Source organism: Streptomyces olivaceoviridis (genome assembly GCF_014650115.1).
GTDB lineage: Bacteria > Actinomycetota > Actinomycetes > Streptomycetales > Streptomycetaceae > Streptomyces > Streptomyces olivaceoviridis.
Map to the genome: position 1 here is coordinate 1 of NZ_BMUI01000015.1, position 57,387 is coordinate 57,387.

A 57,387-nucleotide genomic window follows, 5' to 3' on the forward strand; every position below is an offset into this window, starting at 1 on the left:
AACCGCCCGAGCCTGTTGACTCGAACATGTCAGACGGTTCTCACAACACCACCACCCCCCGATGCATTCCCGCCCCTCACCGCCCCCCGCGGGCCCCGATCGCCGCCCGCTCCCGGGCCGCCCGCACCGCCGCCGACAGGCTGCCGATGTCGTACGCCCCGTGGTGCCGGCGCCCGTTCACGAAGAAGGTCGGCGTGCCCGCCACCTGGCTGAGGTCCGCCGACTCCACGTCCTCGGCGATCCGCGCCGCGCCCCGGTGGGACCGCAGGTCCCGGTCGAAGCGCTCGGCGTCCAGCCCGAGGGCGTCGGCGTAGTTGCGCAGATGGCCGAGGCGCAGCTCGCCCTGGTGGCTGAGCAGCAGATCGTGCATGTCCCAGTAGCGGCCCTGCGCCGCCGCGGCCTCCGCCGCCTCGGCCGCCAGCTGGGCGTGCACGTGCACGTCCGTCAGGGGCAGGTGCCGCCACACGTACCGCACGTCGCCGAAGTCGCCGAGCAGCTCACGGACGACCGGTTCGGCCTGTCCGCAGTACGGGCACTCGTAGTCGCCGTACTCCACGACGGTCACCGGCGCGTGCCGCGGCCCCCGCACGTGGTCGCGGTCGGGGTCGACCGGCACCGCCAGGTCGACGAGCGTCTCGGCGTCGCCGAGCAGCGCCCGCTGCCGCAGCCGGCGCGGCAGCATCGCGAGGACCGCGGTGAGGAGCCGGCTGATCAGGAAGGAGCCGACCAGCGCGCTGAGGATGCCGATCTTGGCGTCCGCCAGCTGTGTCCCCCGGAACGCGAGGGTCGCGATGAGCAGCGAGACGGTGAAGCCCGTCCCGGCCAGGGCGCCCCCCGCCGCGACGGCTCCCCAGCCGACCGGCGGCCGGACCCGCCCCCGGCTGACCCCGTACGCCAGCGCGGACGCCCCGAGGATGCCCAGCGGCTTGCCGACGACGAACGCGAGCAGGATGCCCAGCGTGACCGGCGAGGTGAACGCCCGCGCCAGTTGGTCGGCATCGAGCGGGATACCGGTGTTGGCCAGGGCGAACAGCGGGACGACGAGATAGCTGGTCCACGGGTGGTACAGGCCCTGTAGCCGGTCGTTGGGCGAGATCGCGGACGCGAGGCCGGCCTGCGCCGAGCGTGCCAGCTCGGGCGTCGGCTGCTCGCGGAACATCCGGAACAGGCCCGTGGCGTGTTCCAGGTCGGCGCGTGCCGCCGGGTACGCGTAGGTGATCAGGCCCATGGCGAGTCCGATGACCACGGGATCGACGCCCGACTCCAGCAGCGCGACCCAGGCGACGAGCGCCAGCAGCGCGTAGACCAGGCCCCGGCGCACGCCGAGCGCGCGGACGAGCAGGACGACGCCGAACACCGCGACCGCGACCAGCAGCGCCGGTACGTCGACGTGCTCGCTGTAGGCGACGGCGATGACACCCAGGGCGACGAAGTCGTCGACCACCGTGATCGTCAGGAGGAAGATCCGCAGTCCGCTCGGCAACCGGTGCCCGACGACGGCGAGCATGCCCAGGGCGAAGGCGGTGTCGGTGGACATCGCCGCCCCCCAGCCGTGTACGGACGAGTGCCCCGCGTTGACCGCGAGGAAGAGGGCGACCGGTACGACCATGCCGCTGATCCCGGCCGCGAGCGGCAGGGCCAGGCGCCGGCGGTCGCGCAGCTCGCCCATGTCGAACTCGCGGCGCGCCTCCAGTCCGACGACGAAGAAGAACAGCGCCATCAGTCCGCTGTTGATCCACTCCCGCAGCGAGAGGGACAGTCCGTGGGTGCCGATCCCGACGGACAGGTGCGTCTCCCAGAACGACGCGTAGCCCGTGGGGGCCGCGTTGGCCCACAGCAACGCGACGAGCGCCGCCGTCACCAGGACGGCGGCGCTACCGGTCTCGGTCCGCAGGAAGTGGCGCAGCGGTGAGCGGGAGCCGGCACAGGCGGTCTGGCCCGAGAGGTCGTCGGGTGCGAACGCCATGCTCATCCGTGCTCATCTCCACCTCGCGCCGATTTCCGTGCCGTACCGGCACTTCCGGGGCAACAGCGACAGGTGGGGCGTTCATTCCAGGGGTGGGGGCATGGGGCGGACGAGCACATGCCGGTCGTCAGGACAGGTACCGCTCCACCTGCGACGCCGGGCGCACCTCGGCCCCTTCGGGGTCCTGGCCGGCGGCGGCGCGGGCCCGGCGCTGCCGCAGGAGGTCCCAGCACTGGTCGAGCTCGGTCTCCAGCCGCGCCAGGCGTTCCTGCTCGGTCGGCTGGTCGATGTCGTGGTCCGCCAGACGGTCCCGCAGGTCCTTCTCCTGGCTGATCATTTCCGTGATGCGTCCGAGGATCTGCTTCTCGGCCTCGGCGCCGGATCCCGTCGTCATGTCTCTCTCCCCAAGCCTTGATCGACGTCAATCAGTCGATTCATGTATTGAACAGCAGGTTCGAGCCATTCGCCACGGCGGGGTGAGCGATGATCGTTCCTCGTCGGGGAACAGTCTCAGGAGGTGAGAACGACCCGGCCGCCGGCCCGGCCGCCGCTGTCGCTCGTGACGCACTCCTGGTAGGGGTTCGGGTCGCCCTGGTGCTCCTGGCACGTCCAGGTGGTCGCCCCGACAAGGATCGTGGCGGGCGCGCCCGCCTTGCTGGACGCGGCCTTGGTGTAGGCGCTCGCGACCTCCAGCGCGGCGGCGCAGGACCCGGCCGGCTCGGCCCAGACCGCCAGCCCGGTGGCCTTGTCCACGCCGCAGTAGGTGAGCGACGACCGGGCGGCGGCGTCCGTACCGGCGAACGAGGGGGCCGGGGCCCCGAGGGACAGCGCGGCGGCGCCCAGCAGGCCAGCGGCCGTCCCCGTCATGATCGAGCGCATCACAGGTGTCTCCCTCGCGGTGACGAACGAGGCCGGGGCATATCAGGTCCCTTGTGGGACAAGCCGGTATCCGGCCTCCTCTCCGTACGATCATCCACGGGGGCGGGGCGATCGGCACGCCGCCGTCCGCCGGAAGGTGCCGGGCCACCGGCGGGTGCCGGGCGGGGAACGAGGGGCGCGAGGGCGGCACGGCCGGTGAGGAGCCGGTGCGGGGCGTCGTCGACCGGAGCGCGCCAGGTGCACCCGTGCGGGTGGCCGAGCAGGGGGGACATGGCCCGACGGCTCATCGCTCGGCGGTGCCGCGCAGCCGGGCGAGTGTGGCATCCAGGTCGGCCCGGCGGGGGCGGTTGTGGGGCAGCTTGGCGAGCATGGCCGCCATTCCGCAGGCATTGGTGAGGGCGGAGAGGACCAGGCCGCCCGCGATGCCGGCGGACAGCAGGTGGAAGGCCGGGTGGACCACCAGGCCGAGCAGGAGGCCGAGCAGCACGACCGTACCGGCGGTGAACCGGACCTGGCGTTCCATGCTCCAGGCGGCCTTCGTGGTGGCCTCGGGCCGGTGGGTGTCGTAGCCCCCGGCGGTCCAGGCGGTGGTTCCTCCGGCGAGGGTGGCGCAGGCGATGCCGTTCCCGGCGAGGACGCGGCAGGCGTTCGCCGAGCGGGCGCCGGAGGCACAGACGACGAGGATGTCGCCCCGCTCGGCGGCGGTGCGGATGTCGGGCAGGGCCCGGTCGAGTTGGTCCAGCGGGATGTTGAGGGCACCGGGCACGTGGCCACCGGCGTACTCGCCGGGGGTACGGACGTCGATGACGGTCAGCTCGTGCAGGCGGGCGTGGGCCTGGCGGGGGTCGACGATGGTGGGGGCGGTCATGACGGATGCCTTTCTCCGTGTGGTGTGGGGGTGCCGGTGGTTGTGGGGCGGGGGCGTCGGTGTGGTCGTGGTGCGGGGGCGTCCGTGCGGTCGTGGTGCGGGGGCGTCCAGGGGCTCCCCGGCCCTCCCGGCTCGACGGCACTCACGGGCTCAGTCGGCGGCTCCGACTCGCTCATACGAGGACGTCGACGAGCATGAACGCGGCCAGCGCGAGCAGGACGCAGGCGAAGACCTTCTGGAGCGTTTCGCCCTCGGTCTTCCTCGCCAGGCGTTTGCCGTCCCAGGCGCCCAGGATCGCCGCCCCGGTGAAGGGTGCCGTCACCGCCCAGTCCAGGTGTGTCCCGGCGCCGCCGCGAGCGACGAGCGCGGCCAGTGAGTTGATCGTGATGACCAGCAGGCTGGTGCCCACGGCGGTGCGCATGGCCAGGCCCAGGACGCCGACCAGCGCCGGTACGGCGAGGAAGCCGCCACCCACGCCCAGGAAGCCGGTCACCGCGCCGAGCCCGGCTCCGGCGGCGCCGGCCTTCCCGGGGTGCACATGGCCGGACGGCTCCGTCCGCGCGGGGCGCAGCATGCGCAGGGCCGCCGTCCCCGCTATGACGGCGAAGGCCGCGGTGAGCACGGGCTGCGGCAGGCGCCCGGCTGCGGCCCCGGCGAGCGTCGCGGGCACGACGCCCGCGGCGGCGAACAGCAGCCCGGTGCGCCAGGCCACGTTGCCGTCCCTGGCGTGCCCGGTCAGGGCCGTGACCGAGGTGAGGGTGACGATGACCAGACTCGCCGTGGTCGCCTGCGCCGGGGTGAAGCCGAGGAGGTAGATCAGGGCGGGTACGGCCAGGACACTGCCGCCACCGCCGAGGCCGCCGAGGGCGAGGCCCACGACGGCACCCGCGAGGAGCGCGAGAACCAGGCCGGTCATATGGTCTGACCGCTGTTCCCGCGCACGTCGGCCACCGGGTGGGGGGCCGTGGCCGGCAGCGCCGTCCCCGCGATCAGCCGGGACAGCGGGACGTGGACGGCGCCGGGCGCATGTCCGGCGGACCACTCGTGGTCCTCGCGCACGTCCAGCAGGACGGCGCGGGCGTCCTCGCCCCCGGTACGTCGCAGGGCTCCGCCGACGGTGACACGGACGCGGTCTCCACCGCGCCGGGACATTGACATCACTCAACCTCTCAAGGGCCGGAAGAACGAGGGGTGGCGGGGTCAGCCGGTGACCACGGTCAGTCCGGCCCCGGCGGCGGCGCCGAAGCCGTCGTCCACGGCCACCACGTCACGGCCCGCGGCATCGAGCAGCGAGGCGGCGATCGCGGCGCGCATGCCGCCGGCGCAGTGCACCCACACGGTGCCCGCCGGCACCTCACCGATCCGCTGGTGCAGTCGGTGGACCGGGATGTGGACGGAACCCTCGATGTGTCCGGCCGCCCGTTCGGAGGCGCGTCGGACGTCGAGGACGACGACGCCGTCCGTGCCCCGCTCGGCCAGAGCAGCGAACGTGGACCGCGGGAAGGAGGCCGGCCGCCCGCCCTCCGGCACCCACCGGTCCGGCGTGCCGGTGGCGGCTGCCTCGGGCCGGTCGATGCCGACCCGCACCAACTCGCGCTGTGCGGCGGCCAGTTGCTCCGGGGTCTCGGCCAGCAGGGTGACCGGCTTGCCCCACGGGATCATCCAGGCCAGGTACGTGGCGATCTTGCCGTCCGCCTCGAAGTTGAAGGAGCCGGCGACATGGCCGGCCGCGAACGCGATGCGGCTGCGCAGATCGACCACCCACTCGCCGGCGGCGAGCCGGGCGGCGATCTCCTCGGCGTCGGCGACGGCCGGCGGGGTCAGGTCCACCGGTGCGGGCCCGGCGGCGTTGGCCGGTCCCATGTGTGTGTAGTAGGCGGGGACGTCGTCGAGCCCGGCCAGCAGGCGGGTGACGAAGGAGTCCACGTCCGTGGTGAGCGCCGCGTTCACGGCCTTCTCCTCGCCGATCGTCGTGGCGTCGCCCGCGGCCTGGGCCGAGGAGCAGAAGCTGCCGAAGCCGTGCGTGGGCAGTACGGGCGTCTCGTCCGGCAGTTCGGCCGCCAGGCGGTGCGCCGAGGCGTGCTGGGCGCGTGCCAGTCGCTCGGTGAGCCGGGGTTCGACCAGGTCCGGACGGCCCACGGTGCCGATCAGCAGGGAACCGCCGGTGAACGCGGCGACCGGCCGGCCGTCGTCCTCCAGCACGTAGGAGGTGTGGTGCGGGGTGTGGCCCGGGGTGGCGACCGCCCGCAGCGCGAGCCCGGCGTCGACCTCGGCCACGTCGCCGTCGGCCACCGGCACACGGGCGTACGACACGCGTGCTCCGGCCGGTACCAGGTAGGCGGCACCCGTCAGCCGGGCCAGCTCCGGTCCGCCGGTGACGTAGTCGTTGTGCAGGTGGGTCTCCACCACGTGCGATATCCGCACCCCGCGCCGGGCGGCTGCGGCGAGGACCCGGTCGATGTCGCGCGGCGGGTCGACCGCCACGGCCGTGCGCCTGCCGCCGGCCAGGTAGCTGCGGTTGCCCAGCCCCTCCAGCTCGATGGTGTCGACGAAGAACATCGGGCACTTCCTTCCTCAGAATTACCCCCCGGGGTATATCGAAGACCGTAACACGGTACCCCCGGGGGTATCTCGGGGGCGTACGATACCCGCAGGGGTATGAGGGAGGAGTGGATCGTGGAACTGGGGATGGCGGCGGACGAGCTGAAGGCCGTGGTCAACCGGCTGCGCCGAGCGCAGGGGCAGATCGCCGGCGTGATCAAAATGATCGAGGAGGGCCGGGACTGCGAGGAGGTGGTCACGCAGCTGGCCGCGGCTTCCCGCGCCCTGGACAAGGCGGGCTTCGCGGTCATCGCCACCGGCCTGCAGCAGTGCCTCGGCGACTCGGAACTCGCCAACGCCGGGGAGCGGGAGCAGATGAGGGCCCGGCTGGAGAAGCTCTTCCTGTCCCTCGCCTGAGGCGGGGGCCGGCAGAGGCGGCGAAGGCGGGCGGACGGATTCCGCACGCCGCTCCCGCCGTACCGGACGGACGCCGGGAAGCCGTAGCCGTCCGTGCCGGTCGGGCCGCCGCCCGCCGGAACCGCCAGGTCCCGCATCCGTTGCCGCCGCCGGCCGCGGGTCGCCCCGGCGCGGCCGGCCGTGACGCCACGTCCCCCGATCCGATCCGCCGTCTCGGTGCCGCGAGCGGACCGCCCGACCGGCCGGCACTCGGTCCTTGAGGCCGGCGGGACCGCGGTCGGCGGTCCGGCACGCGTGCACGCCGCCGCTCACCGGCGAACGGTACGTCCACCGGGTCGTCACCGGCCTCGGCATCCTCGACGTCACCGAGCACGGCCTGGCCCTCGTGGAGACCGGACGTGACCGTGGAGGACGCCACGGCCCGCACCGGCGCCCCTGCGCCGGACCGGGTTCACGGCCGCCCGGCGACGGGAGTGCTCCGGTTCGCCGGGGCCTCGGCGCGGGGCGTCGGGCGCGGTCGGGGATGTCCGGACGTCGAGTCGGTCAGGGGAACCCGGGGCTCGTACGGGCGGGCGACGCCGTCCTGCGGCCCCCGTCCGGCGCCGGGCCGGCCGGTCCGGACGGCCCGGCGGGACCGGCTTCCGGAACCGGGCGTCCGGGAGCCGACTCGGTGCTCTCGCCGAGGAAGCCGCCCGACTGGTGCTGCCACAGCCTGGCGTAGGCGCCGTCCGCGGCGAGCAGTTCCTCGTGGGAGCCCTGCTCGACGACGCGTCCGCGGTCGAGGACGACGAGACGGTCCATGCCGGCGACGGTGCTCAGGCGGTGGGCGACCACGAGGGCCGTGCGTCCGTCCATCAACCGCCACAGGGCGTCCTGGACGAGGAGTTCGCTCTCCGAGTCCAGCGCGCTGGTCGCCTCGTCGAGCAGCAGGACCGGGGCGTCGCGCAGGATGGCCCTGGCGAGGGCGACGCGCTGGCGCTGGCCGCCCGAGAGCTTGACCCCCCGCTCCCCCACCAGGGTGGCGAAGCCGTCGGGGAGTTGGTCGGCGAACTCCGTGACGTGCGCGGCCACGGCCGCCGCGCGGATCTCCTCGTCGGTGGCGCAGGGGCGGGCGAAGGCGATGTTGTCCCGCAGGCTGCGGTGGAACATGGCGGGTTCCTGCGGGACGTAGGCGATCAGTGAGCGCAGGTCGGCCTGGCGCAGCCGGCTGATGTCCTGACCACCGATCAGGATGCGTCCGCCGTCGATGTCCGACATCCGCAGCAGGAGTCGGGTGAGGGTGGTCTTGCCGCCGCCCGACCTGCCGACCAGACCGATCCTCGCGCCTGCGGGCACATCCAGGTCGAGGCCCTGGAAGATCGGCTTCGCACCCGCGTGGGCGAAGGTCACCGCCTCGAAGCGGATGGCCGTGTCCCGCGGTGCGAGCGGTTCGGGTTCCGTCGGGTCGAGCACGGTGGGCGGGTCCAGCAGCAGCTCCGTGAACTGCGCGGCCTCGGTCATCGAGCTTTCCAGACGCCGGTAGATCTGGTTGAACTCGAACATGATCTGGGTGGCGTTGGAGTAGTAGGTGAAGCTGACGACGATCTCCTCGACGCCCTGGCCCGAGCCGCCGAAGGCGACGGCCACCAGCAGACCCAGCACGTTGGTCAGCACGGACATGGGGGCGACCAGGGTGTCGACGCGCAGATTGCCGTAGTCCCACGACCTCAGCGTCAGGCGCCGGGAGTCCGCGACCCGGCTGCGGTGTTCGTCGGCCTCCCGCCGCTCCGCCGCGAACGCCCGAATGGTCTCCATGTTCGTGAGGCTGTCGGCGACATGGCCGGAGACCCGGGCGATCGCCGCCTCACGGTCGTTGACGAGCCTCTGCCGGCGGCGGATCAGAGGCGTCGCGGCCACCACGGTCAGCGCGATCATCACGAGGAGGCCGACGACGAGCATCGGTTCGTAGCTCCACAGCACCACGGAACCGAACACCAGGGGGACGAGACTGCCCACGATCCGGTACGTCACCGTGTCGACGAAGTCCTCGAAGCGCTTGCCGAAGCTGAGCACCCGTTTGGTCAGGGAACCGGCGAAGTTGTCGTGGAAGAACGCGGCGTCCTTGGCCAGGAGTTCGTCCATGCCGCTCACGTACAGGTGTTCCATGCCGAGGGCGTCCAGGCGGTTCAGGCAGTGCTGCCCGACCCGCCACACGGCCTCGGCGAGCAGCAGCGTCACACCGAAGGCCAGCACGTACGGCAGTGCCGAGCCGAGGGTGAGACCGCTTTCACCGGCGGCCTGTCCTGCCAGTTTGGCGATCAGCAGGGGGGCGACGTAGCGGATGCCGATGTTGCCCACGGCCGGCAACAGCAGTGCGGGCAGGGTCAGCGGTCGCAGTCGCAGCAGTTCCCGGCCGTAGCGGCGCAGTGCCAGAACGACCGCGCTCCTGCCCGGGGTCGGCCCTCGCGTATCTGTTGTGCCCATCACACTCCCGGAGGTTGGGAAGTGGGAAGTCTCCCGTCCGCGGAGTTTCTCAGTCCAGGCAATTAACCCGGAATGACGAGAACCGGACATGTCCGCCGCGTCCAGCACATGCGGCTGACGGGTCCGGTGGCGGTGGCTGCCGGCCGGTCGGCTCCGGCGGTTCGGACGCCGAGCGTGTCGCCGTTGCGGTCGGTGTCGCCATAGTGCGAACGCCGAACACTAAGTGACGCTATGTTGGGCACGCGCAGGCGTCATCAGCGACGAAAGGTCCACCGCCATGGCTCGCCTCAACCTCGCCCACCTGGCCCTCACCGCCGCCCAGAACATCCAGACCGCCGACGAAGTGCGGCGCGACCCGGCCGTCGTCAAGGCGGCCAAGCAGTTCGCGGAAGACAGCGCCCAGGCCTTCCGCTCCGGTGGTGAGCTGGTACGTGAGGCTCGGGCCTCCTGGCGTCGCCACAGCCCGCTGACCAAGGGGACCGGTACCGGTGAATGATTTCAGCGCCGAGGCGATGGGCCTCGTGATCCGCGAGCACCGCCAGGCCCGGAAACCCCCGATGACCCAGGAGGAGTTGGCCAAGCGAGCCGACTACGGGAAGGGCGGCGCGGTCTCGATCTCCCGGATCGAGCGCGGGCTCGTCAGCCCCGGGGAGCACCGTCTGGCCGCCATCGCCCTCGCACTCCGGCTGACTCCCGCGCAACTCGTGCAGGAGGCGGAGGACCGGACCAGGTCTCTCGCCGACCGGCGGGGTCAGCGGCCGGTGAAGTTGCGCGACCAGGTCGCGGAGACGAAAAGGCGCCACGCCGAGATCAACGAGAAGGTGGCCCAGCGGTCGAAGATCACCCAAGAACTCGGGGAAGCGTTCAACCAGGTCCATGACACCGCGCGCGACGAGTTCTTCCTGAGGTTCGTGGAGCTGGCCGAGAGCATCAGCGGGGCGCCCGAGCCGGAGAGGCCGAGCGAGGAGGAGATCGAGAGCACGGGTGGAACCCCTGCCGCGATACGGGTCGAGGCCATGTCCGCCGGGATCGCCAACGCGATCCGCGATGCCGCCGCCGGAGCCGCCGTAGGCGCGGTCGGAGCCGCCGTAGGCGCGGTCGGAGCCGCCGTAGGCGCGGTCGGGGCGGCGGCCGGCGGCGCCGCGGCCTACGGCGCGTTCACGGCCGCCGCGTTGTTCGGGACCGCCTCCACCGGAACAGCCATTTCGACGCTGTCCGGGGTTGCCGCGACCAACGCGACCCTGGCCCTCCTCGGAGGAGGCACGCTGGCTGCGGGCGGTGCGGGCATGGCGGGTGGAATCCTCCTGCTCACCGGCATGGTCGCCGCCCCGGCGGCAGCGCTGGCGGCAGCCGGCTTCTACGTCCTGAGGCAGCGCCGGACCAAGAAGGAGGAGGAGCGCCTCCGAACCGAGGTCGAGGTGGCGGAGGCCGCTCTGGATCAGTCACAGCAAGGCTTCGGCACGATGACCGACGTACTGCATCGCGCCACGGCCATCATGGAATACGTCAGCGTCCACGGCACCCACGCCCTCGAAAGGTGGAGGGTGAGTCTGCCGCCGGAGCCCCGGGACTGGACATCACTCGGGCACGAGGGGCAGGAACGGTACAAGGAGTTCCTCACCGTGGCGGGCTGCCTCATCGCCGTGAGCAGCATCAATGTCAGTGCTCTCCTCACGGCGAAGCCCGACGCTCTGCGCGAGATGGACAAGGCCATCGACGAGACGCTGCGGTACGCGGACAAGACCATCAAGTCGATCGTCTGAACGGGCGGGCGGGCGGTGCGGGTGCCGAGCCGTACCGCCGGCGCCCGCTGCCCCGACCGCTCCGCGCGGACAGCGGTCACGGTCAGCGGATCACCGTCAGCAGAGCTCGGACAGCAGGTCGCGCAAGGGCAGATCGCGGAAACCAGATCGCAGACAGCAGATCTCGGACAGCAGATCCCCGTCAGCAGATCTCGGACAGGAATCTCGGTCGGCCGTATCAGACGGATACCGCCGACCCGATACTCTGAAAGCGGCGGTGACAATTTCTCCCTCGGAGGCCGGGATGAGCGAGCAGCCGTGGACCATCGAGTCCATCCGTGACGCCCTCGGCAACCCCGCTCTCGCCCAGCGATTCCTCGGTGAGATCAACCGGGCGCCCGCCCACGAGTTGCTGCGGGTCTTCGCCCGCTGGGAGCGCATCGCCAAGGACACCGTCGCCGCGGTTCGGCGGGGACGTGAGATCGCCGCGGCCGAAGCCCGCGGTGAGGAGCCGGCCGGCGAGTGGGTCGACGCGACGGACCGGGTCCTCGCCGAAGCCGAGCGCATCCGCGCGCGCGGCGCCGCCTGATCCGCCGTCCGGTGCCACGCCCGGTCTCCGGCTCGCTACGCTGGGTCGGGCAGAATCACTGTCGCCGTCCAGTGGTTCGTGCGACCACGACTGGTGCTCGAACCCTGAGAGGCCATGTGACCTATCGGCTCAAGTACGACCAGGTGGCAGAAGCCGTCCACGAGGCGATGCCGACGGCGGCGAGCGAAGAACTCACCCTCGCCCTCGCCGACGCCTGCCACGACCCGATCGGCGCCACCGAGCCGTACGGCGAGGATGACGGCGTCGTCCGCGCGCTCGTCACCCGGCAGGCGTTCGCCCTCCTCCTCGTCGGGGAGACACTCAAGACGATCACCGTGCTCCAGCTGACCCACCTCGGCTGAACGCGGCGCGCCACAGCGCCCCGCGGGGCGCTCGGCGGAGGGCGTCGGCCGCGTACTCCCAGAGCCGGTCCGCCGCCCGCGGGTCGAGGGCGTGGGCGGCCACGCCACCGGGCCGTTCCTCGTCACCGTGGACGACCCGGGCCTCCTGGTTGTCCTCGAAGTACCGGCCGGTCACACCCGTCAGCAGCGGTGACGCTGGAGGGCGGTGAGGATGTGGCCCGGGTTGAGCGCGTTGGCCGTGGTCCCGTCGTCCGCCGAGCGGCGGGCGGCCACGGTGAACAGGACCCCGGCGGACTTGGACTGCCCGTAGGCCGTCCAGGGGTCGTACGGGCGCCGCGCGAAGTGCGGGTCGTCGAAGTCGAAGGGCGCGCTGCGGTGTGCGCCGGAACTGACGACACGATGCGGGCCGAGCCGACTTCGCGCAGGCGGGCGTGGAGTGCGCCGGCCAGGGCGAAGTGCTCCCGAGGACGTTGGTGGCGAGCTGCGTCTCCCGGCCGCGGGCGGTGACGGTCCGCGTGGGCAGGGCCGTGATCCCGGCGTTGGCGACGAGGATGCCGAGCGGCCCTCGCCCTGTCCGCGCGAAGGTGTCGACCGAGGCCGGATCCGACAGGTCGAGTGCCTCGGCGCGCACCGGGCCGGCCCCGGCTCGACACTCTGCCGCCGGTCGTCCACGTGCCTGCCGGGACCAGCCAGGCGGAGGCCGTGGAGGGGGCGCTCGCCGCGACCGACCGGGAGTTGCCGCACAGACCGTCCGCCTCGACGCTGATGGCGGAACACCGCGCCGTCGTCATGCTGATCCATGTGCCGCGTTTCCACCTCGCCCGTGAGCCCCGGGCGGTGTCCGGGTGGCCGGCCGGTCTCGCCGACCCCGCGGTGGCCGCGGCACTGCGCGCCCTGCACGAGGCCCCGGCGCGTTCCCGGACGGTGGCCGATCTGGCGCGCGCCGGTGCGGTCTCCCGGTCGACCCTCGCCGCACGCTTCAAGGACGGGGTCGGTCAGGGACCGCTGGAGTGCCTGACGCGATGGCGCGTCGAGCTCGCGTCCCGGCAGCTACGGGACGGCACCGAGACGCCGGCCGCCATCGCCCGGTCCGGGGGCTACGGATCCGAGAGCGCGTTGAGCGTCGCCTTCAAGCGGGTCATGGGAATGTCGCCCCGTGACTACCGCTAACGGGCGGGCTGACCGAAATTCCCACCCGTTCCTGGAATTCGGCTCCGGCGTCATTCTGAACTCCTGAACGGGGGCCGGACAAGCGGCGGGCGAGGGAATTCCGTGCTTCTGCGCAAGTGAGAACCGGGCTGTGAGCTGGGCTCATCTGCCGTTAACACAAGGTGTATTGACAGGCCGTTACGTGGTTGCCGCTAATTGGCCGGAAGTCGGCCCTCGACCGAGGGCCTGTTCACGATAGGTACGAAGTGACGTCATCCTCGCTTCGCAGAGAGCGAATAACCGTCTCTCGGGCCGTCCGGCACGGCCTTGTGGCCGCCGGGCTCTCCGCCCTCGTCCTCCTGGGCGTCACCCCGCCCGCGTCCGCCGCCGACCAGGCCGGCGGCACCGACCTGACCCCCGTGTGCGGCACACCCGCCAAGGGGCACGCGTCCTGCTACGCCATGCGCTCCGACGAGCCCCCGCTGCGCCGGCTGGCCGCGGCGCAGACCCCGCCGGGGCTCGGCCCCCAGGACCTCCAAAGCGCCTACAGCCTCCCGGCCGACGGCGGCGCCGGACAGACCATCGCCATCGTCGACGCCTACGACAACCCCAACGCCGAGGCGGATCTGGCGGTCTACCGCGCCCAGTACGGGCTGCCCCCGTGCACCTCGGCCAACGGCTGCTTCCAGAAGGTCGACCAGCGCGGCGGCACCGACTACCCCACGTCGAACGACACGTGGGCCGGTGAGATCGCCCTCGACCTCGACATGGTCTCCGCCGTCGCCCCCCAGGCGCACATCCTGCTCGTGGAGACGGACAACGACGGCCTGGACCGGCTCGCGGCCGGTGTCGACAAGGCCGTCGAGCTCGGCGCGAAGTACGTGTCCAACTCCTACGGCCGCACAGGGGACTTCGCCTCGGACCAGGAGACGTACGGGTCCTCCTACGACCATCCCGGCGTCGCGATCGTCGCGGCGAGCGGGGACAACGGCTACGGCGTCTCGTTCCCGGCGACCCTGTCCACCGTGACGGCGGTCGGCGGCACCAACCTGACGGCCGACCCGGACAGCCCGCGCGGCTGGGACGAGACCGTGTGGAAGCGGGGCTCCTACGGCCCCGGCTCGGGCTGCGCGTCGTACCAGGCCAAGCCGGAGTTCCAGAAGGACACCGGCTGCTCGGGGCGCAGTGTCGCCGATGTGTCCGCGGTCGCTGACAACGTTGCCGTCTACTCGACGTTCGGTTCGCTGGGCACCGGCTGGCAGCGCTACGGCGGCACCAGCGCGTCCACTCCGGTGATCGCGGCCACCTACGCGCTGGCCGGCCCGCCCCGCCCGGGCACCTATCCCAACGCCTACCCGTACGCGTCGGACGGCCCGGGGCTGAACGACATCACCTCCGGGTCCAACGGCACCTGCGCCACCGCCTACCTGTGCACCGCGGGCACCGGCTACGACGGCCCCACGGGCCTCGGCACCCCTTCCGGCCTGGCCGCCTTCCGCAGCGGTCCGAGCGGCACCCTCACCGGCACGGTGAGGGACGCGAAGACCGGAAGTCCCGTCGCCGGCGCCACCGTCGGCTCCGGGCTCGACGTGGCCACGACGCGCGCGGACGGCACGTACACGCTGAACCTGCCCGCCGGTGAGGTCGGCGGCCTCACCGTCACGGCGTTCGGCTACGCGTCCCCCGCCCCCGTCACCGTGGGCATCGCCGACGGTACGACCGCGACCCGTGACTTCGGCCTGAAGGCCCTGCCCCGCACCCATGTGCGCGGGACCGTCCGGGACGGCTCCGGGCACGGCTGGCCGCTGTACGCCAGGATCGCCGTCGAGGGTTCCCCCGAGGCGCCTGTCTGGACCGATCCGGTGACCGGTGACTACGACATCTCCCTGCCGCAGAACGCCGGTTACAGCCTCGGCATCACGGCCGCCCTCCCCGGCTACGAGACGCTCACCCGTGAGGTGAAGCTGGGCGGCAGCCCCGTGACGGTGGACGCGGCACTGACCGCCGACCCCGACGCGGCCACCGCCGTCGGCTACGACCTGAACAGCACCGAGCACGCCGAGGGCTTCGACTCCACCACGGCCGCACCGCAGGGCTGGACGGTGTCGGACGCGGGCAGCGACAACGGCTGGCGGTTCGACGACCCCGACGAGCGCGGCAACTTCACCGGCGGCAGCGGTGCCTTCGCCGTCATCGAGAGCGACAGCGGCCCGTTCGGACCGCACCAGGACACCTCGCTCATCAGTCCCGCCTACGACCTGTCGGACGCGCAGTCGGCCGCCCTCACGTTCAGGACGGGCTACATCACCAACCTCAGCCAGCAGCACATGACGGTGGAGGCCAGCACCGACGACGGAGCCACCTGGCAGAACGTGTGGGCCGGTCCCAAGACGGGCGGCCAGGCCGACCACGTCACCGTGCGGGTGCCGCTGCGGGAGTACGCCGGGCAGCCGTCCGTGCGGCTGCGCTTCCACTTCGTCGCGAACTGGGCCTACTTCTGGGAGGTCGACGACGTGACCGTGGAGAGCCGGGCGCTGAAGCCGGTACCGGGCGGGCTGACCACCGGCACCGTCGAGGACGCCCGCACCGGCCACGGCGTCGTGGGCGCGACGGTCAAGGACGCCTCGGCACCGGACGCCGTCGCGACCACGGTGGCCACGCCCGAGGACCCGGCCGTGGGCGACGGCCTGTACACGCTGTTCACGGGACCCGGGGTGCACACCCTGCGCGCGACGGCGGACGGGTACGCACCACTGACCCGGCGGGCCGTGGTGCACGACGACCGCGTCACGGGGAAGGGTTTCGCGCTCGGGGCGCGACCGTGACCCGCCACGGCTGACCCGTGCGGTGCCGGTGGCGTGTCCCGTCGGGGTACGCCACCGGCGCCCGGGGCGGACGAACGGTCAGGGCCGCTCCGCCAGCCACCCCCGCTCCGCCGCCAGCAGCGCGATCTGGAACCGGGTGCGGGCGCCCAGCAGGGCTCCGGCCTCGCTGACGTGCTTCTGCACCGTGCGCCGGCTGACCTTCAGCACGCGGGCGATCGTGTCGTCCTTCATCCCGGTGGCCATCAGATGCAGGATCTCCCGGGTCCGCCGGTCCGGCCGTACCGCCCGCGCGTCGCTCCCCGGCGCCGGGTCCTCGGGCCGGGGCGCGGGCACCGGGGGCGGCGGACCCTCGCGCCGGGTCGCCAGGGACACCGGCTCGGCCCGTTCCCACACGCTCTCGAACAGCGCCACCAGCGCCTCCACCAGGGCGGGCGAGTGCACCACCAGGGAGCCCGCCGCCGGCCGGTCCCCGCGCACCGGCAGCAGCGCTGCCGCCCGGTCGAACACCACGAGCTTCACCGGGAGCCGGGAGGCGAGCCGCAGCTGCCCGCCCTCCGCCGTCCCGCGCAGCGCCGTCTCCAGCGACACCGCGTCGGTGAAACCGTCCGTCTCGTACACCGACCGCATCCGCACCCCGTCCGCCACGCCCACGTCCCGGGCGGAGGTGTGCTGTCCGGTCACGTACGGCGGCTTGGCCAGGTGCAGCACCTCGGCCGAAGCACCCTTCAGCAGCTGGGCGTAGCGGGCCGACACCTCCTCCTCGTGCTCCAGCGCCTCCACCAGGTGCGCGGCGCGCGGCGCGGACACCTCCTCGTACGTCTCGTGCAGGCGCTCCACCAGGGCCTCGGCGCGCGCCAGTTCGGCCCGGCGCCGGGCCAGCAGCGCGCCGAGCGACGCGCGCGGGGGGCCTGCCGCCCACCGCGGCGTCACACCGTCGACGCGCAGCGCCAGCGCGGCCTGGGCGAGCTGCCGCAGGGCCTCCTCCGCCGCCGGTCCGGGTACGTCCACCGCCGCCGCCACCTGGACGGCGTCCGCCGACGGCACGCTCACCAGGTACTCCAGCACCCGCCCGGCCAGCGGTTCCAGCCCGGTCCCCGGCCAGGGGCCGTCCGGCGTCCCATCCATCTGTTCCGACACTCCCCTGCTCGCGGCGACCCCGAAGGCATGGCGCAGGACCGCCATCACCCCCCAGTAAACCGGTGTACGGGACGACCCGGTACCGCGATCATGGAGCGGTCCGTGCCACGTCGACCGCTGGGGAACCGTCCACCATGCCCGTGCCCGCCGACCCGACGGTCCTGCACCCGATGCCCGAGCAGCCGCGGGTGGTGCTGCTCAAGCCGCTGGTGACGTCCCCGCTGATCGAGGTCGGGGAGTTCTCCTACTACGACGATCCGGACGACGCGACGGCGTTCGAGACGCGCAACGTGCTCTACCACTACGGGCCGGAGAAGCTGGTCATCGGCAAGTTCTGCGCGCTGGGCACGGGCGTGCGGTTCATCATGAACGGCGCCAACCACCGCATGGACGGCCCCTCGACCTTCCCCTTCCCCACCATGGGCGGCTCGTGGGCCGACCACTTCGACCTGCTCACCGGCCTGCCGAACCGCGGGGACACCGTCGTCGGCAACGACGTGTGGTTCGGCCACGGCGCGACGGTCATGCCCGGCGTGCGCATCGGGCACGGCGCGATCATCGGCACCGGGGCCGTGGTCACCGGCGACGTGCCCGACTACGGCATCGTCGGCGGCAACCCGGCCCGCCTCCTCCGCACCCGCCACACCGCCCGGGACGTCGCCCGGCTGCTGGCGGTGGCCTGGTGGGACTGGCCCCTGGAGCACATCACCGAGCAGGTGCGGACCATCATGTCGGGCAGCGTCGCCGACCTGGAGGCCGCCGCCCCGGGCGGTCGCTGACGTCAGTGGCCGGGGCCGCTCCGCCAGCGGTAGGTGGCGAAGGAGTCCGCCGGGACCGTCACCACGAACGACTGGCCGGCGACGGTGATCCGGACCTTGCCGTCGGTGTGGGTGCTGTTGCCGAGGACGGCCACGAAGGTGCCGTTCTTCGTGCGGTAGACGACGTTGCCGATGCCGTGCTCGGCGGCACTGGATGCGAGGCGTACGTCACCGGGCGAGAGGTACTTGGCGAACTGCCCGATCGGGTACAGCTCGTCGCGGACGGTGAATTCGCGCGTGGCCGTGTTCACCGTCACCAGCCGGTCCCGCCACTTGGTGGTGGCCGCGACCTGGTTCCAGTCGACGTCGTTGTCCCGGGCCGGTGTCCAGTGCAGTGTCCCGCCGTCCTGGTCGGTGGTCTGGGCCCACAGGATGTAGGAACCGGCGTCGAGGCGGAAGTCGTCGAGGATGGTCGAGGGCGACAGGTCGCTCGTCTCCGTGAGCTGGACCGGCTTGCCCGTCTGTTCGTAGGCGTCGCGCATGACGCGCGGGTCTCCCCAGTAGGGGTGGAAGGCGATGGCGTCGGCCGCCTCGCGGACCTGCTCGCCGGTCACCGAGCCGTCGGGGGCGTCGTCGAAGATGCGGTGGTAGTTCTTGGTGGCCGTGCTGTTGGGGTCGCGCCAGTCCCAGAAGTTGAAGTCATGGACGTACAGCTGGGTGTTCAGCCGGGCGGCCCGGAACTCCCGCTTGATCGCGAGGGCCAGCTTCTGCTGCTGGGCGACGCTGATGTCCATGGCCGGGTAGACGACGTCCATGCCCGGTTCGTTCAGCAGGGTCAGGGCGTCGACCCGGATGCCGTGCCGGGCGTACGCCTGGACGAACTTGACGTAGTACCGGGCGAAGACGTCGATGCAGTCGTCCCGCAACTTGCCGACCTGGTAGTACTCCGTGCCGCTCCCGGGCTTGAGCGCGACCTGCCCGGTGAACCGGTTGTTCGTCTTCATCCACGCCGGTGCGCTCCACGCCGAGGCGAAGAAGGTGGCGTGGGGGTTGTAGCGCTGGATGAGCTTGATCGTGTCGATGATGTGCAGGTCGATGTCCCGCCGGATGGAGAAGTGCTTCAGCCCGAAGTCGTCGGTGACGCCGGCGGGCAGGTCGTCCTCCGACCAGAACGGCAGGTGCTCGATGAGGTCGGGGCTGCCGATCGTCAGCCGGAACCGGTCCAGGCCCGCGCCGTGCACGGGGTCGACGAGCAGCCGGACGGCCTTCTCCCGCTCCGCGGGGGTGAGCTTCCACAGGTTGGACACGCTCGTCTCGTCCAGGGAGAAGCCCACGCCCGCGTACTGCTGCCGGACGGCCTTCGGGTCCGCGACGACGGTGGCGTCGACCGGGCCGCCGGGGTCGGTGTCGGTCCTGACCTCCGGCAGCGGCAGCCAGGCCCGCGCGGCGCCGGTGGAGTAGGTGCCGGTCACGATCCGGCCGTGTCCGGGCGGTCCGCCCGCGGCTCGGTCGGCGTGCGCGGCCGGGCCCGCGCCGACCAGCGCGGACACGGTCATGGTCGCGACGGCCGCTAGTGCGGTGAGATGACGCCTCACGCCTGCTCCCTGGGCTCCGGGGGTGTCGGGGGTCGGCGCCGTACGGTGCCGACGGCGCGCGACCGCTCCGGATCCAAGCAATTCCATGCAGTTAAGTCAAGGCTTGAAGTAAGCCTTGTTCAGACCTGGCCCACGGCCGCGCGCGTGTCGCCGCCGGCCTTCTCCAGGCGCCGGGCGGCCTCCTCGGCGGTGCAGTGGGCGAGGAGCATGACGATGGCGGTCTTGGCGTGGCCGCCCGCCGCCCGCAGCGCCTCGGCGGCGGCGTCGGGGTCCGCGCCGGTCGCCTGGACGACCATCCGGCGGGCGCGGTCGAGCAGCTTCTCGTTGCTGGCCCGGACGTCGACCATGAGGTTCCCGTAGACCTTGCCCAGGCGGACCATGGAGGCGGTCGAGAGCATGTTGCACACCATCTTCTCGGCGGTGCCGCCCTTCAGCCGGGTGGACCCGGTGAGGATCTCGGGCCCGGTGGGAACCTCGATGGGGATGTCGGCGTAGCGGCTGATCACCGCGTCGCGGTTGCACGCGACCGACACCGTCGTCGCGCCCTTGGCGGCGGCGTGCTCCAGGCCGCCGACGACGTAGGGGGTACGGCCGCTGGCGGCGAGCCCGACGACCGTGTCCCGGTCGTCCACGCCGATCCCGTCGAGGTCGGCGGCGGCCCGCTCGGGTTCGTCCTCGGCGCCCTCCACCGCGACGACGAAGGCGCCGGGGCCGCCGGAGAGCAGGCCCACCACCTGTTCCGGGGCGGTGCCGAAGGTCGGGGGGCACTCGACGGCGTCGAGCAGGCCGATCCGGCCGCTGGTGCCGGCGCCGAGGTAGATCAGCCGGCCGCCCCGGCGCAGGGACGCGGTGATCGCCTCCACGGCGGTGCCGATCTCCGCGAGGACGCCGCGTACCGCGAGGGCGACCGTCTGGTCCTCGTCGTTCATGACCGACAGCAGTTCACCGACCGGCATGCGGTCGAGGTCGGCGGTCCGCTCGTTGCGGGTCTCGGTGCCGAGAGCGCTGAGGTCCATGGCGGCGTTTCCTTTCCTGGGCGGTACGCGAGTTCTTGGGCGGGCCGGGGGCTTCCGGCTCCGAGCCGGAGGCTCGGGGACAGGGCCGGGTGTGCCCCGGCGGGGCGGAGCCGGAGTGTTTTCCGGGGGTAGCGGGACAGGGTGGCGGGCGTGCCGTCAGTCGGTGGTCTGCGCGCGGCGTCCGGACTGCGGGGGCCTGTGGCGGCGGACGGCCTCGTAGGTCTCGTGCAGCGCCGCGGTCGCGGCGTCGAAGCCGCGCTGGGCGACGCCGACGAACAGGCAGTCGACGACGGCGAGCTGGGCGATGCGGCTGACGGTCGCGCCGGACCGGAAGGGCGTCTCCCGGGCGCAGGTCGTCAGCACGAGGTCCGCGCTGCGGGCCAGCGCGGAGCGGGGGACGTTGGTGAGGGCGATGGTGGTGGCGCCGCGTGCGGCGGCGGCCTGGAGCGGCTCCACGGTGTCCTCGGTCTCCCCGGAGTGGGATATCGCGAGGGCCACGTCGCCGGGTCCGAGCAGGGCCGTCGCGGTGAGGGCCGCGTGCCGGTCGGTCCAGATGAACGCCATGTGGCCGATGCGGTGCAGCTTCTGGTGCAGGTCCTGGCCGACGAAGGCGCTCGCGCCGACGCCGAAGATGTCGATCCGCCGCGCTCCCGCCACGGCGTCCACCGCACGGCCCAGGACGTCGATGTCCAGCCCGGCCCCGGAGTCCTCCAGGGCCCGCACCTCGTTGTAAACGATCTTCTCGACGATCTCGCTCAGCGTGTCGGTGGCGCTGATGTCGGAGCTCGGCATCGGGCGCTCGCCGTCGAGGGCGTGTTCGCGGGCCGCGGCGGCGGCGAGGGCGAGGCGCAGCTGGGGGTAGTTGGTGATCCCTATCGTCCGGCAGAAGCGCATGACCGTGGCCACGGAGGTGTCCGCCCGCCGGCCGAGCGCGCTGATGGACAGCTCCGACGCCTGTGCGGGATCGGCCAGGACGACATCGGCCACCCGGCGTTCCGACGGTGCCATGGCGGGCAGTTCCGCGCGGATGCGCGCCAGGGTCCCGGCGGGGGACTCGTCCGCCGGCCGGGCCGGGGTGCGGGGTGGTTTCTGGCCGGCCATGGACCGCTGCCTCCTGGGTGAACGCCCGTCTGGGTGGCGCCACAGTAACCAGGCCCCACGAGGCACGTCAAAAATTTACGGACCTCACCCGATGAGGTTACTTATTGACATACGCAGGTTCGCCTTCTGATACTCGCTGCACCGCGATCCGCGCCGGCCACTGGCCTCCTGGCCACCCTGTGACCGTTCGACGTGACGGATCCCCTGGACACACGAAGGCGTGCCGCATGACAGCAGCAGTCGCGGTGGACCTGGGCAAGACCGGCTGCCGTGCCGTGCTGTGGGACGGCGCCGGCCCTGCCCCAGACGTCCACGAGGTGCCCGGCGCCCCCGGGCTCGCCACCGACGACGGAGTGACGACGGCCCGTGCGGCCGTGCTCGCCGCCGTCCGGCCCCTCCTGGCGCGGGAGCCCTCCGTCCGGCCGTCGGCCGTCTGCGTGGGCGCGGCGGGAGCCGCCGCCGCGCCGGACGCGGCCCGTGCCCTGGCCGAGCTGCTCCTGGACGACCTGTCCGCCGAGGAGGTGGCCGTCACCAGCGACGCGGTCACCGCCCACGCCGGCGCCCTGGGCGGCCGTACCGGCGTCGTGCTCGCGATCGGCACCGGCTCGGTGGCCATCGGCATCGGGGACGACGGCACGTTCGCCCGCGTCGACGGCTGGGGTCCCTGGCTCGGCGACGAGGGCAGCGGCGCCTGGATCGGCGCCGCCGGGCTGCGGGCCGCGCTGCGCGCCCACGACGGACGCGGCCCGGACACCGCGCTGCTGGCCGCCGCCACCGAGCGCTTCGGCGACCCCGACCGGCTGCCGCCGGCCCTGGGCCGCGACGGCAATCCCGCCCGTACCGCCGCGTCCTTCGCACCGGACGTCGCGCGCACGGCCGCGGCGGGTGACCCCACGGCCTCGGCGATCGTCCGGGACGCCGCCACCGCGCTCGGTGAGGCCGTGCTCGCCGCGGCCCGCCGGATCGGCGGCGACGGCCTCGACGTCGCCGTCACCGGCGGACTCACCGGCCTCGGCGAACCGCTGCTCGGACCGCTGCGCTCGACGCTCGCCGGCTTCCCGCGCCCCCTGCGCCCGCACCCCCCGCTCGGCGACCCGCTGGACGGCGCGCGCCTGCTGGCCCTGGACTCCCGCAGGCCGCACGAACCCCATGTCGTCCGCGTCCGGCGGACGGCCCCCTTCCCAACTGTCCCCACCCCGCCGGTCTCCCCGCCGGCCGTTGCTTAGGAGAGAGCGTGCGCCAACTCGACCTCGTGGTGATCGTCGTCTACCTGGTGGCGATCGCCGTGATCGGACTGCGCCTGGCCGGCCGGCAGAAGACGTCGAAGGACTACTTCGTCGGCGAGGGCAGCATGCCGTGGTGGACGGTGTCGTTCTCCGTGGTCGCCACCGAGACCAGCGTGCTCACCGTCATCAGCGTGCCCGGCGGCGCCTACAGCGGACAGGGCTTCGGCAACGTCGAACTGGCCCTCGGCTACGTCATCGGCCGCGTCGTCGTGGCCACCGTGCTCATCCCCCTGTACAAGCGGGGCGGCTTCGTCAGCGCCTACCAGTACCTGGGGACCAGATTCGGGCTGAGACTCCAGGGGCTGGCGTCGGTCACCTTCGTCTTCACCCGTCTCCTCGCCGAGGGCGTGCGGCTGTTCGCCTCCGCGATCCCCATCAAGCTGCTGCTCGACGAGTTCGGCGTGCACGCCGGCTACCGCGTCATCATCATCGTGCTCACCGTGATCACCGTCGTCTACACCTACCTCGGCGGCATCAAGGCGGTCATCTGGACCGACGCCATCCAGATGGGCCTCTACCTGGGCGGCGCGGTCCTCGCCATCGCCGTCCTGTCCGGGCACGTCGGCGGCGCCGGCTACTCGCGCGCCCTGCACGCGGGCGAGTTCCGGCTGTTCGACACCGAGTTCGGTCTCGCGCACGTCCTGACCAGCCCGTTCGCCCTGCCCACCGCGATCGTCGGCGGCGCGATCTTCGCCATGGCCAGTCACGGATCCGACCAGCTCATCGTCCAGCGCATCCTGGCCACCCGCTCCCTGCGCGACGGCCAGAAGGCGATGATCGCCTCCGGTGTCTTCGTCACCCTCCAGTTCGCGGCGTTCTCCCTCGTGGGCGCGCTGCTGTGGGCGTACAACGAGGGCAAGAGCTTCAAGGAGCTCGGCCTGGCCAGCTCCGACAACCTGTACCCGAACTTCATCCTGCACGGGCTGCCCGTGGTGGTCTCCGGCCTGCTCGTGGCCGGCATCCTCGGCGCCGCCATGGGCTCGCTGTCCTCGGCGCTGAACTCCATGTCGAACTCGACCGTCGCCGACATCATCCACAGCTTCTTCCGCACGACGCCGTCCGAGGCGTCGCTGCTGAAGCTCGCCCGGGTGATGACGCTGGTGTGGGCGGCGCTGATGGCGGTCTTCGCCTGCGCGTTCAGCACCAGCACGGGCAACGTCTACCTCACCGGTCTGACCATCGCCGGCTACACCTACGGCGCCCTGCTCGGCGCGTTCCTGCTCGGCCGGATCGTCCGGCGCGCGGGCGAGGCCGACTCCGTGGTGGCGTTCCTGGTGACGGTCGGCGTGATGACGTACATCGTGCGCGAGGTGAAGATCGACGTGACCGTGGGCGGCGCCACCGTGCCGACGGCCATCGCCGCGCAGTGGCTGGTCCCGATCGGCGTGGTGGTCACCCTGGTCGTCGGCGGTCTGATGAGCTTGTTCCACCGCGCTCCCGACCCCGGGCAGGCCCGGCCGGCCGACGGCGAACCCGGCCCCGGCCAGGGGCGGGTCACGGCGGCCGTCCAGCAGGACTGAGTCCGGCCGGGCCGGGGGCGGGACGGCACCGCCGCCCCCGGCCGGCGACCAAGGACCGCACCCACTCCCTTCTCCCACGCTTCCCGGAGGCACGCACCATGTCCCAGTCGCAGCGCACTGCGTCCGCCGAGCCGGCGGGGGACGGTCCAGGAGGGGCCATGCGGGTGATCGGGCTGATGTCCGGCACGTCGTACGACGCCATCGAGGCAGCCGCCGCCGACCTCACCCTGGACGGCGACAGCCTGCTCCTGCGCCCCCTCGGACACCTCTCCGTGCCCTACCCGGACGACCTGCGCGCCCTGATCGCCGCCACGCTGCCACCGGCCGCCACGACCACGCAGGCCGTCTGCGCACTGGACAGCGGCATCGGGCAGGCCTTCGCCCAAGCGGCGGCGCGTGCCCTGCGGGAGCTGTGCGCGGGGGCGGCGGACCTGGTGGTCTCGCACGGCCAGACCCTGCACCACTGGGTGGAGGACGGCATCGTCCGCGGCACCCTGCAACTCGGCCAGCCCGCCTGGATCGCCGAGGAGACCGGGCTGCCCGTCGTCTCCGACCTGCGCAGCAGGGACGTCGCCGCCGGCGGCCAGGGCGCCCCGCTGGTCGGCCTGACCGACACCCTGCTGCTGCGCGCCCTGCCCGGCACCCCGGCGGCGCTGAACCTCGGCGGCATCGCCAACGTCACCGTCGTCGCGCCCGGCGCCGAGCCGCTGGCCTTCGACACCGGCCCCGCCAACGCCCTGCTCGACGCGGCCGTACGGCACTTCACCGGCGACGGCGCCGCCTACGACGCGGACGGACGCCGGGCCGCCGCCGGAAGCGTCAGCCCCGAACTGCTCCGCTTCCTGCTGGCCGACCCCTACTACCGCAGGCCCGCCCCGAAGACCACCGGCAAGGAGCACTTCCACCTGCCGTATCTGCTGCGGGCCCTGGACGCCGTACCCACGCCCGCCACCGACGACGTCCTGGCCACGCTGGCCCGGCTGACCTCGGTGACCGTGGCCGACGCCTGCCGGGCGCACGGGGTCACCCAGCTCATCGCCTCCGGCGGCGGCACCCGCAACCCGGTGCTCATGCGCATGATCGGCGAAGAGCTGCCCGGGGTGCCGGTGCGCCGCAGCGACGAGCTCGGGCTGCCCTCCGACGCCAAGGAGGCCCTGGCCTTCGCCGTCCTGGGCTTCCTCACGGTCCACGGCCTGCCCGGCACCCACCCCTCCGCCACCGGCGCCGCCAGGGCCACGCTGCTCGGCAGCATCACCCCCGGCCGGGCGCCGCTGCGCCTGCCCGCACCCGTCGCAGAGCCGCCGCACCTGCTGCGGATCGTCTGACCCCACCCGAGGACCCATGAGCCCCTCCGCCGCCCCCTCCTCCGCCACGCACGCGCCGGAGCGGCCCGACCGCCTGGCCGAGCTGCTGTCCGCGTGCGTCGACGACCCGGCCAGGGTCACGACCGACGTCCCCCGCAGGGTCGCCGCCGCCCACGACGCCTCGCCGTACCTGTTCACCCCGCGCGCGGTGGTGCGTGCCGTGTCGGCGGCCGAGGTGGGCGCCCTGATGGCCGGCGCCCGCGCGGCCGGGCTGCCGCTCACGCTGCGCTCGGGAGGCACCAGCCTCGCGGGGCAGGCGGGCGGCGACGGCATCCTCGTGGACGTCCGCAGCGCGTGGCGCGGCGCCGAGGTCCTCGACGAGGGGCTGCGCATCCGGGTGCAGCCGGGGCTGACCGTGCGGCAGGTGAACGCGCGGCTCGCCCGGTACGGACGTCGGCTCGGCCCCGACCCGGCCAGCGAGTCCGCCTGCACCATCGGCGGCCTGGTCGCCAACAACTCCAGCGGCATGAACTGCGGCACCCGGGACAACGCCTACCGGACCATGGAGTCCCTCCAGTTCGTGCTGCCCTCCGGCACGGTGGTCGACACCGCGCTCCCCGACGCGGACCAGGCGCTGCGCGCCCGCGAACCCGGACTGCACGCGGGCCTGCTGCGGCTGCGCGACCGGGTGCGCGGCTCGGCCCGGTCCCGCGCCACCGTCGAGCGGCTGTTCTCGATGAAGAACACCATGGGCTACGGCCTCAACTCGTTCCTGGACCACGACGAACCGGCCGCCATCCTCGCCCACCTGATGATCGGCAGCGAGGGCACCCTCGGCTTCGTCGGGGAGGCCGTCTTCCGCACCGTCCCGCTGCTGCCGCACACCGCCACCGGTCTGCTGGTGCTGCCCGGCCTCGCGGAGGCCACCGAGGCCCTGCCCGCGCTGCTCGCCGCCGGCGCCCGCACCGCCGAACTCCTCGACGCGGCGTCGCTCCGGGTGGCCCAGCAGTCCCCCGACCCCGTCGACGAGGTGCGCGGCCTGCGCGTGGAGCGGCACGCGGCCCTGCTGGTGGAATTCGCCGAGGAGGACCCCGGTCTGCTGGCGGAGCGGGTGGCGGACGCGCGGGCGGCCCTGGACCGGCTGCCCACGGTGAGCGACACCGTGCTCGTGGGCGACCCGCGCCCGCGGGCCCGGCTCTGGCACCTGCGCAAGGGCCTGTACACCGCCGTCGCGGGCGCGCGCCGTCCCGGCACCACCGCGCTGCTGGAGGACATCGCGGTGCCGATGGACCGGCTGACCCGTACCTGCGAGGGCCTGACCGGACTCTTCGACCGGTACGGCTACCAGGACGCGGTGATCTTCGGTCACGCCCGCGACGGCAACCTGCACTTCATGCTGACCCAGGACTTCGACTCCGCCGCCGAGGTCGAGCGCTACGCCCGGTTCACCGACGCGATGGTCGATCTCGTCCTGGACGCCGGGGGCACGCTGAAGGCCGAGCACGGCACCGGGCGGGCCATGGCGCCGTTCGTGCGCCGGCAGTACGGCGACGAGTTGTACGACGTCATGCGTGAGCTGAAGCGGCTGTGCGACCCGCACGGGGTGCTCAACCCGGGTGTGCTCCTGGACGACGACGCGAGCGCGCACCTGCGCAACCTCAAGAGCATCCCGGAGGTCGACCCCGCCGTCGACGCGTGCGTCGAGTGCGGCTACTGCGAGCCCGTGTGCCCCACCGCCGACGCCACGACGACACCGCGGCAGCGCATCGCCCTGCGGCGCGAGATCGCGCTGGCCACGGCGGCGGGTGACGAGGAGCGGCGGCGCGCGCTGTCCGAGGACTACGGCTACGCGGCCGTCGACAGTTGCGCGGCCGACAGCCTATGCGTCACCGCGTGCCCGGTCACCATCGACACCGGGGCGGTGATGAAACGCCTGCGCGCCGACCGGCACGGTGCGGTCGCGCAGCGCGCGGGAAACACGGTGGCCCGGCACTGGGGGACCACGGTCAAGGCCGTACGCGCCGCCCTGAACACGGCCCACACCGTCCCCTCCCCCGTCCTGCGCTCCGCCACCGGGGCGCTCCGCCGGCTCGGGGCGGGCGAGCTGGTACCGGCCTGGACCGACGACATCCCCCACGGCGGCCCCGCCCGCCCCGCGCCCCACCACCCGGCCGGGGCCCGCGCGGTGTTCTTCGCCGCGTGCGTCGGCAGCCTCTTCGCACCGGAGGAAGGCGCCGGGGGAAGCCCTGGCGGAGCGACCGGCGCGGCCGGGGCCTTCCTGCGGCTGTGCGCGCGGGCCGGGGTTCCCGTGGCCGTGCCCGCCGGGCTGGACGGGCTGTGCTGTGGCACCCCCTGGCAGTCCAAGGGCTACACGGCCGGGTACCGCACCATGGCCGCCCGCACCCTGGAAGCGCTGTGGGAGGCGAGCGGGCACGGCCGGCTGCCGGTGGTGTGCGACGCCTCGTCCTGCACGCACGGCCTGGAGCAACTCCGCGAAGCCCTGCCGGAGTCCGACCGTGCCCGCTTCGCATCCCTGCGCTTCGTCGACAGCGTCGTCTTCGCCGCCGAGCATCTGCTCCCCGCCCTGCCCGAACCCCGGCGCCTGGGCAGCCTCGCCCTGCATCCCACCTGCTCCACGGTGCACCTCGGCATCGAGACCGCCCTGCGCGCCGTGGCCGCGGCGGTGAGCGACGAGGTGACCGTGCCCGACAACTGGGGCTGCTGCGCGTTCGCCGGGGACCGGGGTCTGCTGCACCCGGAGGTCACCGCGTCCGCCGTCGCCGCCCAGGCCGCCGAGCTGAACGCGGGCACGTACGACGCGTACGCCTCCTGCAACCGCACCTGCGAGCTGGGGATGACCCGGGCCACGGGCCACCCCTACCGGCACGTCCTGGAACTTCTCGACGAGGCGACGGCCTGAGGGAGCGCGGGGCGGCACCGGCCGGGTGGCACCGCGGCTTACAGTCGGTCCCCCACGCCGGCCGGTTCCGGAGGGTGCGGTCCGCCACCGTCCTTGACGTCCTGCTCGCAGGTTCGTCGGTCGTAGGACTGGTCGTTGGGGATCAACAGGACTCCGGCGACCTGCTCGGGGTGCTCGACGGCGAGCCAGCCGTCGCCCAGGTGGTCACCGTCCGGGCCGAAAGCCTCGGCCGAGTAGACCGTCCGGCACCCCAACGCCACGCGCTCCTCATCGACCGCGCAGGTGTCCACCGCGGGGCCGGATCCCTCGTCGGCGCCGTCGAAGCGGTAGTGGAAGTGGACCTGGTCTCCTTCGTCGGGCACCTGCGGGTGGGGCTCGAGGCGCCAGTCGACGACCTCGGCGGTGACGCCGAGAGGCCGCCCGGACGTGTCCTCGACCCGCACCCTGACACCGGCCTCACCGCGCTCCGCGGTCGTGTCGGTGCAGCCCCAGTGGGAAGAGCAGCCGGACAGGGCGAGCATCACCAGAGCCGACAGAGCACCGGCAAGTGCGTGGAACAACGTCCTGGGCGACGGGCCGCCGGCGGCAAGGCGCCCCTCCCGGGCGAGCGCCGTCGGCGGCGCGGTGCCGTACACGCGGGGTGTTCCCGCGCCGGCCGCTCTCCGGCAGACGCCGTGCTCCTGGGGCCGCGGGGCTCGCCCGCGCGGCCCCCCGCCCGCGGTGCGGCGGCGCTCGTTCGGCGGGCGCTTCTCCCGGCGACCGCGCGCGTGCCTCATTCCCCGCGCGCCCCGCTGCGCAAGCCGTCCATGACCAGGTCGAGGAGGCGGGCGGCGCGGGGTTGCCAGTCGTCGTGGGGGTCGAGTTGCCACAGGCCCGCTATGGCGAGGAAGAAGTCGTCCGCGGTGACTCCGGTGCGGATGGTGCCCGCTTCCTCGTTGGCGCGGAGCAGGATTTCGGCCGCGTGGGCCACCGGGGTGGGGGACGGCTTGGCGGGGCCGCCCGGCGCGCCGGTGACCTGGCGTATCGCGTCGGCCAGCCCGGCCTTGGCCATGGCGAACTCGGCGAGCCGGTCCATCCAGGCGCGCAGGGCCCCGTCGGGTGCCCGGTCGGCGAGGAGGTGTTCCGCGCTGTCCGCGACCTGCCGCATCTCATGGCGGTAGATCTCCAGGACGAGTGATTCGCGGTTGGGGAAGTTGCGGTAGAAGGTGCCCTGCCCGACACCGGCCTTCTTGGCGATCACGCTCAGCGGGGCGTCGGCGCAGTGCGACAGCTCGATGAGCGCCACCTCCAGGATGCGCTCGCGGTTGCGCTGTGCGTCCGAGCGCCGGGGTGAGTCCTTCTGCTGCGGCACTCGTCCTCCTCAAGGCGTGGCCGAACCTCGCCCTTGCTAAGCGGACAAGTGTCCGTTACGTTTCCTGTGAGCGGACAGCTATCCGGTTACGTTCACCATAGCGGCTGAGGCGGCCCTACGGCAGTCGCCAGTCGCCCTCGCCGGGGTCCCAGCCCCCGGCGCTCCGCGCCTTCGCACCGCAGCTTCGCACCCGCCCCTCGCGGCACACACCGCACGACGCACCCCCCGCGCCGCCCACCTCCGGCCGCCGGTCCCCCGTCTGTCCTGGAAATGCGAAAGAAGCAGCCCATGGCCTCATCGACGTCCAGTGTCATCACCTTGAAGATCAACGGCGAGAAGTACACACTGCCCGTCGACCACCGCACCACCCTGCTCGACGCCCTGCGCGAGCGGCTCGATCTCACCGGCACCAAGAAGGGCTGCGACCAGGGGCAGTGCGGGGCCTGCACGGTCCTGCTGGACGGGCGCCGGTCCGTCGCCTGCCTGCAACTGGCCGTGGCGGCCGAGGGCCGGGAGATCACCACCATCGAAGGCGTGGCCGACGGCGACCGTCTCCACCCCGTGCAGCAGGCGTTCCTCGACCTGGACGGCTTCCAGTGCGGCTACTGCACACCGGGCCAGATCTGCTCGGCGATCGGGATGATCGAGGAACACGCGGCGGGCTGGCCGAGCGCCGTCACCGAGGACGTCCGCCCCGAAGCGGGTCCACCACCCCTGACCGCCGAGGAGATCCGCGAGCGGATGAGCGGAAACCTGTGCCGTTGCGCCGCGTACGTCTCGATCGTGGACGCGGTGGCCCGCGCGGCCGAGGCCCGGCCCGACGAGGGCCACGCGCACTCCGCGACGGGCGCCGAGGAGGCCGTGGCATGAGGGAGTTCGACTACCAGCGTGCGCACGACGTCGCCGGGGCCGTCGCCCTGCTCGGCGCCGATCCGGACACCCGCTACCTCGGTGGCGGCACCAATCTCGTCGACCTGATGAAGACAGGTGTCGAGCGGCCCGCACGGCTCGTCGACATCCGCGAACTCCCGCTGGACGAGATCGGGACCACGCCGGAGGGCGGTCTGCGCATCGGCGCCACCGTCACCAACGGCGGCCTGGCCGCCCACCCCGAGGTCCGCCGCCGCTACCCGGCGCTCGCCCAGGCGGTGCTGGCCGGTGCCTCCGGCCAGCTCCGCAACATGGCCACGGTCGGCGGAAACCTGCTCCAGCGCACCCGCTGCGGCTACTTCACCGACGTCACCCAGCCCTGCAACAAGCGGGTGCCCGGCAGCGGTTGCCCCGCCATCCAGGGCGAGCACCACAACCACGCGATCCTGGGCGCCTCCGACCACTGCGTGGCCGTACACCCCTCGGACATGGCCGTGGCCCTGACCGCCTTCGACGCCGTGGTCCGGTTCGAGACGGCGGACGGGCCCGGACAGGTGCCGCTCGCCGACTTCTACCTGCCCGTCGGGGACACCCCGCACCGGGAGACCGCCCTGCCGCCGGGCGCGCTGATCACCGGCGTCACGCTGCCGCCCGCCCCGGTCGCCGCCCGCTCCCGCTACCGCAAGGTCCGCGAGCGCGCCTCGTACGCCTTCGCCATCGGCTCCCTCGCCGCCGCGCTCGACGTCCGTGACGGCGTCGTCCGGGACGCGCGCCTGGCCCTCGGCGCCGTGGCCTCCCGTCCGTGGCGGGCCGTCGCGGCCGAGCGGGTCCTGACCGGCGCGCCCGCCACCGCCGAGACCTACGCCGCCGCGGCGGACGCCGAGCTGGCGGCGGCCCGTCCCCTGCCGCACAACGGGTACAAGGTGGACCTCGTCCGCAACCTCGTGGTGGCCGTCCTGACCGAACTCGCCGAGGAGACCGCACGATGACCGCCGTCACCACCGGAACACCCACACGGGCGCCCTCGGTGGGCACCGGCCACACCCGTGTCGAGGGCAGGGACAAGGTCACCGGAGCGGCCCGCTACGCCGGCGAGGTGCCCTTCGACGGCCTCGCCCACGGCTGGCTGGTGCTGTCCACGGTCGCCCGGGGCCGCGTCAGCGCCCTCGACACCGAGCCCGTCCTCGCCATGCCGGGCGTCCTGGCCGTGCTGGACCACCGCAACGCCCTGCGCCTGGAGACCGACTACACCGGTCTGATGGGCATGCGCCCCGACCCGACCTGCGCGGTCTTCCAGCACGACCGGGTGCCGCACCGGGGCTGGCCGGTGGCGCTGGTCGTCGCGGAGACGTCCGAGCAGGCGCGGGAGGCCGCCGAGGCCCTCGTCGTGCACTACGAGCAGGAACCGCACGACGTCGAGTTCACCGGCGAGCGCCCGGACGCGTACCCGCTGGACGGCCACATGCCGGCGGTGACGGAGAAGGGCGACCTCGACGCGGCCCTCGCCTCCTCGCCCGTCGTCGTGGACGCCGAGTACACCACCCCCGAAGAGCACCACAACCCGATGGAGCCGCACGCGGCGACCGCCCGCTGGGACGGCGGGCGGCTTGAGGTGATCGACTCCAACCAGGGCGTCACCTGGGTCGCCGGCGAACTCGCGAACCTCTTCTCGCTCGACCCGGCCTCCGTGCGGGTGCGTTCCGAGCACGTGGGCGGCGGCTTCGGCAGCAAGGGCGTCCGCGCCCACCAGGTCGCCGCCGTGATGGCCGCGACCGTCCTGCAACGGCCCGTGCGGGTGGTCCTCACCCGGCGCCAGATGTTCTCGCTGGCCGGCTACCGCAGCCCCACCACCCAGCGCGTCCGGCTCGGCGCCGACACCGACGGACGGCTGCGCGCGCTGGAGCACAGCGCCGTCAGCGCCACCTCCACGGTGTACGAGTTCGTCGAACCGAGCGCCGGGGTGGCGCGGGTGATGTACGACGCCGAGGCCCACCACACCGCCAACCGCCTCGTACGGCTCGACGTGCCGACCCCGACGTTCATGCGCGCCCCGGGCGAGGCCCCCGGGTCGTTCGCGCTGGAGGCGGCGCTCGACGAACTCGCCGAGAAGTGCGGGGTCGACCCGGTCGAGCTGCGCCTGCGCAACGAACCGGACAAGGGCCCGGTGTCGGGCCTGCCGTTCGCCGGCCGCAATCTGGCCGCCTGCTTCCGCGAGGGCGCCCGGCGGTTCGGCTGGGCGGACCGGGACCCGCGCCCCGGGGTGCGCCGCGACGGGCGCTGGCTGCTCGGCACCGGTACGGCCGCGGCCTCGTTCCCGGCGGGCGCCGCGCCGTCCACCGCCGCCGCGACCGCGCTCCCGGACGGCACCTTCACCGTGCGGATCTCCGCGGCCGACATCGGCACCGGCGCCCGTACCGCGCTCACCCTGGTCGCCGCGGACGCCCTCCAGGTGCCGCCGGAGCGGATCCGGATGCGCATCGGCGACAGCGCCTTCGGCCCCGCGATGATCGCCGGTGGCTCCATGGGCACCCGTTCCTGGTCCTGGGCGGTCCGGGCCGCGGCCGGTGAGCTGCGCGAACGGCTGGCCCTCGGCGCCGACATCCCGCCGGAGGGCATCACCGTCCGTACGAACACCGCCGAGGCCATCGCGGCCCTGCCCCCCGCCGAACGGCACTCCTTCGGCGCGCAGTTCGCCGAGGTCGCCGTGGACGTCGGCACCGGTGAGGTGCGGGTGCGGCGCATGCTCGGCGTCTTCGCGGCGGGCCGGATCGTCAACCCGCTCACCGCCCGCAACCAGCTACGGGGCGGCATGATCTGGGGCATCTCCATGGCCCTGCACGAGGAGGCCGTCCGGGACCGCGCCTCGGGCGGCCATGTCGGCGCCGACCTCGCCGGCTACCACGTGGCCACCCACGCCGACGTGCCCCGCGTCGAGGCGGACTGGATCGACGACACGGACCCGGACGACCCGGTCGGCATCAAGGGCATCGGAGAGGTCGGCATCGTCGGCGCCGCGGCGGCGGTCGCCAACGCGGTCTGGCACGCGACCGGCGTACGCCACCGTGCCCTGCCCATCCGGCCCGACCGGATCCTGTCGGCCGCCGCGGGAGCGCCGGATGCTTGATCTGGCCGAGGAACTGCGCCGCTGGACCGAGGAGGGCCGGGAGTTCGCCGTCGCCACCGTGGTGGCGGTCGGCGGCAGCGCGCCGCGCGGTCCCGGCGCGGCCCTCGCCGTCGACAGCGCGGGCACGGTCATCGGCTCGGTCTCCGGCGGCTGCGTGGAGGGCGCGGTCTACGACCTGTGCCGCGAGGCGCTGCGGACCGGCCAGAGCGTGGTCGAACGGTTCGGGTACAGCGACGAGGACGCCTTCGCCGTGGGACTGACCTGCGGCGGGACGCTCGACGTACTGGTCACGCCGGTGACCGGCGAGGCTCCCGTCAGGACCGTCCTGCGGCCGGCGCTGTCGGCCGCAGGACGGGGCGAACCGGCGGCCCTCGCCCGGGTCGCCCGGGGCCCCGCCGAACTCCTCGGCCGGGCCCTGCTGGTCCGGTCCGACGGAAGGGTGGAGGGCGGTCTCGGCGGCCACCCGGAGCTGGACCGGGTGGCGGCGGCCGAGGCCCACGCGCTGCTGGAGGCGGGCCGCACCGGCACGGTGGAGCTGTCGGCGGACGGCTCGCACTGTCCTGGCGGCGTGACGCTGCTGGTCGAGTCGAACGTGCCGCCCCCGCGCATGATCGTCTTCGGCGCGGTGGACTTCGCGTCGGCGCTGGCCCGGGCCGGCAAGTTCCTCGGCTACCACGTCACCGTCTGCGACGCCCGCCCCGTCTTCGCCACGCCGGACCGGTTCCCGGACGCCGACGAGGTCGTCGTCGACTGGCCGCACCGCTACCTGCGGCGCACCGCGACCGACGCCCGTACGGTCCTGTGCGTGCTCACCCACGACGCGAAGTTCGACATACCGCTGCTGAAGGTGGCCCTGCGGATGCCGGTCGCGTTCGTCGGGGCGATGGGTTCGCGCCGCACCCACGAGGACCGCGACCGGCGTCTGCGGGCGGAGGGCCTCACCGAACGGGAGCTGTCCCGGCTCCGCTCACCGATCGGCCTGGACCTCGGCGCCCGCACACCGGAGGAGACCGCCCTGTCCATCACGGCGGAGATCGTCGCCGCACGACGGGGCGGCACGGGGGTGCCGCTGACCGGCGGGAAGACGCCGATCCACCACGAGAACGGGCACGGGGACGGCGGACGGGCGGCGGTCGCCTGACGGAACTCGGGTACGTACGGCGCCCGGCCGGTCAGTGGTGCTCCACGCCCGGCCGGGCGCCGCGGCGAGGTTCGGTGCGGTGCGGTGACCGGGACGTCGCGGATCACCTGGCCGGTCGCGGTCGGCAGGCCGTCGGACGGGTCCACGCCGCGGGCGCCGGCGTGGACCCGCGTCCGGGGCGGTGGGCGCCGGTGCCCGCGGAGACGGTGCGGTCGTTTCGCGGCGTGGCGTGCGGACGGCCCGGTCCAGGATCAGGCCGGCCGGCGGCCACCGCGACCGAGATCCGCGAGCGCGGTGCCGCCGGGACGACGCTGCCGCCGGGACGACGCTCGACGACATCCGGGCCCGCACCGCGACCAGCGAGAGCCGGCTGGTCCACCGCTTCCGTCGAGTTGCCGTCGGCGGTGGCCGCCCGCGAGGCCGAACGCGTCCCGGAGGACCAGGAACCGCACCTCGGCGACCTGACCGCCCCCGGGGCGGAGGTCGGCGCGACCACGCCCGCCGGGCCAGGAGCCGGCCGCGGCTTCGGCCCGGAACGCCGACGTGGCGGGCGTCCCGGCCGGGACCCGCCGGCTCCGGTGACCCGTCCGCACCCCGTCCTCAGGACGGCCGCGGGAGCCGGAGGCCCTGGAGGAGCAGGGCGACCAGGCGGCGGGGGTCGTAGCGGGGGTCGTCGCCGGCGCCGAAGCAGAGGTTGCCGATGCCGCGCATCAGTTCGTACGGCTGTATGCCGGGCCGGATCTCGTCCGCTTCGACCGCCGCGTCGAGCAGTCGCTCGGCGACGGGCAGCAGGCGGTCGAGGAAGTAGGTGTGGAGCGCGGCGAAGCCGCTGCTGTCCGGTTGCGGCGAGGCGGCGAGTCCGTGCTTGGTGACCAGGAAGTCGATGAAGAGGTCGATCCACTGACGCAGCGCCGCGAGCGGCGAGTCGGCGTCGGCCAGCAGGCGCGGGCCCGCGTCGGCGCACTCCTCGACCTGATGGCGGAAGACGGCGACGACGAGATCGGCCCGGGTCGGGAAGTGCCGGTAGATCGTCCCCATCCCGACGCCCGCCCTGGCCGCGATCTCGCGGATCGGCGCGTCGACGCCGGAGGTCACGAACACCTCGGCGGCGGCGGCCAGCAGCTTCTGCTGGTTGCGCACCGCGTCGGCCCGCCTGCCCGGGGCCGGTGCCGGTCCGGTCTGCCCTGAAGTGGCCACCGCTCTGTCTCCTTGCCTCTCGCCGCCAATAAGCGGAGCAATGTTCCGCATGCGCTTGTGAAGCGGAACGGCGTTCCGTATCGTAGCCGTGCCCGCAAGCGGAACAACGTTCCGTTTCATGTCCGGCCGTTGCCGGACCCCGAGGAAGGCCGCACCCATGAGCACACCCGACTCCGCCACCACCGCCACCCCGCCGACCCCCGTGCTCTCGTACGGCCCGGTGGTGCTGCCCGTACCCGGACGCCCCGTCGACCTCCAGGTACGCGTCACCGCACCGGCCACCGGGACCGGCCTGCCCGTCGTCCTGCTCTCCCACGGACACGGCAACTCGCACCACCTGTCCTCCCTCAACGGTTACGCGCCGCTCGCCCACCTCTGGGCCGCCTCCGGCTTCGCCGTCCTCCAGCCCACCCACCTCAGCTCCAGGACGCTCGCCCACCTGCTCGCCGACGCTCCCGGAGCGCCCCTCTTCTGGCGTTCCCGCGCCGAGGACATGACCCATGTCCTCGACCGCCTCGACGTGATCGAGAACGCCGTACCGGGGCTCGCCGGGCGCCTGGACCACGACAGCGTCGCCGTGGCCGGACACTCGCTCGGCGGCTTCACCGCGAGCCTCCTGCTGGGCGCCCGGCTCACCGACCCCGACGACGGTGGCGAGGTGCGCCTCTTCGAGCCCCGGATCAAGCGGGGCGTACTGCTGGCCGCCCCCGGCCGGGGCGGTGACGTCCTGAACGGGGCGATGGCCGAACGGGCGCCGGTCTTCAGGGCCCTCGACTTCTCCACCATGACCACGCCCGCGCTGGTCGTCGCCGGCGACAGGGACGACTCGCGGCACTTCACGGACATGGGACCGGCCTGGCACGCCGACCCGTACCACCTCGCCCCGGCCCCCAAGACCCTGCTCACCCTGTTCGACGCGGAGCACGGCCTCGGCGGGATCGCCGGGTACGACGCCGCCGAGACGACGGACGAGCACCCCGGACGGGTCGCCGCGCTCGCCCGGCTCACCTCCGCCTACCTGCGCAGCGCGTTCAGCCCGGGCGACAGCGCGTGGCCGGACGCCCAGGAGGCGCTGACCACCGGCCCGGACGCGTTCGGGCGGGTGGAATCCAGGTAGGCACGCCACCCCAGGGCCACTTGCGTTTGCATGTATACCGCGTCCGCAACTATTGTCGACGACCGTAAGGCGTGTGCGCATGAATGCCCACGCCTGGAAAATACAACGGTCGCTCTCGGAGGACGCGACGTGGGGTACCCAGACGGGACGCCCCCGCACCCGGCGAGCGGCGCACCTCGGAAGGACGGCACTGCCATGACCTCGATCCCGAACGTGACGCTGAACAACGGCATCGAGATGCCGCAGCTCGGCTTCGGTGTCTTCCAGGTCCCCGACGACGAGACCACCGCCGCGGTCGCGACCGCGCTGGAGGCCGGGTACCGCAGCATCGACACGGCCGCGATCTACGGCAATGAGCGTGGCGTCGGCCGGGCCATCGCGGAGTCCGGCATCGCGCGCGACGAGCTGTTCGTCACCACCAAGCTGTGGAACGAGGACCAGGGCCACGACGCGACCCTCGCGGCCTTCGACGCCTCCCTCGACAAGCTCGGTCTCGACCACGTCGACCTGTACCTCGTCCACTGGCCCGCCCCGGCCCGCGACCTGTACCTCGACACCTGGCGGGCCTTCGAGAAGATCCTCGGCGAGGGCCGCGCCCGTGCGATCGGCGTCTCCAACTTCCAGGTGGCCCACCTGGAGCGGCTGATGGAGAACACCGGCGTCACGCCCGCGGTCAACCAGGTCGAGCTGCACCCCGGCCTCCAGCAGGAGGAACTGCGCGCCTTTCACGAGCGGCACGGCATCGCCACGGAGGCGTGGAGCCCGCTCGCACAGGGTGCGGTCCTCGGTGACCAGGCGGTGGCGGACCTCGCCGCGCGGTACGGCGTGAGCCCCGCGCAGGTCGTGCTGCGCTGGCACCTCCAGATCGGCAACATCGTGATCCCCAAGTCGGTGACGCCCGAGCGCGTCCGGCAGAACCTGGACGTCTTCGGCTTCGAGCTGACCGACGAGGACCTGCGGAGCCTGGCCGCCCTGGACCGGGGCCTGCGGACCGGTCCGGACCCCGACACCTTCAACTGAGCGCCGTACCGTCCCGCCCCGCATCCGAGGAGGTTTCCCATGCATATCGACCTGACGGGCCGGACCGCGCTGGTCACCGGCTCCACCCAGGGCATCGGCCAGGCCATCGCCGTCGGCCTCGCCCGCGCCGGCGCGCGGGTGGTCGTCAACGGCCGTCGCGGCGAGACCGTCGAGAAGGCCGTGCAGGAGGTCCGTGCCGAGGCCGGCGCGGCCGACGTCGTGGGCGCGGCCGGCGATCTGGCGACCGCGGACGGCGCCCGGGCCGTGCTCGACGCCGTGCCCGAGATCGACATCCTCGTCAACAACCTCGGGATCTTCGGCGCCACCCCGCCGCTGGAGATCGAGGACGCCGAGTGGGTCCGCTACTTCGAGGTCAACGTGCTGTCCGCGGTCCGGCTGATCCGCGCCTGCCTGCCCGGCATGCGGGACCGGGGCTGGGGCCGCATCGTGAACATCGCGAGCGACTCCGCCGTGGTGATCCCGGCGGAGATGATCCACTACGGCATGACGAAGACGTCGCTCCTCGCGGTCAGCCGCGGTTTCGCCAAGGAGGCCGCCGGCAGCGGTGTCACCGTCAACTCGGTGATCGCCGGGCCCACGCACACCGGCGGCGTCGAGGACTTCGTCCGGCAACTCGTCGGGGACGAGCTGAGCTGGGACGAGGCGCAGCGCGAGTTCATGCTCACGTACCGGCCGCAGTCCCTGATCCAGCGGCTCATCGAGCCCGAGGAGATCGCGAACATGGTCGTCTACCTCAGCTCGCCCCACGCCTCCGCCACCACGGGAGGCGCGCTGCGGGTCGACGGCGGCTACGTGGACTCCATCCTGCCCTGACGCCGCCATGTGATCCGCCTCACAAACCGTCAGAGCCCGCGCTTCTCCGGTGTCTTGATGTCAAGGCCGGCGAGAAGCGCGGCGAGACATGGGCGATCACGCCGGCGAACCGGCGACCGAGGCGTTCGTCGAGTACCGGAACCTGCTGTTCACCGTCGCGTACGAGATGCTCGGCTCGGCCGCCGACGCCGAGGACGTCCTCCAGGAGACCTGGCTGCGCTGGGTCGAGGTCGACCTGGCGCAGGTGCGCGACCGGCGCGCCTACCTGGTGAGGATCACGACCCGGCAGGCGCTCAACCGGCTGCGCGCGCTGAAGCGCCGCAGGGAGGCGTACGTCGGCCAGTGGCTGCCCGAGCCGGTGCTCACCGCGCCGGACGTGGCCGAGGACGTCGAGCTGGCCGAGGGCCTGTCGATGGCGATGATGGTCGTCCTCGACCGGCTCTCGCCCACCGAGCGGGCGGTGTTCGTGCTGCGCGAGGTGTTCGACGTCGACTACGCCGAGATCGCCGGGGCCCTCGGCAAGAGCCCCGCCGCCGTCCACCAGATCGCCCACCGCGCCCGTCGGCACGTCGAGGCCGGCCGCCCCCGTACGGTGGTGCCGCCGGGCGCCACCCGGGCGGCCCTGGAGTCGTTCCGGCGGGCGCTGGAAACCGGAGACCCGCAGGACCTCCTCGACGTGCTCGCCCCGCGGATCGTCCTCGTGAGCGACGGCGGCGGTCTCAAGCGGGCCGCGCTGCGGCCGATCGTCGGCGCCGAGAGCGTGCTGCGCTTCTGCTTCGGCGGCTCCCACCGGGACCGGGGCACGATCACCTGCGACCCCGCCGTGGTCAACGGTGGCCCGGCGCTCGTCGTACGCCTGGACGGCGAGCTCGACGGCGTCATGGCCGTCCGCGTCGAGGACGCCGGCGTCACCGGTCCCTACTACGTCCGCAACCCGGAGAAGCTGACCCGCATCGCGTCCGAGACGACGCTCACCCTGCGCTGAGCAGGCCGGGCCGCCAACGGAACACCGCCTGTTCCCGGGCATCGAGCGGCACACCACGCACACGAGGGGGACCCACCATGACCGCACGGACGACGGCGGAACACCACGGCCACGCGCTCCGCGGCCACGCACTCCTGAAGCTCGCCATCGCCCTCCAGCCCCTGGCCCTCTTCTTCCAGGCGGCCACCGCCGGACTGCTGCTGTCCTCCTCCTACGGCGAGACGCCGCACAGCGCCGGTGCCCGCGTGATGTACGGCGCGTCGATGCTGTACCTGCTCGCTGCGGTCCTGGCCTGGCGGCCGGGCGGCGGATCGCCCCGCCCCGCACGCCTCCGGCTTCCTCGTCCTCGCCTCCGCGCAGGTCGTCCTGGGCATCGCGCACGTCCCGTCGCTCCACGTCCCCCTGGGCGTCCTCATGTTCGGCCTCAGCACGCTCGCGCTGGGCCGGGCGCTCACCACCAGCCCGCCGGTACGCCCCGGCACGCTGTCGTAGCCGCCCTGCTCACGGAATTTCCTGTTCCGCCCAGATGATCTTTCCGTCGGGTGTGTACCGGGCTCCCCAGCGATGGACCAGTTGGGCCACCAGGAACAGCCCGCGGCCGCCCTCGTCCGTGCTGCGGGCGTGCCGCAGCCGGGGGGCGGTACTGCTGCCGTCGGCGACCTCGCAGGTCAGACGGGCGTCACGGAGGAGGCGCAGCCGGATCGGCGGGGCCGCGTAGCGGATCGCGTTGGTGACCAGCTCGCTGACGATCAGTTCCGTCGTCATGGCCAGGTCCCCGAAGCCCCATGCCTCCACCTGGCGGGCCGCGCGGGTCCGGACGTCGGCTACCGCGGCCGGGTCCGCCGGGACGTCCCACGAGGCCACCTGGTCGGGCCGTACCGCGTGCGTACGGGCCAGGAGCAGGGCGATGTCGTCGGACTGGGGGCCGGGGGCGAAGCGCTGGACGGTGGTCCGGCACAGGGTGTCCAGGTCGGTGCCGGGCCGGGCCAGGGCCTCGCCGAGCCGGGCCATGCCCACCTCCATGTCACGGTCGGCCGCCTCGACCAGTCCGTCGGTGTAGAGGCCGAAGACGCTGCCCGGGGGCAGTTCGATCTCGCCGGTCTCGAATCCGATCCCGCCCAGCCCGAGCGGCGGACCGGCGGGCGGGGTGGGGAAGTCGACGCGTCCGTCCGGTGTGACGAGGACGGGCGGCGGATGGCCGGCCCGGGCCATGGTGCACCGCCGGGTGACGGGGTCGTAGACGGCGTACAGGCAGGTCGCCCCGAGGAACGCGCTCGCGCCCTCGTCGGCCGCCCCGTCGCCGGTCTCCTCCTCGCTGAGCCGGAGCACGAGGTCGTCGAGATGGGCCAGCAGGTCGTCGGGCGGCATCTCCATGTCCGCGAGGGTCTGTACGGCGGTGCGCAGCCGGCCCATGCCCGCCGCGGCGGTGATGCCGTGGCCGACGACGTCGCCGACCACGAGTCCCACGCGGGCGCCGGACAGCGGGATCACGTCGAACCAGTCGCCGCCGACTCCGCCGGCCGGGCCCGCGGGCAGATAGTGCGAGGCCACCTCCAGCGCGGTGCCGCCGCTCAGGGTGTGGGGCAGCAGACTGCGCTGGAGCGTGACGGCCGCCACGTGCTCCCGGCTGTAGCGGCGGGCATTGTCGACGCACAACGCCGCCCGCGCCACCAGTTCCTGGGCCACCAGGACGTCGTCGGGCTGGAACGAGACGGGGTTGACCGAGCGTACGAACGTGGTGAGGCCGAGGACGGTGTTCCGGGCCCGCATCGGCACGGAGATCAGGGAGTGCAGTCCGAACTCCCGGATGCTGCCGACCCGGTCCGGCTGCTCCGCGATCCAGAGGTCGTCGGCCGGGTCGAGCACCGGGACGACCGTGGGCTCACCCCTGACGAGCATGCCGGGGTCGCGCGGCGGAGGGAGGAAGTCCACCCGGTCGCCGATCCGCGCCACGGCCTCCGGGCAGCCCTCACGCACCGAACTCATCCCGGCGCGGCGCATCACCGGCCGCGCCGACGCCGGTCCCGCGTCGGTCAGCCACGCACCGTGTCCCGCCGTGCTGAGGACGGGTTCCAGGAGGTCGACGACGACGAAGTCCGCGAGGCGGGGCACCGCGAAGTCGGCCAGCTCCTGGGCCGTGCGCATCACGTCCAGCGTCCTGCCGATGCTGGTGCCGGCCTCGTTGACCAGCGACAGCAACTGGCGGGCGTTCCACCGCTCGGTGACGTCCATGACCATGTAGCAGACGCCCGTGACCGAGTCGTCCGCGTCCACCAGGGGGAAGAAGGAGGTGGAGTAGGCGTGCTGGCGGTGGGGGTCGGACCAGCTCCATCCCACGTACTCGTAGTCGGTGACCGGGACCCCGGTCTCCGCGACCTTCCGCATCAGCCCTTCGAGGGTCTCGGTCTCGAGGCCGGGCAGCAGCTCGCTCAGCCGGTGCCCCAGCCGCTGTTCCCGGGGCACGCCGCCCAGGCGTTCCAGGGTGTCGTTCAGCCACACGAAGCGCAGCTGCCGGTCCACCACCGCCATGCCGACCGGCGAGCGGGTCAGGAACCCATCGAGGACCGACTCGCCCACGGACCACCGCTGCCGCCGCTCGCGCGCCGAGAGCAGGAAGCACTCTTCGCCGTGGATGCGGAAGACGGCGGACACCCGGAGGTCGACCTCCATCCGGTGGCCGTCGCGGTGCCGTACGGGGATGAGGCCGCTCCATCCCCTGCCGTCCCGGCAGCGTTCGGCGATGCCGACGATGCGCACGGGGTCCTCCGGCATAGCCGCCAGGCGCGCGGCGGACCGGCCGACGGCCTCCGCCGCCGGATAGCCGAACAGGTCCTCGGCGCCCCGGGTCCAGCCGAGCACGATGCCGCGGCCGGAGAGCACGGCAGCCGCGTCGGAGGACGCGTCGAAGAGGTCGCACGCGTCGGCGGGCGCGGGTGGATCGGAGCCGTTTCGCTCAGGATTCATAGGTTCCGTCCTTTACATGACTATGGTCCTGCTTGTCTGGCCGATGCGCACGGTCCGGAGGGTGGGGCGGGGCCCCGGCCGGGGTTCGCCGGCGGGGGCCGGGGCATCACGGGGCTGTGTCGCCCCCGCGCAGGACCGGAGGGAGCATGGAAGGAACCGGGTCCGGCCGGAGCCGGGGCCTGGGCCGGGCGCCGCCGGCCGGTACAGGAGGCTCAGGGATGACAGCCGAATCCTTCCCGCCCGACGATGATCCGTACGACGCCGAGCCGCCCCGGCGGACCAGCCTGCTGGACGTGCTCAGCGTGGCCGCGCTGGTCCTCGACACCGACGGGCGCATCGTGTTCTGGACCCCGCAGGCCGAGGAGTTGTTCGGCTACTCCGCGGACGAGGCACTCGGCAGACCGGCGGCCCGCCTGATCATCCACCCCGAGCACCTGCAAGCGGTCGTCAAGCTGTTCGCGGACGTCATGGCGACGGGCCGGAGCTGGGCCGGCGCGTTCCCCATCCGGTACAAGGACGGCAGCACGCGCCTGATGGAGTTCCGCAACATGCGGCTGCTCGACGACCTCGGGGACGTCTACGCCCTCGGGCTCGCCGCCGACCACAGCCTGCTCCAGCGCGTCGAGACCGATCTCGCCCTGTGCGAGCGGCTGATCAACCAGTCCCCGATCGGTCTCGCCCTCCTGGATCCCGATCTGCGGTATCTGCTGGTCAACCCGGCGCTGGAGCGGATCGACGGCATCCCCGCCGAGGACCACCTCGGCCGCCGGCTGCGGGAGACCCTGCCCTTCCCCGACGTCGACACCGTCGAGTCCGCGCTGCGTCAGGTGCTCACCACCGGCACCCCGCTGCTCGACCAGTACCACGTGGGCCGGCCCCGCTCCGACCCCGAGCACGAGCACGCCTGGTCCCTGTCCTTCTACCGCCTGGAGGACCCGAGCGGGCGGGTGCTCGGCGCCGCCATATCGGTCGTCGACGTCACCGAACGGCACCGCGCGGCGGCCGAGGCGGACCGGGCCCGGCGCCGGCTGGCCCTGATCGCCCACGCCTCCACCCGCGTCGGCACCAGCCTGGAGGTGGAGCAGACCGCCGCCGAGCTGGCCGAGATAGCCAGCCGCGAACTCGCCGACGTGGTCGCCGTGGACGTACTCGACTCCGCTCTGGCCTGCCGCCGCGTGAGCGAGCCGGCGGGCGGTCCGGAGCTGTTCCGTGCCCTCGCCCTGAGGGCGGCCCACCCCACCGTGGCGCTGTGCGCGGCCGACGCCCCCGGTGACCTCGCCTCCTACGACGGGGACCGACTGGTCACGCTCTGCGTGCACACCGGCCGGCCGGTCCTGGTGCGGCACGTCGGCGAACGCGATCTGCGGCGGATCGCCCGGGACGCGGAGGCCGCCGCACTGCTCGCGCGCTCCGGTGTCCACTCGTACCTCGCCGTGCCGCTGATCGCCCACGGCGAGGTGCTGGGCGCCCTCGACCTCAAACGCACCCGCACCCCGGCCCCGTTCGACGACGACGACGTCGTCCTGGCCGGCGAGCTGGCGAGCCGTGCCGCCGTGGCCATCGACAACGCCCGCTGGTACCAGAGCGTGCGCAACACCGCCCTGACCCTCCAGCGCAGCCTGCTCCCCGACCATCCGCCGCACCACACCGGCCTGCTCGTGGCCTCCCGCTACCAGCCGGCGCAGGCCACCAGCGAGGTGGGCGGCGACTGGTACGACGTCATCCCCCTCACCGGCGACAAGACCGCCCTGGTCGTCGGGGACGTCATGGGCAACGGCATCGACGCCGCCGCCACGATGGGCCGGCTGCGCACCGCCACCTGCGCCTACGCGGACCTGGACCTGGACCCGGACGAGGTGCTCCAGCATCTGGACAAGATCACCTGCGATCTGGAGCACTACATCGTGACGTGTCTCTACGCCGTGTTCGACCCGCACACGCGACAGTGCCGCATGGCCAACGCGGGGCACATGCCGCCCGCGCTGGCCCGCGCCGGCGAGGACCCGAGGCTGCTCGACCTGCCCTCCGGTGTCCCGCTCGGTGTCGGCGGCATCCGGTTCGAGACCGCCACGACCGTGCTGGGGCCCGGCGACCTGCTGGTGCTCTACACCGACGGCCTCGTCGAGACCCGGCAGCACTCGATCGACGACCGGTTGAACACCCTGCTCGGCTTCCTCGACGCGCCCGAGCGGCCCCTGGAGGAGATCTGCGACCTCCTGCTGTACGGCCTGCGGCACCCCGACGACCACGACGACGTGGCCCTGCTCGTGGCCCGCGCCCTGTAGGTGCGGCACCCGGGAGCCGACACGCTGCCCGGTCCGCGCCGGGGTTCGAACACCCGCCACGGAACGGGACCGGGACGCCTGCCGTCAGAGGACGCCTGCCGTCAGAGGACGCCTCCCGCCTCGTCGTGGAAGACCTCCGGCCAGTACCGGTAGTCGTCCGGGGCCGCGGCGGGGGCACAGGCGACCGGGTCGACGGAGGCCAGCACCTCGATCATGGTGTCGGCGAGCTGGTGGTAGAAGTCCTGGGTGAACCCGTGCTCCTTGTCCAGGGCCTGTTCCCGCTGGTGCAGCCAGAGCGTGAAGGCGAGGGTGGAGACGTCGGCGTTGACCGGGACGACGTGGTCGGCGCCGAGCTCGGTGTGGAAGAGGGCACCGGTGCGGCCGTCGATCAGCAGGTCGAAGTCGTGGACCAGCCCGCCGAGCACCACCAGGTGCTTCGCGTCCGGCGGCAGTTGTTCACCCCCGTCCCACAGGTGGGCGTGCCGGGGGTTGCCCTGCGACTCGGCCCAGTCCTCCGGGAGCGTGACCAGCGGTTCGGCCGGGGGGCCGTAGAACATGAAGCCGTCGCGGGGCAGGCCCGCTTCGGTCAGGAAACGGCGGGTCGGAGCGTGGCCGAGGGCCGACGGCACCTGGTCGTCGGTGAGCCGCACCATCCCCTCGGCGCCGAACACCTCGTCCAGCAGGCCTTCCGGCAGCTCCAGGGCCAGCCCCCGCCCGGGACCGGCGCTCAGGCCGAGCGGGCGTATCACCGCGGCGATCCTCCAGAACGCCGGTATCGGCCGGTCCCAGCCGGACCGCGGACCGGCCGGACCCCAGCCGTCCTCACCCCACTCCTCCTCGGCGAACACCGAGGTCAGCAAGTGCTCCGCGTCCCTCACCGCGTCTGGGCCCGTCCTCCCGGCCAGGCCGGCGAACCTGCCGCGCAGCCCCCGGAACTCGTCCACCGCCGCCAGGAAGCGGGCCAGCGCGCCGACCGACGGAGCCAACGGGAACGACTCCGCGCCGCCCGGCGACTCGGCGTGGAGCCACATGCTGAAGACGCGCCCGGTGACAGCGTCGAGGACGACCTCCTCGCCGTCCTCGTCGCCCTCCACGATCAGACGGCCGATCAGCAGCAGTCCGGCGAGGTCCGGATCGAGCTCCGCCGGGTCGCCGCCCAGCACGGCCACATGGTCACGGACCGTCAGCAGCGACGGCTCGGCGAGCGGACGGAAGCTGACCAGACCATGGCCGTCCAGCCGCTCCCCCGGAGCCAGGACGCGGCGGGTCGGTTCATGGACGATCGCCGGATGCGGCGCGTGCCCTGGCATGACGACGCTGGTCTCGGACATGTCTCCCCCGTGTGCTGAGTTCAAGCGACCCCTCCACGATAGGAGCCACCACTGACAACGGTGGCCCCGGTGGAGTGCATATGCCTCTGGCATAATCCCGCCATGTCGAGCCGAGACGCGATCCAGTACGTCCCCGACGCCGGTCTGCTCATGATCCCGGGCGACCCGGCCAAGGACCACACCCCGGGGTTCGCGGTCTTCGGCGACTCCGTCCCCGCCCTGCGCGCGTTCGTCCTGCGCCTGCTGCGGAAGGAGAACGTCAGGCCGGCACCCCGCACAGCGGAGTCCGCCGCTGCCATACCGGTGCGCGTCAGCCTCGTCCCCCGGCCCGACAACGACTACGACACGCGTGCCGTCTCGGTCGCCGCCCCGCCCGAGCACGGCGGGTCCGTTCTCGACCGGCACCTGGGCTACCTCTACGGCAGCGCGCTGGACGTCACCGGTGAGAGCATCCGCAGGCTCACCGAGGAGACCGGCACGCCCGTCGGCTGTCACGGATGGATCGAGCTCCACGACCTGGAGAGCGACAGCCGTTTCGACGACGAGCTCTACGACGACCTCCACGACGAGGACGACGGCGGGAACGGCGAGGACGAGGCCGACGCGGACTGGGAGCCCAGCCGCGACGAGCTGGTGTCGTGGGCGGAGCAGAAGGCCTTCGGGTACGCGGTCGGTTCGGTACGGCTCGTGCTGCCCGAGCGTCAGACCGTACGCGCCCTCGTGGACGCGTACCTGGCGGAGCACCACGCGGAACACCACGCGGACCGGGACGCGGAGCAGGAGACTCCGGCCGGTGTCGAGTGGGGCCTGCGCCGGGCGCTGGCCGAGCGGCTCGCCATCCGGCTGCGGGCCGGTCTGAGCCACCGGGCCGCCGGCGGGGCCTGGGGGCGGGAGACCGAGCGGGACCGCGCGCGGCGGCGCCGGGACGCCGGGGCACGGCCGCTCCTGGAGGCATGGGAGACGTACCGGAACACGGCGCACGGCTTCCGCGGCCTGCGTGCCGTCACCCGTTCCGTCTTCCACCGCACCCGCGTCCTCGTGCTGGACGAGTCCGGGGTGGAGGTCGGGCAGTACCACGAGCCGGACGGCCCCCTCACCCTCGTCGACGAGCGACTGCGCGCCGAGGCGCTCGACGCGCTGCGCGCGCACGGGGTGGACGTGGACGCGCCCGAGGACCCGGCCGCTCTCGGCGGCTTCCCGGACGCGGTGGTCGTCGTGGGCCGGGGCACATGGTCGATCCGGCTCTCGAAGCCGGGGGTGTCACGGGACGCGCTCCCCGAAGCCGGCTGGTTCGACCCGGACTCGGGGACGCTCACCGTGTACGCGGCGCCGCTCGCCGAGGCACTGACGGTGCTGCTGCGCCGGCACGGCGTGCGGCCACTGCTCGTGACCTGGGGCGCGCCGCCCGAGGAGGTGGAGCGGCACAACCTCCGGGCCGCGTTCGCGCCGGGCGCGATCAGCCCGGTCAGCCGCTCCAGCCGGGTGACGGCCGCCGTGCGGCGGCTGGTCCCGGAGCCCCACCGCCGCTGGCTCGACACGAGGCCCGGCGGCGGGACGGCCACCGCGACGGCCGGGAGCCCGCTGCCGCCGCTCGCCGACGACGCGGCGGAGAACCCGTACTACCGGCGTGCCCTGGAGTCGCTGTTCGGGGTCCCCGTGGACCTGACGGGGCGCGGGCCGTGCCGGCTCTGCGGGCGCTCCGCCCAGTCGGCGCGCCCGGGGCTCTTCTACTGCCACGGCTGCTGTGCCCTGGCGGGGAACGGGGTGCTGCGGGACACCGGCGAGGACGGCGCGTGGACGGAGGCGGTCGTGTACGCGCTGCGCCGGCTCGCTCGGATCGAGTTCTCCGGGCCGCCGTCCCTCGCCCAACTCGACCGCATCGGCGTCCCGTTCGACAACCCCGGCCTGGTCGACGAGGCGATGCTCTGCCGTTTCCTGGTGCCGCGCCCCGCCTCCACGCTGCTGAGCGCGCGGCCGGCGCGCCCGGCCCGCACCTGGACGGAGTGGCTGGGGCACGCGGGGCTCCTCACGGACGGGGTCCGTACGTCGATGGGTACGGCGACCAGGGCGACGGACGGGCACCTGTGCCGTTCCCTGTTCGAACGGCACGTGGACGACTTCCTCCACCACTGGGGCGTGGCCCACGAGCCGGAGCCCGCCTACCCGCGCCACCCGGAACTCAACACCACCGGCCTGCGGGCGGACTGGCGCCTGGCGGACGGCACGTTCGTCGAGGCGCTGGGTCTGCTGACGAGGGAGGCGTACGCGGCGAAGGTCGCCCGCAAGCGGGAGCTGGCCCGCCACCACGGCCTGCGTCTGGTCACGGTCACGGCCGAGGACCTCGACCGTCTCCCGGAGGTCTTCGCGGCCTGGCTCCCGAAGAGCCCGGCCGCCGGTTGACGGCCCGCGCCGGGTGCGAATTCGCTGTCCGGTGGCGGCCCAGGCACGGCGCCCCACGCCGAGGTGCCGCACCGGATCGGACAGCGTCCGGTCGGGGCAGGTCGGCACCTGCACGTCGAGGCTGGTGTGGTGGTCCGCGTCGACGCGGCAGCTCCGGGACGCCCTGCCGGAGGCCGGGCCGGACCGCGGCTGCTGGACGTGGTGGGCCGGGTCGCAGTCGCCGCAGACCTGCGGTGCCGTCGCCCGGCACCAGCTCTACGAGACCGCGCCGCACACCTACGACGCCCGGATCGCCCCGGGCGCCCCGGGGCCGCTGCCGGACGGGGTGGCACTCGACGGTGTCGACGAGTCCCTGTCCGCCTGCTGCGCGACGACGGCCCCTGGCCGCACGAGCCCGCCACCGTCGAGTGCCACGCCGCCGAGGGCCGCTCCCGGCGCCTGGCGCTCTCCGCCGGGGCACGGCCCATGAGCTGCTCCTCGCCCTGTACGGCCGCGTTCCGGTGGACTCCCTGAAGCTCGACGGCGACCGCCGCCTCTTCGACCTCCTCCTGGCCCGGGACCCGGACGAGCAGGACGGGTCGCGTACCGAGGCGGTCCGCTCAGGTCGGCCAGGTGCGGGGCCACGTCGTCACCGAGCCGCAGCCGGCGTCCAGGACCCGATGGCCGGCCACCTCCCCGGCGAGGGCCGGTGGGTCCCGGCTGGCCGCTCGCCGGGGGACCCGGCGCCCCGGCACGGGCGGCGCGCAGAGGGGCTACGCGGCACCCGTCCCGGCGAGCAACGACTCCGTTTCCGTCCACAGTCGCCCTTGGACGTCCTCACCACGGCCGGGCTCGGGAGACCGCAACGGCTTGGCGTCGCGCACGGAGAAGTAGCCGCCGGTGGTGTGCGCGAACGCCGGATCGGTCGCCAGGCGGACGATGATCCCCGCGCCCCTGCGCGGATCGCCGACCTTGAGGACGTCCAGGACGCGCCGGAACGCGGCGGAGCCGGGCAGGTCGCGGCCGAGACCGGTGGCGTTGAAGCCCGGGTCGCAGCAGTTCACCGTGACCTTCGTGGCGTCCAGGCGCCGGGCCAGTTCCCGGGTCCACATGATGGTCATGAGCTTGGTCCGGCCGTACAGGGCCATCGACGCGCGCCGTGTGTAGGGGGCGGTGTCCCGCAGGTCCGTGGCCGGTGCGATGCTCCCGGCCCGCCGGGCGGCCTCGGAGGCGACGTTCACGATCCGCGCCGGAGCGGACGCCAGGAGCGTGTTCGTCAGCGTCTGGGTCAGGGCGAACGGGCCGAGGTAGTTGACGGCGGTCATCTCCGCCAGCCCCTCGGCCGTGACGCGCTGGGAGAACGCGTGCAGGCCCGCGTTGTTGACCAGTACGTCCAGCCGCGCGTACCGCGCGGCGATCTCCCGGCCCGCCCTGCGGGCCTGTGCGACGACCCCGAGGTCCGCGAGGAAGACGTCGGCCCGCGCGGCACCGCCGGTCACTTCCCCCAGTTCGGCGAGCAGGGCTTCGGCCCTGCCCGGGGACCGCGCCACGATGCCGAGGTCGTAGCCGCGGCGGGCGAGCTCCAGGGCGGCGATCCGGCCCAGCCCGGAGGTCGCGCCGGTGATCACAGCGACGGGACGAGTCACCGTTCCTCCATTCATGAGGTACCTCATCAATTATGTGTGGGACGATACCCGACGTCATGAGCAAGCACGAAACGACGCCGCCCACCAGCCCCGACCCCGCGGACGTGGGCCTGCGGTTCCTGACCGTCGCCCACCAGGTCCGGACGGCGGTCGATCAGCACATGGCCGCGGCCGGCCTGTCCCTGGCCCGCACCAAGCTGCTACGGCTCCTCGCCCGGCGCGGCGCTCTCCACCAAGCCGAACTCGCCGAGGCGCTCGGCCAGGCGCCCCGCTCCGTCACCCAGGCCGTCGAAGCCCTCGAACGCCTGCGGCTGGTCACCCGGACCCCCGATCCCGTGGACCGCCGGCGCAAGACCGTCACGCTGACCGAGCAGGGCCACGCTGCCCTCGCCGCCGGCGAGCAGGCGGGCACCCGGATACTCCAGCGCATCTTCGGCGCCCTCGACACCCGTCAGCTCACACACCTGGAACAACTCCTCACGGACGCCGACGAAGCCACCCGGCACAGCGCCACACCCTGACCGAGGTGGAAGAAGGCGCCCCGGTCCATGTGCGCGATTCCGGCTGCGGCCCCCGTGGTCCTGCCGCTGAAGACCCGGCACCACTGACGCCGGACTCACGTCGACCAGCCGAGTGGTGGCAGGTGTGCGCCGCCGGAGGCAGGAGGCTCTCCGCCTGCCTCGTTGAAGGCGTCGAGGGCCTCGACGAGTGCCAGACGCTGGGTCGGCCGCAGTCGCCGGACGATCGCCTGGATCTCGGCCCGGCGTCGGGCGGTGACCGACTCGACGGTCCGCCGGCCCTCCTCGGTGAGCGTCAGCAGCGTCTCTCCCGGCGGTCGTCCGGGTTGGGCTGCCGTTCGGCGAGCCCGGCCGCGATGACGCGGTCCGCCATCCGCATCGCGGTGGAGGGCGTGACCCGTAGCGACTCGGCCAAGGCGACCAGCTTGACGGCACCACGACCGGACATCACGACGAGCATGCGGAACTGCGGCAGCGTGACCCGTTCCTCGACCTCGGCGAGGGAGCGGGCGGAGACCGCCATCAGCACGCGGGACGCCGTGAGCACCGCCCGGGTGACCGCATCGACGTCATCGGCTTCCCCGGCCGGAGTCTCAGGCTGCGCCATACGTCCTTTGTACCGTGTGTACCGTGCATCCGTGCCCCGCCGCCGAGGCGCCGTGGGGCAGGCGGAGCAGTGTGCCGCCTCGCCTCATCGCCGTACCCCGCGGGCGACTGCCGCGGTCGCCGCCCTGGAGGTTCCGCACCTCCGGGCCCATCAGTTGGACGCGTCCTGGGCATACAGGCCCAGGACGCGGTGTCGAAGCGCACCTCGCCCTCGACGGCCTTGTGCAGCGCCCGTTCCAGGGCTGTTCAGGTCGTCCGTGGTCCGTAGACGCGGTAGTCCTCGGCGTCGGGCCACTTGACCTCCAGGCCGAGGCCGGGCCGCGAGGTGTCCGGGCGCAGGGCGCCGCCGTCGGGCGACAGCGTGCCGTCGAACAGCAGGCGTTCGAGCCGCACGTGGTCGTGGAAGTACTCCAGGTGCCGCAGCCGGCGCACGGCGCAGAACGCGTGGGCGGAGACGGCCGGCGCGCAGTGGGCGGACAGGTCCAGGTGGTGGGCCGCCGCGAGGCCGGCCACTTCCAGGACACCGGTGATGCCTCCGCAGCGGGTGACATCGGCCTGGAGGCAGTCCACGGCGGGGCCTTCGACGAGATTGACGAAGTCCTGTGTGGTGTAGGCGTATTCGCCGGCCGCGATCTCCAGCCGGGCGGGGCCCCGCTCGCGCAGCGTGCGCAGGCCGTCCAGGTCGGCGGATCTGACGGGCTCCTCGAACCAGCGCACGTCCCACTCCTCGTGGAACCGACGGGCCCAGTACAGCGCCTGCTTGCGGCCCAGCGCCCCGTTGGCGTCGGTGAAGACCTCCGGCTCGTCGCCGACGGCCTCGCGGACCGCCGCGAGGCGTCGCGGGTCGCCTTCGGGGTCCCGGGAGGTCTTCAGCTTCACGCGCGGGACGCCCTGCTCCACCCACCCGGTGAGCTGGTCGGTGAGGCGGTCCAGGGAGTAGTTCGTGAAGCCGCCGCTGCCGTACACCGGCACCCGGTCGTGGTACGCCGGGAGCAGCCGGACCAGCGGCAGGCCGAGGAGCCGGGCCTTGAGGTCCCACAGCGCCACGTCCACCGCGGAGACCGCCATGGCGCCGACGCCGGGGCGGCCGGCGTTGCGGATCTGACGCCCCATCAACTCCCACAGGGCCGCGGGTGCGGTGACGGCCTGTCCCTTGATCAGCGGCGCGAGCTTGGAGTCGGCGAACGAGGCGACCGACACGTCCCCGTAGGTGTAACCGAGTCCCGTGCGACCGCCGGCGTGCACCCGGACCAGGACCATGGTGGTGGAGTCCCATTCCAGGGTGCCGTCCTGTTCCTTGCCGTCCGGGCCGTCGGTCGGCACCTCGAAGGCGTGCACGTCCACCGCGTCGATCCGGCAGTCCGCCGGGCCCGCCCCGGCACCGGTCCGGGCGCCGCTCATGCGTGCCGTCCCGGCAGGCGCTCGGCGTACTCGGTGAGCTTCTGCCGTACGCCCTCGGCGGCGATGCCGGCCCGCTCCGGGTCGCTCTCCTCGTGCCGCGTCCGGATGAACTCCGGTTCCCCCTTGGCCCGGTCGAAGGCACCGAGCAACCCGTTGATCCCGTCGCCGCGATGGCCGTACACCCGCTCGATCCCCCATTCCCGCAAGCGTCGCGGTACGTAGTCGGCCACCAGCGTCATGACGTGCTCCCTCGGATCCGCACCCGTGACATCCGCATGAGGTGACCGGAGGCGGCACCGCGTAAACGATGGGCCGTCCGGCTCCCCTGCCCGGTCGACGCGGTGCGCGTCCGAGTGACGCTGCCGGGCCCGGGCCACGAGAGGCACCCCGGCCGCGGCGGACGGGCTCCTGCCTCCCGGGGCCCCTTCCACGTGACCGAGAGGCCGCGCCCCGCTGCCCCCGACCGCGTACGTCCTCGCGGGCGGGGTGCGTGCCCCGGACACGGCCGTGGCCGCCACCCCGCGCGGGCACGTGCCCGGCACCCTCCGCCGCTGCCTCTAGGCCGGCGCGGCCCCCGGCGGGGCGTGAAGGATCGAGATGCCCGAGCATCTCCCGCAGTTCACCCAGGCACCGGGTGATCAGCCGGGACACATGCATCTGCGAGATGCCCACCACGGCCGCGATCTGCTGCTGCGTCAGGTCGTGGAAGAAGCGCAGCACCAGGATGCGGCGCTCCCGCTCCGGGAACCGCCTCAGCGCACCCACGAGCTCCACGCGCTCGGCGGCGGTCTCGATCCGGGCGTCCCGGCCGCCGAGCACCTCACCGAACGCGGGCAGCGCCCCCTCCCGTCCCTCCAACGGCGCGTCGAGCGAGCGGGGCCGTGCCGCGCCCTGGGCGCGGACGGCCTCGGCCACCGCGTCCTCGGACAGACCACAGGCCCGGGCGATCTCCCCGAGCGTGGGCGGGCGACCGCCCCCCGTCTGTTCGAGCTCCCGCCGCACGCGCCGCACCTGCTGCCTGGTCTCCTGCACGGCCCGGGGCAGCCGCACGAGTCCGGCCCGGTCCCTGAAGTGGCGTTTCAGCTCCCCGGTGATCGTCGGCACCGCGTAGGCCAGAAAAGGGTGTCCGTGGGCGGGGTCGTAGCCGTCGACGGCCTTCACCAGGCCCACGCAGGCCACCTGGAAGAGGTCGTCCTGCTCCTCGACGCCGACGCCGCGGTACTTGGCGGCGATCCGGCGAGCCACGGGGATGAGGGTACGGACGGCTCGCTCCCGGGCCGCGTCCCGCTCGCGCCCCGGCGGGTGCCTGCTGATCCGTCCGACGACCTCGTCGATCCGCAGGGACGTGAGCGCGCCGTCGGTCTTGTGCTTCCCCGGCGGGCGGAGGGTGGTCAGGGCGTTCATGTGAGCCTCTGAGCTGGAGGGGCCTGCTGGGCTGCACCATGGGTTTCCCGATTCCTTTGGCCTATGCAAAGATCACCCGCTCGACGAGGAGTTCGGGTGGACCCGCGGGTGGAGCGGATGATTCCGGTTTGGGGTGCCGAACGGGGCCACATTCGGCGACCCCGCTCGCCGCTGCGTTGGTCATGCTCCCGGGCGTGTGTCCTCACCGACCGGGTCACACCGACCCGGCCGATCGGCCCCAGCACGGTCCTGGGGTCCGTCGCGACGGCCCCCGCGGCGGCGGCCCTGGACAGCCGGCCGGGCAGGAGCCGCCCCACGATTGACGCCACCGGCGCGCGGATGACCAGCCGCGTTCCACCCCTTGGAGGCCACCGTGATGAACGGCGACACGTGGTCGCGTGTGCTCGACGGCCTACGCCTCATGCTGCTGTCCGGCCTGCTGCTCGCCGGCGTCGGCGTGATCGGCCGACTCATCGGGTGGGTGGCCCTGACCGCCACCCTCGGCCCGACCGCCCACCTGCTGCCGGCCCACCCGGAATCGGTGACCGCGCGACTGCGCAGCGCGGTGACCGGCCGCGCCCTGGCCATCGCCGCGGCCCTGGCGTCCTTGGCGGTCTTCGGCCCCTGGAGCCACCCGTCCGTCGCCGAGCGGCACCAGGACACCGTCGGACAGATCGGCGCCCAGGCACTCGCGGTCGGCCTCACCCTCTTCCTGCTCCACCTGTGCGACGCCCACCGCCCCCCGGCCGCCGCCACCTCACTGCTGATCACCTCGGGTATGTGCCGGCCCGGACCTCCGCTGTACGGCCTGCTCGCCGGTCTCGGCCTGGTGCCGGCCGTCGCCCCGCTGCGCACCGCGGCGACACCCCGCCCCGCCGGGGTGGCGACGGCTGACACCCCGGCAACACGGCACCGGGCGATGAGCCCGGCGGTTTCCGGTCACGGCGGCCGGGAAAACCCCCATGCCATGAATGAGCGAGCCGGCAAGCGGGCGGAGCCGGCGGACGGGGTCTGCCCGCCGTGGGTACTGCGGGAGTACGGGCTTCTCGCCGACGGCGAACGCGGCGCCGTGGTGGGCCCGGAGGGACGGATCGTCTGGCTGTGTGCGCCACGCTGGCACAGCGACGCGGTGTTCTCCGCCCTGATCGGGGGCAACGGGTACTTCGGCGTCGAACCGGTGGACCGCTGGCACGTGTGGGGCGGCTACTACGAGGACGGCACGCTGATCCGGGTCAGCCGCCGGGTGACCGCCGACTCCGTGATCGAGTGCCGCGACGCGCTGGCGATGCCGGCCTCGGTGGACCGGCTCGTACTGCTGCGCCGGACGCGCGTCGAACGGGGGGGGAGGCCGTGCCGCGGCTCACCCTCGACGCGCGGCCCGGCTTCGGCGCGGGCCGGGTGCGCGACCCCCGTCTGGAGGACGGTGTGTGGACCGCGGACGCCGACGGTCTGCGGCTGCGGCTCGCCGGCGCCCACGAGGGCGCGTGGAAGCCCGAGACCGGGCTGCGCGGCGAGTTCCGGCTGCGCGAGGGCGAGCGCCACGACCTCGTCCTGGAGCACGGCGTGGTCGGTGAGGCGGACATGTTTACCGACGGAGCGGGGTGGCTAACCCGCTCGGGTTCGTCACGGATGCCGACTCATCGGCACACCGCCTGGAGGGCGCACATGTCGAAGACGCACCCGGGGCTGGGGCGGGAAGAGGACACCTCCCGCAGCCCCCGCGTGCACACGGGTGACAGGATCAGGGACTACCTGACGACCACCGACCACAAGAAGATCGGCAATCTCTACCTCGTCACGTCGTTCGGCTTCTTCCTCGTCGCCGGTCTGATGGCGATGCTGATGCGCGCCGAACTGGCCCGGCCGGGACTTCAGGTCGTCTCCGCGCAGCAGTACAACCAGCTGTTCACGATCCACGGCACGATCATGATGCTGCTCTTCGCGACGCCCACCTTCACCGGCTTCGCGAACGCCGTCATGCCCCTCCAGATCGGGGCACCCGACGTGGCTTTCCCCCGGCTCAACGCCCTGACCTACTGGCTGTTCCTCTTCGGGGGCCTCACGGTTCTGTCCGGATTCCTGATCGGCGACGGTCCCGCCGACTTCGGCTGGTTCGCCTACTCCCCGCTGAACGACGGGGTGCACAGTCCCGGCCACGGCGGTGACGTGTGGGCGATGGGGCTCGTGCTCTCCGGTGTGAGCACCACGCTCGGGGGCGTCAATTTCATCGCGACGATCGTCTGTCTGCGCTGTCCGGGCATGACCATGTTCCGGATGCCGATCTTCACCTGGAACGTGCTGTTCACCTCGATCCTCGTCCTGCTCGCCTTTCCTCCGTTCGCGGCCCTCCTGCTGGCCCTGATGGCCGACCGGCAGTACGGCGCGCACATCTTCGACTCGGCCACCGGCGGCGCCCTGCTGTGGCAGCACCTCTTCTGGTGGTTCGGCCATCCGGAGGTGTACATCGTGGCGCTGCCGTTCTTCGGCGTCGTGACGGAGATCCTCCCGGTGTTCAGCCGCAAGCCGGTGTTCGGCTACGTCGGCATGGTCGGAGCGACCATCGCGATCACCATGTTGTCGGCCTCCGTATGGGCCCACCACATGTTCGCCACGGGTGCGGTGCTCCTGCCGTTCTTCTCCTTCATGTCCTTCCTCATCGCCGTGCCCACCGGCGTGAAGTTCTTCAACTGGATCGGAACCATGTGGAGCGGCAGTCTCTCCTTCGAGACACCCATGCTCTGGGCACTCGGTTTCCTCGTCACCTTCCTCCTCGGGG

The 57,387-nt window shown here is 73.3% G+C and carries 45 protein-coding genes and 5 pseudogenes (1 of these 50 only partly in view); 27 read left to right on the top strand and 23 right to left on the bottom strand.

Going from position 1 to position 57,387, the window contains the following annotated elements:
- Positions 1-76: 76 nt before the first annotated feature.
- The 7 genes from nhaA to IE273_RS25780 all read right to left on the bottom strand — a co-directional run bounded on the left by nhaA (position 77) and on the right by IE273_RS25780 (position 6,272).
- Positions 77-1,972: a Na+/H+ antiporter NhaA gene (gene nhaA / locus IE273_RS25750; protein ID WP_189817553.1), complete on the bottom strand. Its 1,896-nt coding sequence runs from the start codon at positions 1,970-1,972 to the stop codon at positions 77-79.
- Between the two features lie 121 nt (positions 1,973-2,093).
- The gene (locus IE273_RS25755; RefSeq protein ID WP_189817554.1) at positions 2,094-2,360 is read right to left on the bottom strand and encodes a DUF2630 family protein; all 267 of its coding nucleotides are present in this window, start codon (positions 2,358-2,360) and stop codon (positions 2,094-2,096) included.
- Between the two features lie 116 nt (positions 2,361-2,476).
- Positions 2,477-2,845 (bottom strand): hypothetical protein, encoded by a 369-nt coding sequence (locus IE273_RS25760; RefSeq protein ID WP_229887530.1) that lies wholly within the window; start codon positions 2,843-2,845, stop codon positions 2,477-2,479.
- A 283-nt stretch (positions 2,846-3,128) separates the two neighbouring features.
- Positions 3,129-3,713: a rhodanese-like domain-containing protein gene (locus tag IE273_RS25765; protein ID WP_189817556.1), complete on the bottom strand. Its 585-nt coding sequence runs from the start codon at positions 3,711-3,713 to the stop codon at positions 3,129-3,131.
- 172 nt (positions 3,714-3,885) lie between these two features.
- A complete protein-coding gene (locus IE273_RS25770) occupies positions 3,886-4,629 on the bottom strand; it encodes a sulfite exporter TauE/SafE family protein (RefSeq protein ID WP_189817557.1) in 744 nt (247 codons plus the stop codon).
- Positions 4,626-4,871 (bottom strand): rhodanese-like domain-containing protein, encoded by a 246-nt coding sequence (locus IE273_RS25775; RefSeq protein ID WP_189817558.1) that lies wholly within the window; start codon positions 4,869-4,871, stop codon positions 4,626-4,628. The genes IE273_RS25770 and IE273_RS25775 overlap by 4 nt, the downstream gene beginning before the upstream one ends.
- A 42-nt stretch (positions 4,872-4,913) precedes the next feature.
- Positions 4,914-6,272, bottom strand: coding sequence for a rhodanese-like domain-containing protein (locus tag IE273_RS25780; protein WP_189817559.1), 1,359 nt, complete (start codon positions 6,270-6,272; stop codon positions 4,914-4,916).
- Positions 6,273-6,389: 117 nt separating this feature from the next.
- Here IE273_RS25780 and IE273_RS25785 point away from each other — a divergent pair, with 117 nt between their 5' ends.
- A complete protein-coding gene (locus IE273_RS25785; RefSeq protein WP_189817708.1) occupies positions 6,390-6,671 on the top strand; it encodes a metal-sensitive transcriptional regulator in 282 nt (93 codons plus the stop codon).
- A gap of 543 nt (positions 6,672-7,214) precedes the next feature.
- On the opposite strand, the gene IE273_RS25790 is transcribed toward IE273_RS25785, so the two are convergent.
- Positions 7,215-9,134: an ABC transporter ATP-binding protein gene (locus IE273_RS25790; protein WP_189817560.1), complete on the bottom strand. Its 1,920-nt coding sequence runs from the start codon at positions 9,132-9,134 to the stop codon at positions 7,215-7,217.
- A gap of 277 nt (positions 9,135-9,411) precedes the next feature.
- Between IE273_RS25790 and IE273_RS25795 the strand changes: the two genes are divergently transcribed.
- The 4 genes from IE273_RS25795 (at position 9,412) to IE273_RS25810 (ending at position 11,827) form a co-directional block, all read left to right on the top strand.
- On the top strand, positions 9,412-9,630 hold the full coding sequence (locus IE273_RS25795; RefSeq protein ID WP_189817561.1) for a hypothetical protein: 219 nt from the start codon (positions 9,412-9,414) through the stop codon (positions 9,628-9,630).
- Entirely contained in the window at positions 9,623-10,897 is a 1,275-nt protein-coding gene (locus tag IE273_RS25800) for a helix-turn-helix domain-containing protein (protein WP_229887532.1), read from the top strand. The genes IE273_RS25795 and IE273_RS25800 overlap by 8 nt, the downstream gene beginning before the upstream one ends.
- A gap of 283 nt (positions 10,898-11,180) precedes the next feature.
- Positions 11,181-11,465 (top strand): hypothetical protein, encoded by a 285-nt coding sequence (locus IE273_RS25805; RefSeq protein ID WP_189817562.1) that lies wholly within the window; start codon positions 11,181-11,183, stop codon positions 11,463-11,465.
- A 116-nt stretch (positions 11,466-11,581) separates the two neighbouring features.
- Positions 11,582-11,827 carry a hypothetical protein gene (locus tag IE273_RS25810; protein ID WP_189817563.1) on the top strand — a complete coding sequence of 82 codons (246 nt, stop codon included), beginning with the start codon at positions 11,582-11,584 and terminating at the stop codon, positions 11,825-11,827.
- Here IE273_RS25810 and IE273_RS45245 read toward each other — a convergent pair.
- Positions 11,796-12,470: pseudogene (locus IE273_RS45245) on the bottom strand (SDR family NAD(P)-dependent oxidoreductase); the annotation flags it as partial. The gene IE273_RS25810 and the pseudogene IE273_RS45245 sit on opposite strands and share 32 nt — an antisense overlap.
- Before the next feature lie 2 nt (positions 12,471-12,472).
- Here IE273_RS45245 and IE273_RS25820 point away from each other — a divergent pair.
- Together IE273_RS25820 and IE273_RS25825 are read left to right on the top strand one after the other, a co-directional pair.
- Positions 12,473-12,997, top strand: a pseudogene (locus IE273_RS25820) (helix-turn-helix transcriptional regulator); the annotation flags it as partial.
- A gap of 308 nt (positions 12,998-13,305) precedes the next feature.
- Positions 13,306-15,801 carry a choice-of-anchor J domain-containing protein gene (locus IE273_RS25825; protein ID WP_189817564.1) on the top strand — a complete coding sequence of 832 codons (2,496 nt, stop codon included), beginning with the start codon at positions 13,306-13,308 and terminating at the stop codon, positions 15,799-15,801.
- Between the two features lie 78 nt (positions 15,802-15,879).
- Here the strand turns inward: IE273_RS25825 and IE273_RS25830 are convergent, their stop codons facing one another.
- Positions 15,880-16,926, bottom strand: a complete 1,047-nt coding sequence (locus IE273_RS25830; protein WP_189817565.1) for a helix-turn-helix transcriptional regulator — start codon at positions 16,924-16,926, stop codon at positions 15,880-15,882.
- Positions 16,927-17,072: 146 nt separating this feature from the next.
- Between IE273_RS25830 and IE273_RS25835 the strand changes: the two genes are divergently transcribed.
- The gene (locus IE273_RS25835) at positions 17,073-17,717 is read left to right on the top strand and encodes a CatB-related O-acetyltransferase (RefSeq protein ID WP_189817566.1); all 645 of its coding nucleotides are present in this window, start codon (positions 17,073-17,075) and stop codon (positions 17,715-17,717) included.
- 2 nt (positions 17,718-17,719) lie between these two features.
- Here the strand turns inward: IE273_RS25835 and IE273_RS25840 are convergent, their stop codons facing one another.
- The 3 genes from IE273_RS25840 to IE273_RS25850 form a co-directional block, all read right to left on the bottom strand.
- Positions 17,720-19,291 carry a glycoside hydrolase family 30 protein gene (locus IE273_RS25840; RefSeq protein WP_229887539.1) on the bottom strand — a complete coding sequence of 524 codons (1,572 nt, stop codon included), beginning with the start codon at positions 19,289-19,291 and terminating at the stop codon, positions 17,720-17,722.
- 119 nt (positions 19,292-19,410) lie between these two features.
- Positions 19,411-20,307, bottom strand: a complete 897-nt coding sequence (murQ, locus tag IE273_RS25845; protein ID WP_189817567.1) for an N-acetylmuramic acid 6-phosphate etherase — start codon at positions 20,305-20,307, stop codon at positions 19,411-19,413.
- Between the two features lie 156 nt (positions 20,308-20,463).
- Positions 20,464-21,408 (bottom strand): MurR/RpiR family transcriptional regulator, encoded by a 945-nt coding sequence (locus IE273_RS25850; protein ID WP_189817568.1) that lies wholly within the window; start codon positions 21,406-21,408, stop codon positions 20,464-20,466.
- A gap of 227 nt (positions 21,409-21,635) precedes the next feature.
- Between IE273_RS25850 and IE273_RS25855 the strand changes: the two genes are divergently transcribed.
- The 4 genes from IE273_RS25855 (at position 21,636) to IE273_RS25870 (ending at position 28,438) form a co-directional block, all read left to right on the top strand.
- On the top strand, positions 21,636-22,634 hold the full coding sequence (locus tag IE273_RS25855; protein ID WP_189817569.1) for an N-acetylglucosamine kinase: 999 nt from the start codon (positions 21,636-21,638) through the stop codon (positions 22,632-22,634).
- Positions 22,635-22,642: 8 nt separating this feature from the next.
- A complete protein-coding gene (locus IE273_RS25860) occupies positions 22,643-24,214 on the top strand; it encodes a sodium:solute symporter (RefSeq protein ID WP_189817570.1) in 1,572 nt (523 codons plus the stop codon).
- Between the two features lie 158 nt (positions 24,215-24,372).
- Positions 24,373-25,539 (top strand): anhydro-N-acetylmuramic acid kinase, encoded by a 1,167-nt coding sequence (locus IE273_RS25865; protein WP_189817571.1) that lies wholly within the window; start codon positions 24,373-24,375, stop codon positions 25,537-25,539.
- 16 nt (positions 25,540-25,555) lie between these two features.
- Positions 25,556-28,438, top strand: coding sequence for an FAD-binding and (Fe-S)-binding domain-containing protein (locus tag IE273_RS25870; RefSeq protein ID WP_189817572.1), 2,883 nt, complete (start codon positions 25,556-25,558; stop codon positions 28,436-28,438).
- Positions 28,439-28,476: 38 nt separating this feature from the next.
- Here IE273_RS25870 and IE273_RS25875 read toward each other — a convergent pair whose 3' ends face one another.
- A complete protein-coding gene (locus IE273_RS25875; RefSeq protein ID WP_189817711.1) occupies positions 28,477-28,959 on the bottom strand; it encodes a hypothetical protein in 483 nt (160 codons plus the stop codon).
- Between the two features lie 251 nt (positions 28,960-29,210).
- On the bottom strand, positions 29,211-29,789 hold the full coding sequence (locus IE273_RS25880) for a TetR/AcrR family transcriptional regulator (protein ID WP_189817573.1): 579 nt from the start codon (positions 29,787-29,789) through the stop codon (positions 29,211-29,213).
- A 288-nt stretch (positions 29,790-30,077) separates the two neighbouring features.
- On the opposite strand from IE273_RS25880, the gene IE273_RS25885 reads away from it, so the two are divergent.
- The 4 genes from IE273_RS25885 to IE273_RS25900 are packed head-to-tail and all read left to right on the top strand — an operon-like array spanning position 30,078 to position 34,924.
- Positions 30,078-30,659 (top strand): (2Fe-2S)-binding protein, encoded by a 582-nt coding sequence (locus IE273_RS25885; protein WP_189817574.1) that lies wholly within the window; start codon positions 30,078-30,080, stop codon positions 30,657-30,659.
- Positions 30,656-31,648, top strand: a complete 993-nt coding sequence (locus IE273_RS25890) for an FAD binding domain-containing protein (protein WP_189817575.1) — start codon at positions 30,656-30,658, stop codon at positions 31,646-31,648. The genes IE273_RS25885 and IE273_RS25890 overlap by 4 nt, the downstream gene beginning before the upstream one ends.
- Complete coding sequence (locus IE273_RS25895; RefSeq protein WP_189817576.1) at positions 31,645-33,783, top strand: xanthine dehydrogenase family protein molybdopterin-binding subunit; 2,139 nt, start codon at positions 31,645-31,647, stop codon at positions 33,781-33,783. The genes IE273_RS25890 and IE273_RS25895 overlap by 4 nt, the downstream gene beginning before the upstream one ends.
- Positions 33,776-34,924, top strand: coding sequence for an XdhC family protein (locus tag IE273_RS25900; RefSeq protein WP_189817577.1), 1,149 nt, complete (start codon positions 33,776-33,778; stop codon positions 34,922-34,924). Before IE273_RS25895 ends, IE273_RS25900 begins: the two co-directional genes overlap by 8 nt.
- 600 nt (positions 34,925-35,524) lie before the next feature.
- Here the strand turns inward: IE273_RS25900 and IE273_RS25905 are convergent.
- Entirely contained in the window at positions 35,525-36,121 is a 597-nt protein-coding gene (locus tag IE273_RS25905) for a TetR/AcrR family transcriptional regulator (protein WP_189817578.1), read from the bottom strand.
- A 157-nt stretch (positions 36,122-36,278) separates the two neighbouring features.
- On the opposite strand from IE273_RS25905, the gene IE273_RS25910 reads away from it, so the two are divergent.
- The 5 genes and pseudogenes from IE273_RS25910 to IE273_RS43820 all read left to right on the top strand — a co-directional run bounded on the left by IE273_RS25910 (position 36,279) and on the right by IE273_RS43820 (position 40,569).
- Positions 36,279-37,238 carry an alpha/beta hydrolase family protein gene (locus IE273_RS25910; RefSeq protein WP_189817579.1) on the top strand — a complete coding sequence of 320 codons (960 nt, stop codon included), beginning with the start codon at positions 36,279-36,281 and terminating at the stop codon, positions 37,236-37,238.
- Between the two features lie 195 nt (positions 37,239-37,433).
- Positions 37,434-38,258, top strand: coding sequence for an aldo/keto reductase (locus tag IE273_RS25915; protein WP_189817580.1), 825 nt, complete (start codon positions 37,434-37,436; stop codon positions 38,256-38,258).
- A gap of 39 nt (positions 38,259-38,297) precedes the next feature.
- Positions 38,298-39,092 carry an SDR family NAD(P)-dependent oxidoreductase gene (locus IE273_RS25920; RefSeq protein WP_189817581.1) on the top strand — a complete coding sequence of 265 codons (795 nt, stop codon included), beginning with the start codon at positions 38,298-38,300 and terminating at the stop codon, positions 39,090-39,092.
- An 88-nt stretch (positions 39,093-39,180) separates the two neighbouring features.
- Positions 39,181-40,077 carry an RNA polymerase sigma-70 factor gene (locus tag IE273_RS25925; protein ID WP_189817582.1) on the top strand — a complete coding sequence of 299 codons (897 nt, stop codon included), beginning with the start codon at positions 39,181-39,183 and terminating at the stop codon, positions 40,075-40,077.
- A gap of 77 nt (positions 40,078-40,154) precedes the next feature.
- Positions 40,155-40,569 (top strand): annotated as a pseudogene (locus IE273_RS43820) (hypothetical protein).
- 9 nt (positions 40,570-40,578) lie between these two features.
- Here the strand turns inward: IE273_RS43820 and IE273_RS25930 are convergent.
- On the bottom strand, positions 40,579-43,041 hold the full coding sequence (locus tag IE273_RS25930; RefSeq protein ID WP_189817583.1) for a SpoIIE family protein phosphatase: 2,463 nt from the start codon (positions 43,039-43,041) through the stop codon (positions 40,579-40,581).
- A gap of 218 nt (positions 43,042-43,259) precedes the next feature.
- Between IE273_RS25930 and IE273_RS25935 the strand changes: the two genes are divergently transcribed.
- Complete coding sequence (locus IE273_RS25935; protein WP_189817584.1) at positions 43,260-45,326, top strand: SpoIIE family protein phosphatase; 2,067 nt, start codon at positions 43,260-43,262, stop codon at positions 45,324-45,326.
- A 101-nt stretch (positions 45,327-45,427) separates the two neighbouring features.
- On the opposite strand, the gene IE273_RS25940 is transcribed toward IE273_RS25935, so the two are convergent.
- On the bottom strand, positions 45,428-46,657 hold the full coding sequence (locus tag IE273_RS25940) for an SUKH-4 family immunity protein (protein WP_189817585.1): 1,230 nt from the start codon (positions 46,655-46,657) through the stop codon (positions 45,428-45,430).
- Between the two features lie 102 nt (positions 46,658-46,759).
- Between IE273_RS25940 and IE273_RS25945 the strand changes: the two genes are divergently transcribed.
- Entirely contained in the window at positions 46,760-49,057 is a 2,298-nt protein-coding gene (locus IE273_RS25945) for a hypothetical protein (RefSeq protein WP_189817586.1), read from the top strand.
- 124 nt (positions 49,058-49,181) lie between these two features.
- Positions 49,182-49,526 carry a maleylpyruvate isomerase N-terminal domain-containing protein gene (locus IE273_RS25950; RefSeq protein WP_308437061.1) on the top strand — a complete coding sequence of 115 codons (345 nt, stop codon included), beginning with the start codon at positions 49,182-49,184 and terminating at the stop codon, positions 49,524-49,526.
- Positions 49,527-49,809: 283 nt separating this feature from the next.
- Here the strand turns inward: IE273_RS25950 and IE273_RS25955 are convergent, their stop codons facing one another.
- Positions 49,810-50,682 (bottom strand): SDR family NAD(P)-dependent oxidoreductase, encoded by an 873-nt coding sequence (locus IE273_RS25955; protein WP_229887541.1) that lies wholly within the window; start codon positions 50,680-50,682, stop codon positions 49,810-49,812.
- A 56-nt stretch (positions 50,683-50,738) separates the two neighbouring features.
- Here IE273_RS25955 and IE273_RS25960 point away from each other — a divergent pair, with 56 nt between their 5' ends.
- Positions 50,739-51,203 carry a MarR family winged helix-turn-helix transcriptional regulator gene (locus IE273_RS25960; protein ID WP_229887542.1) on the top strand — a complete coding sequence of 155 codons (465 nt, stop codon included), beginning with the start codon at positions 50,739-50,741 and terminating at the stop codon, positions 51,201-51,203.
- Positions 51,204-51,298: 95 nt separating this feature from the next.
- Here the strand turns inward: IE273_RS25960 and IE273_RS25965 are convergent.
- From IE273_RS25965 to IE273_RS45250, 4 genes and pseudogenes are all read right to left on the bottom strand, one after another.
- Positions 51,299-51,807 (bottom strand): annotated as a pseudogene (locus tag IE273_RS25965) (MarR family winged helix-turn-helix transcriptional regulator).
- Positions 51,808-52,052: 245 nt separating this feature from the next.
- Positions 52,053-53,207, bottom strand: coding sequence for an enolase C-terminal domain-like protein (locus IE273_RS25970; protein WP_189817714.1), 1,155 nt, complete (start codon positions 53,205-53,207; stop codon positions 52,053-52,055).
- Complete coding sequence (locus tag IE273_RS43825) at positions 53,204-53,446, bottom strand: thiamine pyrophosphate-binding protein (RefSeq protein ID WP_229887577.1); 243 nt, start codon at positions 53,444-53,446, stop codon at positions 53,204-53,206. Before IE273_RS43825 ends, IE273_RS25970 begins: the two co-directional genes overlap by 4 nt.
- Positions 53,447-53,870: 424 nt before the next feature.
- Positions 53,871-54,611, bottom strand: a pseudogene (locus tag IE273_RS45250) (sigma-70 family RNA polymerase sigma factor); the annotation flags it as partial.
- A gap of 376 nt (positions 54,612-54,987) precedes the next feature.
- On the opposite strand from IE273_RS45250, the gene IE273_RS43835 reads away from it, so the two are divergent.
- Both IE273_RS43835 and ctaD read left to right on the top strand, forming a co-directional pair.
- Positions 54,988-56,220, top strand: a complete 1,233-nt coding sequence (locus IE273_RS43835) for a trehalase-like domain-containing protein (RefSeq protein WP_229887544.1) — start codon at positions 54,988-54,990, stop codon at positions 56,218-56,220.
- A 56-nt stretch (positions 56,221-56,276) separates the two neighbouring features.
- Positions 56,277-57,387, top strand: partial view of an aa3-type cytochrome oxidase subunit I gene (gene ctaD / locus IE273_RS25995; RefSeq protein WP_189817715.1) — the 5' portion only. Its footprint extends 608 nt past the window's final position; 1,111 of the gene's 1,719 nt are visible here — the first part of the coding sequence; the start codon lies at positions 56,277-56,279; its stop codon lies off the right edge, out of view.

Excerpts from the sequence above, each read along its gene's own strand:
- IE273_RS25960 (WP_229887542.1), top strand. The coding sequence starts at position 50,739 with ATGAGCAAGCACGAAACGACGCCGCCCACCAGCCCCGACCCCGCGGAC.
- IE273_RS25920 (WP_189817581.1), top strand. The coding sequence starts at position 38,298 with ATGCATATCGACCTGACGGGCCGGACCGCGCTGGTCACCGGCTCCACC.
- IE273_RS43835 (WP_229887544.1), top strand. The coding sequence starts at position 54,988 with ATGAACGGCGACACGTGGTCGCGTGTGCTCGACGGCCTACGCCTCATG.
- IE273_RS25910 (WP_189817579.1), top strand. The coding sequence starts at position 36,279 with ATGAGCACACCCGACTCCGCCACCACCGCCACCCCGCCGACCCCCGTG.
- IE273_RS25935 (WP_189817584.1), top strand. The coding sequence starts at position 43,260 with ATGACAGCCGAATCCTTCCCGCCCGACGATGATCCGTACGACGCCGAG.
- IE273_RS25885 (WP_189817574.1), top strand. The coding sequence starts at position 30,078 with ATGGCCTCATCGACGTCCAGTGTCATCACCTTGAAGATCAACGGCGAG.
- nhaA (WP_189817553.1), bottom strand. The coding sequence starts at position 1,972 with ATGAGCATGGCGTTCGCACCCGACGACCTCTCGGGCCAGACCGCCTGT.
- IE273_RS25970 (WP_189817714.1), bottom strand. The coding sequence starts at position 53,207 with ATGAGCGGCGCCCGGACCGGTGCCGGGGCGGGCCCGGCGGACTGCCGG.
- IE273_RS25760 (WP_229887530.1), bottom strand. The coding sequence starts at position 2,845 with ATGCGCTCGATCATGACGGGGACGGCCGCTGGCCTGCTGGGCGCCGCC.
- IE273_RS25930 (WP_189817583.1), bottom strand. The coding sequence starts at position 43,041 with ATGAATCCTGAGCGAAACGGCTCCGATCCACCCGCGCCCGCCGACGCG.
- IE273_RS25900 (WP_189817577.1), top strand. The coding sequence starts at position 33,776 with ATGCTTGATCTGGCCGAGGAACTGCGCCGCTGGACCGAGGAGGGCCGG.
- IE273_RS25765 (WP_189817556.1), bottom strand. The coding sequence starts at position 3,713 with ATGACCGCCCCCACCATCGTCGACCCCCGCCAGGCCCACGCCCGCCTG.
- IE273_RS25780 (WP_189817559.1), bottom strand. The coding sequence starts at position 6,272 with ATGTTCTTCGTCGACACCATCGAGCTGGAGGGGCTGGGCAACCGCAGC.
- IE273_RS25925 (WP_189817582.1), top strand. The coding sequence starts at position 39,181 with ATGGGCGATCACGCCGGCGAACCGGCGACCGAGGCGTTCGTCGAGTAC.
- IE273_RS25805 (WP_189817562.1), top strand. The coding sequence starts at position 11,181 with ATGAGCGAGCAGCCGTGGACCATCGAGTCCATCCGTGACGCCCTCGGC.
- IE273_RS25870 (WP_189817572.1), top strand. The coding sequence starts at position 25,556 with ATGAGCCCCTCCGCCGCCCCCTCCTCCGCCACGCACGCGCCGGAGCGG.
- IE273_RS25915 (WP_189817580.1), top strand. The coding sequence starts at position 37,434 with ATGACCTCGATCCCGAACGTGACGCTGAACAACGGCATCGAGATGCCG.
- IE273_RS25895 (WP_189817576.1), top strand. The coding sequence starts at position 31,645 with ATGACCGCCGTCACCACCGGAACACCCACACGGGCGCCCTCGGTGGGC.
- IE273_RS25890 (WP_189817575.1), top strand. The coding sequence starts at position 30,656 with ATGAGGGAGTTCGACTACCAGCGTGCGCACGACGTCGCCGGGGCCGTC.
- IE273_RS25770 (WP_189817557.1), bottom strand. The coding sequence starts at position 4,629 with ATGACCGGCCTGGTTCTCGCGCTCCTCGCGGGTGCCGTCGTGGGCCTC.
- IE273_RS25850 (WP_189817568.1), bottom strand. The coding sequence starts at position 21,408 with ATGGCCGGCCAGAAACCACCCCGCACCCCGGCCCGGCCGGCGGACGAG.
- IE273_RS25790 (WP_189817560.1), bottom strand. The coding sequence starts at position 9,134 with ATGGGCACAACAGATACGCGAGGGCCGACCCCGGGCAGGAGCGCGGTC.
- IE273_RS25865 (WP_189817571.1), top strand. The coding sequence starts at position 24,373 with ATGCGGGTGATCGGGCTGATGTCCGGCACGTCGTACGACGCCATCGAG.
- IE273_RS25775 (WP_189817558.1), bottom strand. The coding sequence starts at position 4,871 with ATGTCAATGTCCCGGCGCGGTGGAGACCGCGTCCGTGTCACCGTCGGC.
- IE273_RS25755 (WP_189817554.1), bottom strand. The coding sequence starts at position 2,360 with ATGACGACGGGATCCGGCGCCGAGGCCGAGAAGCAGATCCTCGGACGC.
- IE273_RS25835 (WP_189817566.1), top strand. The coding sequence starts at position 17,073 with ATGCCCGTGCCCGCCGACCCGACGGTCCTGCACCCGATGCCCGAGCAG.
- IE273_RS25940 (WP_189817585.1), bottom strand. The coding sequence starts at position 46,657 with ATGTCCGAGACCAGCGTCGTCATGCCAGGGCACGCGCCGCATCCGGCG.
- IE273_RS25875 (WP_189817711.1), bottom strand. The coding sequence starts at position 28,959 with ATGCTCGCCCTGTCCGGCTGCTCTTCCCACTGGGGCTGCACCGACACG.
- murQ (WP_189817567.1), bottom strand. The coding sequence starts at position 20,307 with ATGGACCTCAGCGCTCTCGGCACCGAGACCCGCAACGAGCGGACCGCC.
- IE273_RS25795 (WP_189817561.1), top strand. The coding sequence starts at position 9,412 with ATGGCTCGCCTCAACCTCGCCCACCTGGCCCTCACCGCCGCCCAGAAC.
- IE273_RS25830 (WP_189817565.1), bottom strand. The coding sequence starts at position 16,926 with ATGGATGGGACGCCGGACGGCCCCTGGCCGGGGACCGGGCTGGAACCG.
- IE273_RS25855 (WP_189817569.1), top strand. The coding sequence starts at position 21,636 with ATGACAGCAGCAGTCGCGGTGGACCTGGGCAAGACCGGCTGCCGTGCC.
- IE273_RS25945 (WP_189817586.1), top strand. The coding sequence starts at position 46,760 with ATGTCGAGCCGAGACGCGATCCAGTACGTCCCCGACGCCGGTCTGCTC.
- IE273_RS43825 (WP_229887577.1), bottom strand. The coding sequence starts at position 53,446 with ATGACGCTGGTGGCCGACTACGTACCGCGACGCTTGCGGGAATGGGGG.